Source organism: Alienimonas sp. DA493, assembly GCF_043951915.1.
Lineage (GTDB): Bacteria > Planctomycetota > Planctomycetia > Planctomycetales > Planctomycetaceae > Alienimonas.
Window position 1 is genome coordinate 1 of record NZ_JBINJD010000026.1, and the last position, 46530, is coordinate 46530.

Annotated in this window: 35 protein-coding genes and 2 pseudogenes; 24 read left to right on the top strand and 13 right to left on the bottom strand. The window is 72.1% G+C overall.

The genetic code is table 11. The annotated features are described in order from the left end of the window. Positions 1–299: pseudogene (locus tag ACG2DA_RS06115) on the bottom strand (hypothetical protein); the annotation flags it as partial. 404 nt (positions 300–703) lie between these two features. Next, the gene (locus ACG2DA_RS06120; protein WP_395254598.1) at positions 704–1876 is read right to left on the bottom strand and encodes a TIGR03000 domain-containing protein; all 1173 of its coding nucleotides are present in this window, start codon (positions 1874–1876) and stop codon (positions 704–706) included. 516 nt (positions 1877–2392) lie between these two features. Here ACG2DA_RS06120 and ACG2DA_RS06125 point away from each other — a divergent pair. After that, the gene (locus ACG2DA_RS06125; RefSeq protein ID WP_395254599.1) at positions 2393–4459 is read left to right on the top strand and encodes a hypothetical protein; all 2067 of its coding nucleotides are present in this window, start codon (positions 2393–2395) and stop codon (positions 4457–4459) included. Positions 4460–4564: 105 nt separating this feature from the next. Here the strand turns inward: ACG2DA_RS06125 and ACG2DA_RS06130 are convergent, their stop codons facing one another. Both ACG2DA_RS06130 and ACG2DA_RS06135 read right to left on the bottom strand, forming a co-directional pair. Further along, positions 4565–5080, bottom strand: coding sequence for a carboxypeptidase regulatory-like domain-containing protein (locus ACG2DA_RS06130; protein WP_395254600.1), 516 nt, complete (start codon positions 5078–5080; stop codon positions 4565–4567). Positions 5081–5138: 58 nt separating this feature from the next. Continuing rightward, positions 5139–6161, bottom strand: a complete 1023-nt coding sequence (locus ACG2DA_RS06135) for a DUF1559 domain-containing protein (protein ID WP_395254601.1) — start codon at positions 6159–6161, stop codon at positions 5139–5141. Between the two features lie 227 nt (positions 6162–6388). Here ACG2DA_RS06135 and ACG2DA_RS06140 point away from each other — a divergent pair, with 227 nt between their 5' ends. The 10 genes from ACG2DA_RS06140 (at position 6389) to ACG2DA_RS06185 (ending at position 18207) form a co-directional block, all read left to right on the top strand. Continuing rightward, complete coding sequence (locus tag ACG2DA_RS06140; RefSeq protein WP_395254602.1) at positions 6389–6883, top strand: DMT family transporter; 495 nt, start codon at positions 6389–6391, stop codon at positions 6881–6883. A gap of 395 nt (positions 6884–7278) precedes the next feature. Then, positions 7279–9006: an efflux RND transporter periplasmic adaptor subunit gene (locus ACG2DA_RS06145; protein ID WP_395254603.1), complete on the top strand. Its 1728-nt coding sequence runs from the start codon at positions 7279–7281 to the stop codon at positions 9004–9006. Beyond that, a complete protein-coding gene (locus ACG2DA_RS06150; protein WP_395254604.1) occupies positions 9003–9719 on the top strand; it encodes an ABC transporter ATP-binding protein in 717 nt (238 codons plus the stop codon). The genes ACG2DA_RS06145 and ACG2DA_RS06150 overlap by 4 nt, the downstream gene beginning before the upstream one ends. Positions 9720–9869: 150 nt before the next feature. Further along, complete coding sequence (locus ACG2DA_RS06155; RefSeq protein ID WP_395254605.1) at positions 9870–11432, top strand: alkaline phosphatase D family protein; 1563 nt, start codon at positions 9870–9872, stop codon at positions 11430–11432. 95 nt (positions 11433–11527) lie between these two features. Then, positions 11528–12883, top strand: a complete 1356-nt coding sequence (locus ACG2DA_RS06160) for an ABC transporter permease (RefSeq protein ID WP_395254606.1) — start codon at positions 11528–11530, stop codon at positions 12881–12883. Positions 12884–13170: 287 nt separating this feature from the next. Further along, a complete protein-coding gene (gltX, locus tag ACG2DA_RS06165; RefSeq protein ID WP_395254607.1) occupies positions 13171–14739 on the top strand; it encodes a glutamate--tRNA ligase in 1569 nt (522 codons plus the stop codon). Between the two features lie 167 nt (positions 14740–14906). Next, entirely contained in the window at positions 14907–15197 is a 291-nt protein-coding gene (locus tag ACG2DA_RS06170; protein WP_395254608.1) for a hypothetical protein, read from the top strand. 171 nt (positions 15198–15368) lie between these two features. After that, a complete protein-coding gene (locus tag ACG2DA_RS06175; RefSeq protein WP_395254609.1) occupies positions 15369–16439 on the top strand; it encodes a prenyltransferase/squalene oxidase repeat-containing protein in 1071 nt (356 codons plus the stop codon). A 122-nt stretch (positions 16440–16561) separates the two neighbouring features. Then, complete coding sequence (locus ACG2DA_RS06180; protein WP_395254632.1) at positions 16562–17137, top strand: class I SAM-dependent methyltransferase; 576 nt, start codon at positions 16562–16564, stop codon at positions 17135–17137. Beyond that, positions 17134–18207, top strand: a complete 1074-nt coding sequence (locus ACG2DA_RS06185; RefSeq protein ID WP_395254610.1) for a phosphatidylglycerol lysyltransferase domain-containing protein — start codon at positions 17134–17136, stop codon at positions 18205–18207. The genes ACG2DA_RS06180 and ACG2DA_RS06185 overlap by 4 nt, the downstream gene beginning before the upstream one ends. A 143-nt stretch (positions 18208–18350) precedes the next feature. Here the strand turns inward: ACG2DA_RS06185 and ACG2DA_RS06190 are convergent, their stop codons facing one another. From ACG2DA_RS06190 to ACG2DA_RS06200, 3 genes are all read right to left on the bottom strand, one after another. Beyond that, on the bottom strand, positions 18351–18743 hold the full coding sequence (locus ACG2DA_RS06190; RefSeq protein WP_395254611.1) for a hypothetical protein: 393 nt from the start codon (positions 18741–18743) through the stop codon (positions 18351–18353). Positions 18744–18820: 77 nt separating this feature from the next. After that, positions 18821–19822 carry a hypothetical protein gene (locus ACG2DA_RS06195; RefSeq protein WP_395254612.1) on the bottom strand — a complete coding sequence of 334 codons (1002 nt, stop codon included), beginning with the start codon at positions 19820–19822 and terminating at the stop codon, positions 18821–18823. A 75-nt stretch (positions 19823–19897) separates the two neighbouring features. Continuing rightward, positions 19898–21151, bottom strand: a complete 1254-nt coding sequence (locus ACG2DA_RS06200; RefSeq protein ID WP_395254613.1) for an FG-GAP repeat domain-containing protein — start codon at positions 21149–21151, stop codon at positions 19898–19900. 303 nt (positions 21152–21454) lie between these two features. Here ACG2DA_RS06200 and ACG2DA_RS06205 point away from each other — a divergent pair, with 303 nt between their 5' ends. From ACG2DA_RS06205 to ACG2DA_RS06215, 3 genes are all read left to right on the top strand, one after another. Next, complete coding sequence (locus ACG2DA_RS06205) at positions 21455–23992, top strand: hypothetical protein (RefSeq protein ID WP_395254614.1); 2538 nt, start codon at positions 21455–21457, stop codon at positions 23990–23992. Positions 23993–24426: 434 nt separating this feature from the next. Further along, positions 24427–25203 carry a sterol desaturase family protein gene (locus ACG2DA_RS06210; protein WP_395254615.1) on the top strand — a complete coding sequence of 259 codons (777 nt, stop codon included), beginning with the start codon at positions 24427–24429 and terminating at the stop codon, positions 25201–25203. 90 nt (positions 25204–25293) lie between these two features. Further along, positions 25294–27162: a pyrroloquinoline quinone-dependent dehydrogenase gene (locus tag ACG2DA_RS06215; protein ID WP_395254616.1), complete on the top strand. Its 1869-nt coding sequence runs from the start codon at positions 25294–25296 to the stop codon at positions 27160–27162. Between the two features lie 103 nt (positions 27163–27265). Here ACG2DA_RS06215 and ACG2DA_RS06220 read toward each other — a convergent pair whose 3' ends face one another. Further along, complete coding sequence (locus ACG2DA_RS06220) at positions 27266–28699, bottom strand: sulfatase (protein ID WP_395254633.1); 1434 nt, start codon at positions 28697–28699, stop codon at positions 27266–27268. 224 nt (positions 28700–28923) lie between these two features. Between ACG2DA_RS06220 and ACG2DA_RS06225 the strand changes: the two genes are divergently transcribed. Next, positions 28924–30531 carry a DUF1549 and DUF1553 domain-containing protein gene (locus ACG2DA_RS06225; protein ID WP_395254617.1) on the top strand — a complete coding sequence of 536 codons (1608 nt, stop codon included), beginning with the start codon at positions 28924–28926 and terminating at the stop codon, positions 30529–30531. Positions 30532–30613: 82 nt separating this feature from the next. Continuing rightward, complete coding sequence (locus ACG2DA_RS06230; RefSeq protein WP_395254618.1) at positions 30614–31945, top strand: DUF1501 domain-containing protein; 1332 nt, start codon at positions 30614–30616, stop codon at positions 31943–31945. Between the two features lie 86 nt (positions 31946–32031). Here ACG2DA_RS06230 and ACG2DA_RS06235 read toward each other — a convergent pair whose 3' ends face one another. From ACG2DA_RS06235 to ACG2DA_RS06245, 3 genes are read right to left on the bottom strand one after another with little or no spacing between them, the layout of a single operon-like run. After that, positions 32032–33264, bottom strand: coding sequence for a threonine/serine exporter ThrE family protein (locus ACG2DA_RS06235; protein WP_395254619.1), 1233 nt, complete (start codon positions 33262–33264; stop codon positions 32032–32034). Then, on the bottom strand, positions 33261–33842 hold the full coding sequence (gene mug / locus ACG2DA_RS06240) for a G/U mismatch-specific DNA glycosylase (RefSeq protein WP_395254620.1): 582 nt from the start codon (positions 33840–33842) through the stop codon (positions 33261–33263). Before mug ends, ACG2DA_RS06235 begins: the two co-directional genes overlap by 4 nt. Continuing rightward, positions 33839–35212: a glycosyltransferase family 4 protein gene (locus ACG2DA_RS06245; RefSeq protein ID WP_395254621.1), complete on the bottom strand. Its 1374-nt coding sequence runs from the start codon at positions 35210–35212 to the stop codon at positions 33839–33841. The genes mug and ACG2DA_RS06245 overlap by 4 nt, the downstream gene beginning before the upstream one ends. A gap of 78 nt (positions 35213–35290) precedes the next feature. Between ACG2DA_RS06245 and ACG2DA_RS06250 the strand changes: the two genes are divergently transcribed. The 4 genes from ACG2DA_RS06250 (at position 35291) to ACG2DA_RS06265 (ending at position 40172) form a co-directional block, all read left to right on the top strand. Further along, a complete protein-coding gene (locus ACG2DA_RS06250; protein WP_395254622.1) occupies positions 35291–36766 on the top strand; it encodes an arylsulfatase in 1476 nt (491 codons plus the stop codon). 222 nt (positions 36767–36988) lie between these two features. Then, positions 36989–37495 (top strand): type II secretion system protein, encoded by a 507-nt coding sequence (locus ACG2DA_RS06255; protein ID WP_395254623.1) that lies wholly within the window; start codon positions 36989–36991, stop codon positions 37493–37495. 279 nt (positions 37496–37774) lie between these two features. After that, positions 37775–39082, top strand: coding sequence for a YkgJ family cysteine cluster protein (locus tag ACG2DA_RS06260; RefSeq protein ID WP_395254625.1), 1308 nt, complete (start codon positions 37775–37777; stop codon positions 39080–39082). A 283-nt stretch (positions 39083–39365) separates the two neighbouring features. Continuing rightward, on the top strand, positions 39366–40172 hold the full coding sequence (locus ACG2DA_RS06265) for a hypothetical protein (protein ID WP_395254626.1): 807 nt from the start codon (positions 39366–39368) through the stop codon (positions 40170–40172). Between the two features lie 13 nt (positions 40173–40185). Here the strand turns inward: ACG2DA_RS06265 and ACG2DA_RS06270 are convergent, their stop codons facing one another. Continuing rightward, positions 40186–41340 (bottom strand): DUF1559 domain-containing protein, encoded by a 1155-nt coding sequence (locus tag ACG2DA_RS06270; protein WP_395254627.1) that lies wholly within the window; start codon positions 41338–41340, stop codon positions 40186–40188. Positions 41341–41585: 245 nt separating this feature from the next. Between ACG2DA_RS06270 and ACG2DA_RS06275 the strand changes: the two genes are divergently transcribed. The 3 genes from ACG2DA_RS06275 to ACG2DA_RS06285 all read left to right on the top strand — a co-directional run bounded on the left by ACG2DA_RS06275 (position 41586) and on the right by ACG2DA_RS06285 (position 45035). Then, complete coding sequence (locus ACG2DA_RS06275; RefSeq protein WP_395254628.1) at positions 41586–42785, top strand: type III polyketide synthase; 1200 nt, start codon at positions 41586–41588, stop codon at positions 42783–42785. Between the two features lie 232 nt (positions 42786–43017). After that, the gene (locus ACG2DA_RS06280) at positions 43018–43566 is read left to right on the top strand and encodes an inorganic diphosphatase (protein WP_395254629.1); all 549 of its coding nucleotides are present in this window, start codon (positions 43018–43020) and stop codon (positions 43564–43566) included. A gap of 125 nt (positions 43567–43691) precedes the next feature. Then, complete coding sequence (locus tag ACG2DA_RS06285; protein WP_395254630.1) at positions 43692–45035, top strand: sulfatase-like hydrolase/transferase; 1344 nt, start codon at positions 43692–43694, stop codon at positions 45033–45035. A gap of 19 nt (positions 45036–45054) precedes the next feature. On the opposite strand, the gene ACG2DA_RS06290 is transcribed toward ACG2DA_RS06285, so the two are convergent. Next, the gene (locus ACG2DA_RS06290) at positions 45055–45798 is read right to left on the bottom strand and encodes a hypothetical protein (RefSeq protein ID WP_395254631.1); all 744 of its coding nucleotides are present in this window, start codon (positions 45796–45798) and stop codon (positions 45055–45057) included. Between the two features lie 219 nt (positions 45799–46017). Here ACG2DA_RS06290 and ACG2DA_RS06295 point away from each other — a divergent pair. Beyond that, positions 46018–46530 (top strand): annotated as a pseudogene (locus ACG2DA_RS06295) (hypothetical protein); the annotation flags it as partial.

Genomic DNA, 46530 nt, shown 5'->3' on the forward strand with positions numbered 1-46530 from the left:
CCGAACAGCCCGCCGCCGCCGTTGGAGCCGTTGTTATGGTGACCGAACAGGCCGCCGCCGAACAGGCCGCCGCCGTTGGAGCCGTTGCTGCGGTGACCGAACAGGCCGCCGCCGTTGGAGCCGTTGTTGCGGTGACCGAACAGCCCGCCGCCGCCGTTGGAGCCGTTGTTATGGTGACTGAACAGGCCGCCGCCGCCGCCGGAAGAGCCGTTGTTGTGACCGAACAGGCCGGCGTCCGCCGGGATGGCCAGGGCGAACGCCGCGGCGACGGTGAGAACTCCAAGTGCTCGTTTCAACATCAGAACCTTCTCCGGCAGGGGGGTGAGTCAGGGGGTGGGGGCCGAAACCGCCGGGCGTCGCTGAGACGCCGTTCAGTTGCGGCGCCTACGCCGCCGAGGTCGGCTGGGTAAGATGTAAGGGTGACGGTGACCGGGAGGCGCTGCAAGCCTCGGCGGGGCGGCGCCGCCCCCGGACGGGCGCGCTTCGCAGGAAACCCGGTTTGACACCGCAGCGGGGCTGGGAGAACCCCCGGTCGGACGGGGCGGTTTGGTCCGTCGCGGTTTGGTCCGTTGTGGGATCGGGCGGTACGGCCGGGCGCGGCCTCCGAACGGAAACCGGCCGGCCCCGCGGTGGCGGGACCGGCCGGCGGACGGGGTTCTCGACTCTGCGACGCCGCCGCGCGGCAGCCGCGTCGCCGACGCCGCTACCGCAGGGCGACGCGATCGTCGGCCGCGGCCGGTTCGTCCGTTTCCGTGGCGTTCAGGTCCAGATCGCTCGGGCTGTCCGTGGCGGTCTTCAGCGGCGGGACGCCGACCTGACCGGGGGTCTGCACGAGCTTCAACTCGCCGTCGACGACGGCGGCCGTCAGTTCGACCCGCACGCCGGCCCGCACCACCTGGACGGCTTCAACGCTCAGCGGGGCGTCGGCGCCTTCGACGGGCAGGGTGACGGTGATCGGGTAGGCGTACGCCTGACCGATCTCAAGGTCCGGGCTCTCGAACATCCGCACCGGGCCTTCGCCGCCCATCGGCTCGTCGACGAGGGTCACGGTGGCCTCGGCCGGCAGGTTCATCACGATCTGGGCGCGGGTCTCGTTCCGCTGCACGACCTTGGCGGCGGTGCGGACGGCGCCGTTGGCCCGTTCCTCCGCGGCGAGTTCCACGCCCGGGGCGACCGGGCCGGCGACGCCGGCCGGCAGGGCGCCGGGGACGGCCGGGGAGGCCACGACCGGCGAGGCGACCGGGGTCGCGGCGCCGAACAGGCCGAGGCCGCCGTAGCCGTAGCCGTAGCCGCCGCCGTAATACGTGCCGTAGCCGCCGCCGTAGGAGCCGTACGATCCGCCGTAGTACGTGCCGTAGCCGCCAAGGTAGGACGGGCCGTCGATCGCCCCGTACCCGCCGTAGTAGCCGTAGGACCCGTACCCGTAGCCGCCGGAGGAGCCGTACGAGCCGTACCCGCCGGAGGAGCCGTACCCGCCGCCGTAGTAGGTGGCATAGCCGCCGGAGCTCCCGTAGGAGCCGTACCCGCCGGAGGAACCGTGGCTGCGGTGGTGGCCGAACAGGCCGCCGAACAGCCCGCGGCCGCCGAACAGCCCGCCGCCGGTCGACCCGCCGCTGGAGCCCCCGTAGTACCCGCCGGACGACCCGCCGTAGTAGCTGCCGCCGGAGGAGCCGCCGTAGTAGCTCGCGGCGCTGTAGTAGCCGCCGCTGGAGCCGCCGCTGGAGCCGCCGTAAGACCCGCCGCTGGAGCCTCCGTAGTAACCGCCGGAGGACCCGCCGTAGTAGCTGCCGCCGGAGGAGCCGTAGGACCCGTATCCGCCGGAGCTGCCGTGGCCGCCGAACAGACCGAACAGCCCGGCGTCAGCCGGTGCGGCCACGGCGAACACCGCCGCCGCCGCCAAAACTCCGAGTGCCCGCCGTACCATGGGAACTGTCTCCGACCAGATGAAAATCGAGGGGTGAGTGAGAACCGCCACGCCCCGCAGCGTTTGGCGTCGAGCGTGAAGACGACGCCGTTCGGGGCGACTGCGTAAGATAGGAGGATCGCGTGGCGAAGGCGCCCTCGCAAGGGGCTGCCGGCGTCGCGATCGCCCGGAATCTCGCCTTCGCCCGCACGACCGAATCCCCCCGGTCAGCCCGCCGGGTTTCTCCCCCGCGTCCGGCGCCGCCCCCGGCCGCTCCCGCCGCCCGACCCCGTCGGACCGCTCCGCCGGGGCCGGACGGGCGTGCGGCGGCGGGAGCGGACTGAACCGTGGCCGTCGCGTTCGCGACCCCTCGAAGGACAGGGCAAGAACGCGGGAACCCCCGGCGGACCTGCGGCGTCCAGGAGGGGAACGGGTTAGCATCAGTCCATGCCTATTTCTTTCCGCCGTCCATCCATGCACGTCGTTGCCATGCGTTCCCGTCTGGTCGCCGGCGCCGCGCTGTCCGCGGGGGTTTTGCTGACCGGGTGCGGCGGGGAGGCGACCGTCGTCGGCCAGTCGCAGCCCGCCGTCGCCCCCGCGGCGGCCGCCGCGGCGCCGGCGCCGGCCCGGGCGTCGACCCCGGCGCCGGCGGCCCCGGCTCGGTCCGCGACCCCGGACCGCGGCGCGTCCCGTTCCACTCTGCGTACGGCGAGCGGCGGCCGGGCGGACTCCGCGGAGGTCGCCGGTCGGCGGGCGGTGCGCGACCGACGGGTGGCGTTGGGCTTGCCGGCCAGTCCCTCGCCGGACCCGGACCGCACCGCGACCGTGCAGGTGCTCGGGGTCGACCCCGCGTTGCCGGGGCTGGCGGCGCTGGTTCGGGACGCCCTGGCGGAGGCGTTCCCCTCGGAAACCGCCCCGCTGTTATTAAGAGGGGAAACTGCGGACGCCCCGCCGGTCGTGCTGCTGGCCGACCTGGAGAACCCCGCGGACGCCGCCGGCGCCGCGGAGTTCCTCACCCCCGCCGAGCCCGTCGCCGGGCCGGAGGCGGAGGACTTCGCAATCTCCCGCACTGCCGCGGTGCGGGTCGACGCGGCGGCGCTGCTGGACGACTGGCTGACGGAGGCCGGCGTCCCGACCCCCGCCGCCGTGCTGACGCTCCGCGTGCCCTCCGTGTCCGCCGCGCGGGGGGCCGACGGCGAGGCCGGCGACGCGGAGCGCACGCGGCGGGCGAGCGTCCGGAGCAGCGAGAACCCGTTCAACAGCAATCCGTTCGGCGGCGGCGAAGCGGCCGACCGGCCGGTCGAGGCGCCCGCCGCCCCGGCGACGACCGCCGAGGCCGTGCGGCGGGACGCCTTCGCCCTCGGCCCCGACGGCGACCCGGATACGCCGGACACCCGCACCGCCGGCTGGACCGTCGGCCTGCTGCCCCGGCCGGACGAGGCCCCCGCGGCCCGGGACGCCGCCGGCTCGAACCGCTCCAACCGCCGTGACGCCGCCGAGGCCGCGGCCCGGGCGGCGGCCGAGCCGGAACCGACGGCCTACCTGATCGTCGCCGGGCCGGTGGAGGACCCCGCGGCGTGGCTGTCGGCGGCCCGCCGGCATCTCCCGCAGAGCCCCGCGGCGGCGACCTTTCCCCCACCGGCGAGCGCCGCGGGCCAGGCCGACCTGCCGAACGTGCTGGCGGCGACGGCGGAGTCGGGAGCCGGCCCGCGGACGCTGCCGCCCCCGGCGGACGGGGACGCGGTCGGCTGGGCGTTCGACCTGACGGCCCGCCAGAACGCTTCCGGCGGCGGCCCGGCCGACGCCGCCCCCGCCCCCGGCGAGGCGCCCCGCGACTGGGCGTTGCGCGCGATCGAGAGCGGTTCTCCCGAGGCCCGCCGCACCGCGGCCCGGTTCCTGTCGGCCGTCTCCCCGGCTCCCGACGCCGAGGCGCCGGAGGAGGCGGGGGCGATCCGCGATGCGCTGCTGGCCGCGATGCCGGAGCAGGGGGGAGACGCGCAGAACGCACCCGCCGGGCCGAACGAACCCGTCGGGCGACCGCTGTCCGAGGACAACCCGTTCCGCCGCGGGAACGACGGGGGGGAGCCGTTCGGGGGCGGCGGGTCCGGTTCGTCCGGAGCCGGGTTCTCGCCGGACCTGTTCTCCGCCCTGCTGCGGTGGTCGTTCACGTCGGAGCAGTACGCCGAAGCCGGGCAGGCCGCCGCCGCGAGCGGTCCGCCGCAGGAGTCGACCGTGGCGGCGGTCGTGGACCGCATCGAGGACGATCCGGCCGCCGCCGCCGCCCTCGCCCCGCTGGCGGACGTGCCCGGCGCCGCGGAGCGGGTCGTCGGAGCCGTCCGTCAGCCCGGCGCCCCCGCCGAGCCGGCGGCGCTGGCCCTGTTGGAGGCGGAGACGTTGGAGGTCCGGCGGGAAGCGGCGAAGCTGCTGGCGGAGGTCGGCGCCTCACAGGCCGCGGCGGACCGCCTGGCGGCGGTCGCCCGCTGGGAACGCGACCGCGACCTCGCCAAGGAGATGCGGGCCGCTCGCATCCCCATCCTGGCCCGCATCAAAGAGTGACCGGGCCGGTGAGCGACCGCGCCGGCGAGCGACCGGGGCGAGGAGGGAACCCGTGAGGGCGAGCCGCCGGGCCGTGCCCGCCGCGGCTCGCCCCGAGCGCCGCGGTCAGCCCTCGCCGGGGGCGTTCTCGTTTTCCTCCTCGTCGCCGGCGCGCGGTTCGGCGATTTCGCCGTCGGAGGTGAGGGCGAAGTCGAAGGTGTGCGAGCCGTCCCGCTCGACGGTGCGGGTCAGTTCCGTGTCGCGGTTGTAGCGGGCGGGAACGCGCTCCGGGCCGGCTTTCCGTTGCACCTCCGGGCCGGACAGGGCGGTGGAGATCACCACGTCCTTCTTCCCGGGCGAGACGCCCTCGGCTTCGGAGTTGTACCGCAGGGAGTAGCGGCCCTCGGCGTCGGTCTCGCCGTAGGCGTAGCGGACGCGATCGCCCGCTTTATAGAACCGCACGACCGCCCCCGGCAGGGGCTCGCCGTCTATCGTGACGACGCCGGAGACGTCGGCGAGTTGGAGGCCGTCATAGTCGGCGGAAGGGCGGTCGCATCCCGCGGCGAGAACGACGGCGCAGGCCGTCAGCAGGGAGAACCGGGAAAGGAGGTGCGGCGGGCGGGGCGCGAGTCGGACGGTCATCGGGCAGAACGGGGGCGTGAGGAAGCGGGGAAGAGGCGGGGCGGCAACGGGCCGCGGCTCAGAACGCCCCGTCGATCACTTCGCCGCCGTCACGGCTGCCGAGCGCCTGATAGGTTCGGCCGTCGATCGTCTCGGAGAGGAACTGGACCGATCCGTCGACCATGCCGAGAAACGCCCCGCCAGGGTGCTCGCTGCCGAAGGAGGCTTCCATCTGGAACCCGTCGAACTGCGGCTTCAGGCGGGCGTTCAGCGGGGCGGCGGTGGACCCGACGAACTCGGTGAACTCCGTGCCGGAGTTGTTCGACTTGGAAAAGTCGTGCCGGTACGGGTCGGCCTGGGGCGAGCCGATCGCCCAGTAGTCCATGCCCTGCCCGTCCTGCACGAACCGGGGTTCGCACCACGACTCCCCGATCAGCACGGTCGAGGTCGTGCCGTCCTTCGCGTCCTTGAAGCTGGTGTCGCTGTTTCCCCAGAACATGCCGTTGTGGGGCGGGTGGTTGAAGCTGTGCCAGTCCGCCTCGTCCGGCCGCGGGTCGACCCAGCCGTCGTAGGGCGGTTCGGGGTTGTAGCTGCTCTTGCTCTTGGGGTCGTCCAGCCAGACCTCGCTGGAGGCGCAGGCCCGGTAGGAGACCGGGCTGCGGGCGTCGAAGTCGTTGTAGTTCAGGTGCTCCTCGAAGCTGGCGCTCGGGCACCGCATCGACGCCAGCACGGTTTCGCAGGCCGTCGTGTTCGCCGACCCGCTCCGCCAGTTGCCGTCGCCGCCTTCGGTGAACGTCAGCGAGTCGTACAGGGGCTGCTGGTCGAGTTGCGGCAACAGCATGGCGCTCCAGCCGGCCCCGATGGTGTTCCAGCCGAAGGGAAAGACCTTGTGTAAGCTTTGGTAGTTGTGCATCGCCAGCCCGATCTGTTTGAGGTTGTTCTGGCACTGGCTGCGGCGGGCCGCTTCGCGCGCCTGCTGCACGGCGGGGAGCAGCAGCGAAACAAGAATCGCGATGATCGCGATCACCACCAGCAGTTCGATCAGCGTGAAGCCGACGCGGCGGGGCGGGGGGGAACTGGAGCGGAGCGACGGACGGCGCATAGAAAACGGACCGAACAGGGGCGAAGGAAAGGGCCTCGGTGCGGGGGAAGGATCGTCCGCGGGGGCGTAAAGACGGCGAGGTTCCAGTGAACAAACGATGAATCAACGAGCCCGCACGGGACCGGACCGAGGCCGGCGGGGCGGAACGGGGCCGGCGACGGGCGGACGGGCGGCCGATAGGCTGTGCGGCCTCCCGACCGCGCCGCCCCCCGCCGAGATCCCGCCCGATGCCCGTCTGCGTTCCGCCGCTCGCCGTCGCTCCGGGGCCGGGCGTCGGGGTGCTGGCGGCGGCGATCGTCGCCGGGACGATCTCCGGCTTCGCCCTGGCCTGTCAGCCCGGGGTGAACGGCACGCTCGGCAAGATCCTCAGCCACAAGCTGCACGCCTCGCTGACCAGCTTCACCGTCGGGCTGGCCTGTTCGATCGTCGCCTGCCTGCTGATCGCCCGGTCGCTGCCGAAGCCCTCCGACTACGCCGACGCCCCCTGGTGGACCTTCACCGGCGGGGCGATCGGGGCGTTCCTCGTCACCGCCAGCCTGATCTTCGCCCCCCGGGTCGGCGCCGGGGCCTGGCTGGGGATCATGATCGTCGCCCAGCTCGGCGGCGCGGTGCTCCTCGATCATTGGGGGTTGGCCGGCTACGAGGTGCGGCCGGCCACCTGGGTGCGGCTGCTCGGCGTCACGCTGATGATCGGCGGCGTCGTGATGGTCCTCCGCGGGTGACGGGCCCGAAGGGGAAGGAGCCCGGAGAAGTCGCCGGGGAACACGTTCGGGGGACCGAAGTTGCCCGAGGGAGAAGGTGCCCTGGAAAGCCCGGGAAAGAAGTTGCCCGGGGAAAGGGGTGAAGGACGCCCCCGGCGAACGGTTCTCCTCCCCGCGGTTTCGCCTTCGCGCGACTTTTCCGCCCCCGGACGCTGGCGGGCGACGAGTTCGACCGGAACGATCGGGACCGTCCGGGGTTGAAAAGATCGGGTCCGCCCGCTGCGTTCCCCTCCCCGCACCCGCCGAGGCGGGTAGACTACCCTCCCCCGCCCGCGGCGTTCCTCCGCCGCGGCCCCCTGACCCCATCGCCTGAGGCGCCCGACGTGACCCGCCGCCCAAAACGAACCCGGGGCTCCTTGAAGCAGGGTTCGCTGAACAAAGCGGTTCTGATCGGGCTGGGGGTCTGCGCGGCGCTGGCGGCGCTGGCCTACAGCGGGTTGTTCGCCGGCTTCGTGGGCGCCGAGGAGGATCTGACCCGCTACTCCCCGCAAACCGTGGTGCGGGGGCCGTTCCGCGTTACCGTCCGCGAGAAGGGAGAACTGGACGCGGTCAACAGCGTCGTGCTCTCCAACGAGACCGGCGAGAGCACCACGATCGTCTCCCTGCTGCCGGCCGGCACGATGGTGGAGGAGGGGGACCTCATCGTCCAGCTCGACGCCGTCCCCATTGAGGAGGAACTGCAGGAGGACCAGCTCAAGGTCACGCAGGCCCAGGCGGCGTTCGAGACGGCCACCCAGAACCTCGAAATCGTTCTGAAGCAGAACGAATCCGACATGGCCACCGCCCGGCTGGAGAAGACGCTGGCCGCGCTGGACCTGTCCAAGTACGAGGACGGCGAGTACGAGCAGGAACGCCAGAAGCTCGAGGGCGAACTGTCCGTCGCCCGGGAGACGCTCTCGCAGGCGGAGGAGGACTACGAGTTCAGCAAGCGGATGGCCAAGAAGGGCTACCAGGCCCTCAACGAGGTGGAGACGAAGCGGATCGCGGTCAACCAGGCCCAGATCGACGTGAACGCCGCCCGGGAGGGCCTTCGCGTGCTGGAACAGTACACCAAGCCCCGCACGCTGGCGGAGTTGCGGGAGACCAAGACCGAGACGGAGCGGAACCTGGAACGGGTCGCGGCCCAGACTAAGGCCGCCCTCGCCCAGGCCCAGGCCGAGTTGGAGGCGGCCCGGCTGACGCTCGAGGTGGAGCAGGCCAACTTCGCCAAGACGAAACGTCAGCTGGAGGCCGCCAGCATCTACGCCCCGCAGGCCGGGGAGGTGGTGTACGTCTCCCAGGAAAGCCGCCGCGGCGATGACCAGCCCGTCGAGAAGGGCGCCACCGTCTATCCCCGGCAGGACCTGATCAAGCTGCCGGACCTGTCGCGTATCAAGGTGGACGCCAAGATTCACGAGTCCCAAATCTCCCAGATCAGCACTGGCCTGCCGGCGGTCGCCCGGGTGGACGCCTACCCGGACCGGGAGTTCCGCGGCGTGGTGACGGCCGTCTCCAGCGTGCCGGTCGACGGCAGCTGGCTCCGCAGCGACCTGAAGGAATACGAGGCGACGATCGAACTGGACCCCCTCGGCCCCGGCGACCCCAAGCTCAAGCCGGGCCTGACCTGCGAATTGGAGATTCTCGTCGAAGCCCGCGACAACGTGCTGCACGCCCCGATGCAAAGCGTGGTCAGCGTCGGCGGCAAACGCTTCGCCTTCGCCCTGACCCCCCGCGGCCCGGAGCGCCGCGAGGTGACGATCGGCGTCGCGAACGACACCGACGTGGAGATCCTCAGCGGCCTGGAGGAGGGCGAGCAGGTCGTGATGAACCCCCGCACCCACTTCGCGGAGCAGTTGGACGACCTAGAGCAGCGGCTCGGCGCCAAGGTGACCGGACTGGCGCAGGAACGCGCGGCCGCCGCCGAGGCCGACACCGCCGCCGAGGCCCCCCCGATCGGCAACGCCGACGCCGGCGGCTCCGCCGACGATGCGGGCGCCGCCGACACGGAGAATTCGAGCGACGCCCCCGCGAACGACGCCCCCGCCGGGGACGCCGGAGCGGCCGACGCCCTTCGGACCGGCGACGACGGGGCCGCAACGCCGTGAGGTCGGAACTCGCCGCCGAGATCGTCGATCTGCACAAGCACTACTACCTCGGCGAAATCACCGTGCACGCCCTGCGGGGCGTTTCGCTGGAGATCCCCCGCGGGGACTTCCTGGCGATCATGGGCACCAGCGGCTCGGGCAAGAGCACGATGCTCAACCTGCTGGGCGCCCTCGACCGCCCCACCGGCGGGCAGTACTTCCTCGGCGGGGACGACGTCGCCCAGTTAGACGACGACGCCCTCTCGGAGGCCCGCAACCGGCTGATCGGGTTCATCTTTCAGAGCTACAACCTGATTCCCCAGTACAGCGTGCTGGAGAACATCGAGGTCCCGCTGCACTACCGCAGCGAGGCGTCCGGCGGCCGGGAGATCACCGCCGCGGACCACGTCCGCATCGAGGCCCTCGCCGACCGCGTGGGCCTCGGCGGGCGGCTGGACCACAAGCCGTTCCAGCTCTCCGGCGGTCAGCAACAGCGCGTCGCCATCGCCCGGGCGCTGGTCAACGACCCGGAGATCATCCTCGCCGACGAACCGACCGGGAACCTGGACAGCAAAACGGAGGAGGAGATCCTCGCGCTATTCGAGGAACTCAACGGCGAGGAGGGCCGCACGATCATCATGGTCACCCACGAACCGAACGTCGCGGAGCGGGCCAAACGGGCGATTTATATGAAGGACGGCCAGATCGCCGGTGAGGGCATCTTCCCGGGCTGAGCCTGTCTCCGCCGGCCCCAACGGCGCCGGCGCCGCCGTCCGGTCGGGGGCGATCGAGATGAAGAATTGGTGACGGCTCCGCGGTCGGTTGACCGCGTCGCCGGGCTCGGGGGAACCTCTTTCGTCCCTTCCCGGTTCCCGAAGCGCGTTATGTCCGGCACTCTCGACCGTCGTTCCTTCGTCAAATGGGTCGGCGCCGCGGGCGGTTCGGCGTTGTTGGTCCCCGGGTGGGGCCCGACGGCGGAGGGGGCCGTGCGGCGGCGGGCGACGTTCGCCGACGACCCGTTCACGCTGGGCGTGGCCTCCGGCGATCCGGCGGCGGACGGGTTCGTGCTCTGGACCCGCCTCGCCCCCGAGCCGCTGGAGGGCGGGGGGATGCCGCCGGAGTTGGTGGAGGTCCGCTGGGAGGTCGCCGAGGACGAATCCTTCGGCGCCCCGGTGCAAAAGGGCACGGCGATCGCCACGCCGCAGCTCGGGCACAGCGTGCACGTGGAAGTCGAAGGGCTGAAGCCGGATCGCTGGTACTTTTACCGCTTCACCGTCGGGGACGCCGTCAGCCCCGTCGGCCGGGCCCGCACCTTCCCGGAGGCGACCGCGCTGCCGGACCGGCTGAAGTTCGCCTTCGCCTCCTGCCAGCACTACGAGTACGGCTACTTCACCGCCTATCAACACATGTTGAAGGAGGATCTGGACGCCGTGGTGCACCTCGGCGACTACCTCTACGAATACGCCGCCGCGAACAACCGGGTGCGGGCCCACCGGGGGCGGGAGATCGAATCGCTGGAGGACTACCGCAACCGGCACGCCCTCTACAAAACCGACCCGGACCTCCAGGCGATGCACGCCGCCTGCCCCTGGCTGGTGACCTGGGACGACCACGAGTTCGACAACAACTACGCCGCCGGCATCTCCGAGGAGGACGGGATCGACCCGTACCGGTTCCTCACCCGGCGGGCGGCGTCCTATCAGGCGTATTACGAGCACATGCCGCTGCGGCGCTCCTCGGTGCCCCGCGGGCCGGACATGCAGCTGTATCGGAAGATCCCGTTCGGGCGGCTGGCGGAGTTCTTCGTGCTGGACACCCGCCAGTACCGCAGCGACCAGCCCGCCGGCGACGGGTTGAAGGCGCCCAACCCCGGCGCCTCCGACCCCGCCGGCACCCTGCTGGGCAAACAGCAGCACGGCTGGCTCGCCGAGGGGCTGCTGACCTCGACCGCAAATTGGAACGTCCTCGCCCAGCAGGTGATGATGGCCCCCGTCGACCGCCAGCCGGGCGAGGGGGAGCGGTATTCCATGGACCAGTGGCCCGGCTACGAGAGCGAACGGCAGGGGATCGCGGACTTCCTCCACGAACGCCAGATCCCCAACCCGGTGGTCCTCACCGGGGACATCCACAAGAACTACGCCAACGACCTGCCGCTGGACCGCCGCGACGGGAAATCGCCCGTCGTCGCCGCGGAGTTCGTCGGCACCTCGATCAGCTCCGGCGGGAACGGGGAAAACCTGCCCCGGGGTGGGGAGGAGCTGCTGGCCGAGAACCCGTTCGTGAAGTTCTACAACGGCGAACGCGGCTACGTTCGCTGCGAGGTGACCCCGGACCGCTGGACCACGGACTACCGCACGCTGGAGTACGTCACCCAGCCCGGCAGCCCCGTCGCAACGCGGGCCTCCTTCGTGGTCGAGAACGGCCGCCCCGGCCTGCAACCCGCCTGATCCTAATCCGCCTGACCGGCGCCGCGGGCGGTTCCCGGGCGTCGGCGGGCCGGACCGACGTTCGTCCGGGCGGGCGGGGGCGGTAAGATGGGGGCATGTCGCCCGCAGGTCTGATCCGCGCCGTCCAGTTCGCCTTCAAGAGTCTGTTGCTGCACAAGTTGCGCAGCGGGCTGACGATGCTCGGCATCGTGCTGGGGGTCTGCAGCGTGATCGCGATGCTGGCGATCGGGGAGGGGGCCAGCGCGCAGGCGCAGAAACAGGTGATCGCGCTGGGGGCGACCAACGTGATCGTCCGCACCGTCAAACCGCCCCCGCAGTCCCGGGACAGCGGCGGCGGCCGGGTGGCCGACTACGGACTGAAGCGGGTCGACTTCCGCCGGCTGGAGGCGCTGGACAACGTCATCCGGGCCGTGCCCATTCGCGAGGCCGCCCAGGAGTTCCGCCGCCTGCAAAAGAAGATGAACGGCCGGCTGGTCGGCGTGACCCCGGACTACGCCGCCCTGACCGGTTTGAATATCGCCCGCGGCCGGTTCATCGCCGACCGCGACCGGCTGGGCGCCGAAACGGTCTGCGTGCTCTCGGCCGGGGCCCGGCAGCAACTGTTCGGGCTGGACGACCCGCTGGGCGACCGCGTTCGCGTGGGGGAGGTGTTTTACAAGGTCGTCGGCATCGCCAGCCCCCGCGGCGCCACCGGGGCGATCGGCGGGAGCCTGTCGGGGCAGGAGTTCGACAAGGACATCTATATCCCCATCGAAACCTTCGAGACCCGCATCGGCGACCTCATCATCCAGCGGAACCAGGGCGGCAGCACCTACGAGCGGGTCGAACTGAACCAGATCACCCTGCAGGTGAACGGCGCCAAGAACGTCATGCCCACGGCCGACGTGGTGCGGGAAACGCTGGCCCTGTCGCACCCGCAGCGGGATTACGCCGTCGTCGTCCCGCAGGAACTCCTGGAGCAGGCCGAACAGATCAAAGACATATTCAATATCGTGCTCGGCAGCATCGCGGCGATCAGTCTGGTCGTCGGCGGGATCGGCATCATGAACATCATGCTGGCCACCGTGACGGAGCGGACCCGGGAGATCGGCATCCGCCGGGCGCTGGGGGCCCGACAGGGGGACATTCTGCAGCAGTTCCTCACGGAGACGATCGTGCTCAGCGGGGCCGGCGGGGTGGCGGGCATTTTGTTGGGCATGTCCACGCCGCTGGCCTTCCGCGGGGTGAAGTGGGCGGTGCAGACCTTCGTGCTGGAAAGCAGCCCCGGCGCCGACGAAGACGCCGGCGGCGGCCCGCTGGGCGGGATGCTGACGGACCTCGAGCCCCAACTGGCGCTGTGGAGTCTGCCGGTGTCGTTCGCGATCAGCGTGGGGATCGGGGTGATCTTCGGGATCCTCCCCGCCCGCAACGCCGCCCGGCTCGACCCGATCGAAGCGCTGCGGCACGAGTAGAGGCGGATGGGTCTTGGGGCGAGTCGTCTTTCCCCCCCCTCTCCCTTGAGGGAGAGGGGCCGGGGGTGAGGGTGGGGCACGGTTCGCCCGCATGCGCCCTCTACGGTGACTGACCGGTGGGAGAGCGAGGCGGACGGGGAACGGCGATCGGGCGTCGCCGCCCCCTCACCCCCAGCCCCTCTCCCAAAAGGGGGCGAGGGGAGAACGGAGCCCGCCCCCTCGAACCCGCGGGGGCCTCTCGGTAGGGTTCCGGCCCGCCGTTCGTCCCTCTCCGCCGACTCTCCCCGATGCCCGCCGTCCGCACGCGATTCGCCCCCAGCCCCACCGGCTACATGCACATCGGGGGCATGCGGACGGCCCTGTTCTGCTGGTTGCTGGCCGAACACGCCAAGCGCACCGGCGAGGGCGGCACGTTCGTGCTGCGGGTCGACGACACCGACCGGGCCCGCAACCTCGACGCCGCCCTCAATCCGATCCTCGACGCCTTCCGCTGGCTCGGCCTGGAGTGGGACGAAGGCCCCGAGGTCGGCGGGCCGCACGGACCCTACTTCCAATCGCAGCGGGGCGAGTTCTACGAGCTGGCCCTGAAAAAACTGCTGGATTCCGGCGCCGCCTACCGGGACTTCAGCTCCCCCGAGGAGGTCGCCGCCGACCGCGAGGCCGCCCAGGCCGAGGGCAAGCCGTACGTGACCAACCGGCGGTCGCTGGAACTGTCGGAGCAGGAGATCGAAGGACTGATCGAGGCCGGGCAGTCCCACGTGGTGCGGTTGAAGGTCCCGCGGGATCGCACGATCACGGTCACGGACGCCGTTCGCGGCGAGGTCAGTTGGGACGGCGCCCTGCTGCCGGACCCGGCGCTGGCCCGGGCGGACGGCAGCCCGCTGTACAACTTCGCCAGCGTCGTCGACGACGCCGCGATGAAGATCACCCATGTCGTCCGGGCGGAGGAGCACCTCTCCAACGTGCCGATCCAGGTGTTGCTGTTCGAGGCGCTGGGCGAACCGATCCCCACGTTCGGCCACATCCCCTTCGTCACCGCCCCGGGCACCAACCGCAAGCTGAGCAAGCGGGACGTTTCCAAGTACCGGGACAACAAGTCCTTCCGCAAGCTGTTCGACAGCGCCGCCGACCGGCTGCCGAAGCTCGGGCTGGAGCTGGGCGAGGACCTGAACCCGGTGATGGTGCGGTTCTACGAGGAGATGGGCTACCTGCCCGAAGCCCTCACCAACGCCCTGGCCCGGCTGGGCTGGAGCCTGGACGACCACACCGAGGTGATGAGCCGCGACACCGTCGCGGAAAACTTCACCCTGGACCGCGTTGTCAAGAACCCGGCGGGGCTGGACCCGGACAAGCTGTTCTCCTTCCAGGGCGAATGGATGAGCCGCCGGCCGCGGCAGGACAAGGTGCGCACCTGCACCGACATCCTGCACCGGGCCGGCTACGAGAAGGTGGACGTGGAGTACGTCGGCCGGGTGGTGGACGCCCTGGGCGACCGGCTGAAGCTCTACACGGACGTGCTGGACGTGGCCTACCTGTTCGAGCCGGACGTGACCTACGACGAAAAGGCCTTCAAAAAGCGGATTGGCAAGGAGGGCGTGCCGGAGTTGCTGCGGGACTTCAAGGCCGAACGCCTTGAACCGCTGACGGCGGAGAACTGGACGCCGGAGCGGTTGGAGGCCGAACTGCAAAGCTTCTCCGAGGCTCGCGGGCAGGGGGTGGGCACGCTGATCCACGCCTGCCGCATCGCGACCACCGGCCAGCCGGTCGGCCCGGGGGTGTACGACGTGCTGGCGCTGGTCGGCCGGGAGACCTGTTTGGAACGAATCGACGCGGCGCTGACCCGCGCAGCGGGCTGATTCCGCTCAGGCAGGGAGAGCGATACGTCCGCGCCCGAACCTGCGGCAGGGCGGCCGGGTCCATTCCCCACCCGGCGTCCGGGCGACTTCCCGCTGGGACGAATCGTTCCCCGCACCACAATCCGCCCGCGTTTCACACGTCCCCTTTGCCGCTCCCGGAGCTTCGCATGCCCCGCCATTACGCTCGATTGCACAACGCCCCGTCCGCCGTCCTGTTGGGCGCCGCGGTGGTGCTGGTCGGTTGCGAGGAGGGCGCTGAGGACGTCAGCGCCGTGGACGGCCAAATGGAAATCAACGAGACCGAACTCGACGAAACCGACACCAACGAGCTGCCCGTCGGCGTCGGCGAGGACGACGGCGGGATGGGCGAAAGTCGGTTGAACGACGGCACCCCGGAGGAGCCCGGCGTCAACGAGTACGACAACGCCCCGCTGGTCCCCGGCGAGGCCGGCGGCTGAGCCCGCCCCTGACCGCCGACGCACGCCGACCGGCGTCCGGGTCTCCCCCGGACGCCGGTCGCGTTTTGCCGGGGCGGGTTCTTGGCCCGCCCCGCCGGGCCGCTTCTTGTCCGGGCGGGGGTCGGCCTCTACCGTGACAGGGCTTCTCTCTCACCCGAACGGACGTCGCCGGTGTCTCGCATCGCTCCCTCCGCTGTGCTGTCCGGGGCCGCGTTCGTCGCGGCGGCGTGCCTGTTCGCCCCGGCGCCGGCCGTCGCGGCCGCCAACGCCCAGCAGCCGGACGCCGCCACCAAGGCGGTCGTGCGGCGGGGGCTGGACTACCTCGCCCGCACCCAGAGCCAGCAGGGTTACTGGGCGGCCGGCAACGGCGGCTACCGGGCCGCGATGACGGCGCTGGCCGGCACGGCGCTGCTCGCCGAGGGCTCCACGACCACCCGCGGCCGCTACGCCCCCAACGTCCGCCGGGCCGTCGACTACCTGCTCAGCGTCTCCCGCAGCAACGGGCTGATCGGCTCGGAGTCCGACAGCCACTACACCTACGGACACGGCTTCGGGATGCTGTTCCTCGCCCAGGTGTACGGCGAGGAGGAGGACCGCGAGCGGCGGGAGGAACTCAAGGGCGTGCTGAACCGGGCCGTGAAGTTCACCATCGCCGCCCAAACCAGCCGCGGCGGCTGGGGTTACGTCTCCGCCAAGGAAGGGAACGACTTCGACGAGGGCAGCACCTGCGTGACCCAGGTGCAGGGCCTGCGGGCCTGCCGCAACGCCGGCATCCCCGTGCCCAAGGACGTCATCGACCGGGCCAACAAGTACATCCGCGACTGCATGACCCCCGAGGGCGGCGTGCAGTACAGCATCAAGGGCGGCGGGGCCCGCCCGGCGATCAGCGGGGCGGCGATCGCCTGCCTGTTCAGCGCCGGCGAGCAGGACGATCCGATGGCCCAAAAGCTGATGGAGTACTGCGAGAAGAACATTTGGCCCGCCGACGGCGGCGCCAGCGCCGGTTACGGCGGCTACTGGCACTACAAGCACTTCTATTACGCCCAGGTGATGTACCGCGATCCGGAGCGCTGGCCGAAGTACCGCGACTTCATCGCCGGCCAGATCCGCCCCAAGCAGACCACCGGCGGCCCCAACGACGGCGCCTTCGTCGACGGCCGCATCGGCCCGGCGTACGTCACCGCGATGAACTGCACCATCCTGCAGCTCGACAACGGCTTCCTGCCGATCTACCAACGCTGAACGCCGCCCGGCCGGAGCCCGCGGAGCGGCCGCTCCGCAACTACGACCTCGTCGTCCCGCTGTACGACCTCGGCTGTCAGGTTTACAGCGGCGGGGCGATCGCGGCGTCCAAACGGGCCCACCTGCGGTTCCTCTCGCCGGGGGACCGGGCGCTGTACCTCGGCGTCGGGACCGGGGCCGAAGCCGCGGCGGCCTGTGCGCAAGGGGCGAAGGTCACGGCGATCGACCGGTCCCCGCGGATGCTCGCCCGGCTGCGGCGGCGGCTGGACCGGCGGGGGCTGGAGGCGGAGCTGATCCTCGGCGACGCCCTCGCCCACCGGCGGACCGGGCGGTACGACCTCGTCGCGGCCCACTACTTCCTCAACCTGTTCGAGCCCGAACCGATGCGGGCGGCGTTGCGGCACGCGGCGTCGCTGCTCCGGCCCGGCGGACGGCTGACGATCGCCGACCTCGCCCCGCCCCGCGGGGGCCGCTTGGAGCGGTTAGCGAACTTTGCCTACTCCAAAGCGGCGATGGCGGCGTTTCGCTCGTTGCGTCTGGTCCCGTGGCACCCGAACTATGACTACGCCGCCGAGTGCCGGGCCGTCGGGCTGCGGCCGGCGGGGGAGATCCCGTTCCGCTGGCTGGGCGTCGGCCCGGCTTTCTTCCAGACCGTCGTCGCCCGGACTCCGGGTCGAGAACCCCCTGAGCCGAGTTGAACGCCCTCCTCGCCGCCCCCGCCGTTCCCCGCGACCCGGCCGGGGCGGCCCGGGCGACGGCGTTGCGCCGCCACGGCGACTTCACGCTGGCGTATAACGCCGCGACGCACCCCGGGCTGGAGTACTTCACCGCCGGCGGCGACCCGAAGGACGGCTTTCTCGCCTACCGCACGGTCGGGGCGTACGCCTTTGCGCTGGGCGACCCGCTCGCCGCCCCGGAGCGGCTGCCGGCGCTGGTGCGGGCCTTCGTCGCGGCGAAGGGCAAGCCGGTGTTCGTGCAATGCACCGACCGCACCGCCCGGCCGCTGCACGAACTGGGGTACTACGTCACCGACATGGGCCCGGACCACCGGCTGGATCTGCCGGGCTATTCGCTCTCCGGCAAGCCGAAGGAGTGGCTGCGGTACGCGGCGAACTGGTGCGGCCGGCGGGATTACGCGGTCGCGGAGGAGTCCGAGGCGGACGAACTGACCCCCGCGGAGGTGCGGGAGGTGTCCGAGGCGTGGCGGGCGACGCGGCCGCTGGGCACGCACGAGGTGACGTTCCTCAACCGCCCGCTGGTCGACGTGCCGGAGCCGGGCGTCCGGCGGTTCGTCCTGCGAGACGCCGACGGGGTCGTGCAGAATTACGTCTTCTTCGACCCGCTGTACCGCGACGGGCGGACGATCGGCTACGTGACCTGCATCAAGCGGCGCCGGCCGGACGCCCCCTCGCTGGGCGAGGCGGCGATTATGAAGCACGCCATCGAGACCTTCAAAGAGGAGGGCCGCGAGGTTCTGCGGCTGGGGCTCTCCCCGCTGGCGGGCGACGAGTCCGGTCGGCGGGCGGCGAACCCCTACCGGGAGAACAAACTGCTGGCCTTCACGTTCGGCTTCGGCTTCGGCGCCGGCTGGATCAACAATAAAAAATACGCCCTGGCGAACCACGCCGAGTATAAACGCCGCTTCCGCGGGGCGGAGGATCGCACCTACTACGCCGCCCCCACGTTTCTGAACACCGGCGCCATCCTGGCGCTGACCCGGATGATGGGCCTCCGCCGCCCGCTGCTGAACGTCCGCGGGCGGGGGTGATCCGAGGCGGGTCGCGAGCGGAGCGTCGGATTTCTTACCAGCCCGATGCGCAAGCATCGGCCGTCGGCGCAGCCGACGGGTTGGGCGACGCGCGGCCGGACCTTGCGCTCCGGGCTGGTATGGATCGCTAGGCCGCCGGCGCGTCAGTCCTTCCGCATCTCTTCGGCGAAGCGGGCCACCGCGGCCTGAATCGCCCGGATGGACCGCAGCAGCACGGATTTAAAGTTCTCCGGCGGGTCGTGGAACGCCTCCACGGTGCACCACATGTTGTCCTTCACGCGGAAGACCTTCGCCGCCTTCACCGCCCGCGTGACGTCGTGAGCCACCCGCACCGCCTGGGCCTTTTCGGGCAGGTCGTCCAGGCTCCAGAAATTCGCGAAGATCAGCCGGAAAAACTCCTCGTCCTCCTCCACCGTGATGATGTAGGTGCCGCCCTCGTGGCGGAAGAAGACGTCGCCGTCGTCGTCGATCTCCGCCCGGTAGCCCTCCTCCTCCAGGAAATCGACGTACATCTCGGCGCGCTGGCTGGCGTCCATCGCGGGGATTCCTCGAGCGGGTCGGCGGGCGGGGGAGTGGGGAGGGGCAGGTCGGCGCAGGGCGGAACGCCGCCAGATTACGACCGGGCGAGGGCGGCGGCGACCCGCTCGGTTTCGATCACCGCCCGCGGGGGGACGGCGTGCGGCGGGGCGGCGTCCGCCGGGGGGGCGCGGAACCAGGCGACGACCTCCTTCGTCGATTCCAGCAACTGACGGCTGCCCGGCGGGAAGCGTTCCGGGGCCGGGCCGAACCCGGGGGCGCCCTTCGGGCCGGCGTCCTCCGCCCCCCGCAGGCCGACGACGGCGCTGCGGGGCATCAGGCAGAGGCTCGCCTCCGCCGCCTTGAACAGCCCGAACTTGCGGGGCCGCAGTTTGTCGCGGACCAGCAACACGTCGTCGCAGGGCGGCAGCACGATCGGGGCGGCGTCCACCCAGGCGCACCAGGTGCGGGCCGAGGCCGGCTCGCCGGGATCCCCCTTGCGGGGGTTCGGCAGCGCCGCGGTGCGGGCCAGCCGCAACTGCATCCGGGGCACGCCCGGGCCGTCGGCCGGCATGCGGTCCCGCCAATCGGCCCGGTGCAGGTTCCAGTCGTGAGCGGCGTCCAGTGCCGCGGCGGGCAGGGCGGGGGGCGCCTGCCCGCGGCCGGCGGCGTGGCGGGCGGCCATCTCCCCGATCCGCTCCCAGCCGTCGAGGAACGTCGCCGCGTCGAACGGCCCGGTTTCGCCGGTCTGCGGGTCCTCGGCGACCAGGTCGAATCGTTCGCACAGGGCGCTCAGCTCCTCCGCGGCGGTGCGGGCGAAGAAGCGGGGCACCAGCAGATCGACCGCGAAGGCCGCGACCGTAGGGTCCTCCGGGTGCGCGCCCCCGCCGGCCGGGGCGAGGTCGAGGGTGAACGTCACGCCGGTGTCGCCGTGCCCGTACCGCACGCCGGTCGGCGAACCGACGCCGGCCGACGGGCCGAACAGGTAGTGCGGCCGGTCGGCGAGGTACGACCGCAGCGTCTCGACGCGGGGCGGCTCCCGATCGGGAGCGTCGCCGGGCTTGAGGAACAGGTCGTAGCTCATGGGGGCATTCTTCACGCCGCGGCGACGGAATACACCCCTTCGGGGACGAGGTTCGCCGCTCTCTTCAGGAGAGGGGCGAACGGGCGCCGCTCACCGCTGCACCGAGACGAACGCCCCGCGCTTGTTGCCGACGACCACGTCCGGCTTGCCGTCGCCGGTCACGTCGGCGACGTGCACCTGCGTGCCGACGCCGCTGTCGTCGTCGATCTGGTGCGGGACGAACTTCGCCGTCCCGTTCTCCCGCGTCAGTTCGAACCAGTACAGGACCGGAGCGCCGCCGGGGTCGGCGTCGCCGTTGGGGCCGTGGGCCCAGAAGCGCTTGCCGGTCACGACGTCCGTCAGGCCGTCGCCGTTGACGTCCGCGGCGGCCACCGCGTGCGGCTGGGTGAACAGCACGGGCTCTCCGTCGGCGTTCGCGGCGGGGTTGGAGTTCTGATCGCCCATGATTTCGTGCTTCGTCCAGCCGACGGTCCCGTCGTCGGTCCGGGTTTGTTCGAACCAGTCCAGGCCGTAGCCGTGGGCGTCGCGGCTGGCGACCACGTCGTTGTCGCCGTCGCCGTCCACGTCGAACGCGTACAGCTGCGCCCCGCGGGCGGCGAACTGCTGCGGATGCTCTTCCCACAGCGGGTCCTCAGAGACGTCCTCCGGTTGGCGGAACCAGCCGTCCTTGGTCAGCAGATCGAGGCGGCCGTCGCCGTCCACGTCGCCGGTTCCCAGGCCGTGCGTGTACTTGCCGAGGTTCTCCTGCGGCCGGCTGACCGGGTGGAAGGTCCACGGCCGCCGCGGGTCCTCCGGTGCGGTGAAGTAGCCGTAGGAGCCGTTGAGCTGGCCGATCAACTCCGGCGTCTCGTCCCCGACCAGATCGGCGAAGCCGGGCGATTCGTTGTCCACGACCGGGGCGAGCAGGTGGGTCTTCCACTGGCCGTCGGTGCGGTGGTCGCGGTCGGCGGCGGAGGGGCCGGGGTTCTCGTGCCACAGCGTCGCCTTGCCGGGCCAGCCGATCGAGATCACGTCCGGATACCCGTCGCCGGTCAGGTCGTGGGTGAAGGTGAGGAACTCGTCGCTGTAGCCCAGCGGGCTGACCGGCGGCCCGGCGTGGATCTGCCGGCGCTTCACCCAGTCCGGGCCGAAGTACACGATCGGGCCGACGACCAGGTCCGTGTGGCCGTCCTGGTTGAAGTCCGCGGAGCTGCCGCCCTCCGCGTAGAAGGTGTCCGTCAGGTGGAGCGTCTCCCAGCCGTCGGCCGGGGCGGCGGACTCGGCGGGGGCGTCGGCGGCCGGCTCGTCCCCCAGCGGGGCGGCCAACAGCAGAACGGCGAGCGGCGTGACGAGCGGGGCGGGCACGGGGCGAACTCCGGGCGAGGCGAACGACGGAGGGGGGCGTCCGGCGGGACCGGACCGAGGGCAGTCGCTCCCGAGCCTAACCGTCCCCGCGGGGCATTTCTCCGCCGACCGGCACGCCGCCTGCATGGGGGCCGACTGCCGGAGCGTTCGGCGGCGGGTCGTCTCAGGAACCCGCCGTTTCGTTTCCGGTCCGGCGGCGAGCGTTGTAAGAACGACCCTCGCCACGCCCGGCCCCTGTCGATTCGACAACCCGCACGGGTCGACATCCCGCATCTCATCCCCCCGGCACGGACGCCGCTCACGATGACCACCTCCGCCCCGACCCACGGGTCCCCCGCCAACGGTTCCGCCGCTCACGGGGCCGCCGCCCACGGCGCCAACGGCTCCGCGAACGGGACCCAGCACGGCGCCCCGTCGCACCACGGCGCTCCGTCGTCGGACGGAGCCGCGAACGGCGCCGGCGCCGAGTCCCACGGGGAGTTCGGCGAGGGCCTCGACCCGCTGACCGGTAGCATCGCCGACGCCGTCGACCTCTGGCCCCACGGCGGCGGCTACGGCTCGTCCGCCCCGCGGTACGGCTCCGAGCACGCTCCGAACCAGCCCTTCGCCGGCCGCCCCGCCGGCCCGGCCCGCCCGGCGTCCGCCGCCTCCGTCTTCACCTCCCGCCCGCTGAGTTCCGAGGACCGGCGCGCCCAGGACCGCCGCGCCGAGCAGGCCGAACAGGCCCGCGACCGGACCGGCGGCGCCGCGGACACCTGGGACATCCGCGAGGCCTTCCTGAACCTCGCCGCCGGCCGTCTGACCGACACCGCCCGCAACGACGCCGCCCGGGCCCACGCCTTCCTCACCCAGTTCGGCTTTGAGGCGGAAGACATCGCCCGGCTGAACTTCGGCCTCTACCCGGACCCGGCCGAGGTGGAGGAGTACCTCAAACGCTGCGGCTTCGCCGAACAGGCCGTGCGGAACAGCGGGCTGACCCGCGACCGCCGGGGCGACCGCCGCACCGACTGGGCCGGCTGCCTGGTCCTGCCGATCGACGACGAGACCGGCCGCTGCGTGGACCTCGCCGTGATCGACCCCGCCCCCGGCCCGCACCGGGTGATGCAGGTCGGCCTGGTCCGCGGCGCCGAGGAGAGCGGCGTGGTCGCCTACGGCCTGCGGAGCGCCCTGCAGGACTCGCGCGGCGACCGCAAGGGCACGCTGACCCTCACCGAAGATTTGCTGGAAGCCTGCCTGCTGAACGCCCGCGGGTTCGGCCCGGTCGCGGCGATCGGCGGGGAGGGCGGCACGTTCGTCGCCCGCCGCTGGGAGGAGCTGGCCCGGCTGGGCATCGGCTCCGTTACGCTGGCCTTCCGCGAGGACGAGGGCCGCCACGACGCCGTCCGCGACTGCCTCGTCCACGCCCTGCGGGCCCGCACCGCCCCGGAGGTGTACGTGCTCGAACCAACCGGCCCCGCCGACTGCGAGACCCTCGCCGAGACCGTCCGCGTGCACGGCGTCGGCGCCGCCGAGCGGCGGCTGGCCCACCGCACCCTCGCCTTCCACGGCAAGGACTTCGGCGCCGCCCCCCGGCAGGGCGGCCTGCCCGACTGGGCGAAGCGCGAACCGGCCCCGGCCCCCAAGCCCGCCCCGGCCCCGCAGCCGCGGTTCAACCGGACCCCGCAGCCGCCCCAGCGCGACGCGCTGGGCGACTTCCGCGAGCGGGTCCGGGCGGAGCTGGCCCGCCTGCCGCACGGCCCGGAGCGCCGGGCCGCCGCGGAGCTGTTCGCCGAGGTCGACGCCGCCCTCGCCGCCCGCAACTTCGACCGGGCCCGCGACCTGCTCTCCCGGGCGTTCTCCTTCACCCGGCCGGACCGCGGCGAGACCGGCCGGTCCCGCTACAGTGCCTACGGCGAAGCCGGAACCTGGGGCGAGGGGGCTCACGAGAGCCGCGAGCCGTTGAACGACGAGTCCGGCCGCAGCTGGTTCTCCGCCCCCGGCCGCACCGACGGTCACGCCCGCGCCTGGGCGTTTGACGGATACCGTGGGGAAGAGCGGGATGCGACCTCCTGCAACCTCTCCACGGTCCTCGACGACCTGTGCAACGCCGGCCGCGGGCCGGTGATCTGCGACCGGCTGCACGGCGAGACCGCCGCGGCCATTCGTCCGGGGACCCTCACCGCCCTGACCGCCGCCGACCCGGCCGCCAGCCTGGCGATGGTCTGCGACCGGGTGGCCGACGCCCTGGAGCGCTGCGACCACGCCCCGCTGACGGTCGTGCTGCGGGACGCCACCCCCGGCGCCTTCGCGGCGATGCTGATCGCCCACCTGACGGCCCGCCTGAACGGCGGGCACGGCCTGACCGCCGGCGAGGTGGACGCCCGCTTGGCCGGCCGCGACGCCGACCACCACTACACCGCCAAGCCCTGGCTGGCCGACGAGGCCGCCGACCGGCTCCGCACCCACGGCGACCGCCTGCGGGTGGTCGACGCCCGCGGGGCGGCCTTCGGCGAGGTCCTTCACACCCTGACCCGCACCGGCGCCCTGCACGCCCGCGGGGCCCAGGCGGAAGGGCAGAACCGCCACGCCGGCGGCGTGCTGTGCGACGCGGCGACCGCCGACGAACTGTCCCGCCTGGCGGAGTTCGCCGCCGAGACCGGTTGCTGGGCCCTCGCCGCCACGGCCCCCGCCACCCCGGTGCAGCACACCGAGCCCGTCTGGTACGCCGCCGACGCCCGCGGCGCCTGGCAGCCGGAGCGCCCGACCCGCAACCGCTCCGTGGAGCGGGAGGCCCGCGAAAGCGCCCGCCTGCGGCAGTTCCGCGACCTCGTCGGCGAATGGATCGCCCGCGCCGCGGCGTAATCCGCGAACGTTCTGACTCCCCGCCCAAGCCGGACCCACGGGTCCGGCTTGGGTTTTTTCCTGCGCGTCGCCGCCCCGGACCGGGAGCGGCGGCGACGGGGGCGCGGGGAACGACATCGGGGGACTCCGAAACGGGGGCGGGGTGAGGCGCCGGACACCACGCGCCTCCACCCGACGGGACTACGGGACGCCTTGCGCCCCTCGATCGCCGTAACCCCGGACTGCCCAACGGCATCCCGCTCCCGCAGCGTGACGAACCGCCCGACGCCCGCCCTAGCTGCCGTCTGCCACTGGCGTCTCGCCAGTGAGTGCGACGTGGCCTCTGGTTCGACGAGCGGATTGAATTGGCCACGTCGCCCGGCGCTGGCAAGATGACGGTGCCGCCCCGCCGCCCGCTCGCCCGATTCCGCGGCCGCAGGTAACGAACTCCGCCCATGATCGGCCAGAAACTTTCGAAGTCCTTCAGCGCCGGGTTCGGCGTGTCGACGGGGGAACTGTTCTGGTATCTCGTCCTCGCCTCGTCGGTCTGGGCGGTTCTCTATCTGGTTCTGAAATCCCGGCTGCGGCACCGGCGGGTCGCGCCCCACGAGCCGAACTCCGGGCAGATCGCCCGGGAGGTGACGTACTCCTTACGGAGCATCGGGGTCTTTGGGCTCGTGACCACGCTGGTGGTCTTCGCGGAACTCTCCGGCGGCACGATGCTGTATTACAAGGTCGGCGATTACGGGTGGTGGTGGCTGGTCGCCAGCTTCTTCGTGATGGTGTTCCTGCACGACGCCTACTTTTATTGGACCCATCGCCTCATGCACCTCGGCCGGTTCTATCGCCGGTTCCATCACGCCCACCACCTGTCGACCAGCCCGACTCCGTGGGCGGCCTACGCGTTCAGTCCCTGGGAGGCGCTCGTCCAGGCCGGGATCGGGCCGCTGATCGTCTTCACGATCCCGTCCCACCCGTCCGTCTTCGCCGCGTTCATGCTGTGGCAGATCGCGTTCAACGTCTACGGCCATTGCGGTTACGAACTGTTCCCCCGCTGGTTTATGCGGTCTCCGCTGGGACTGTTCTTGAACACCTCGACGCACCACTCCCAGCACCACGAAAAATTCCGCTCCAACTACGGTCTCTATTTTAATTTCTGGGACCGACTGATGGGGACGAACCACCCGGCGTACGAAGCGAAGTTCGAGAGCGTCGGCGCCCGCAATTCATAAGGCCGCGGACGGGCGGCGCCGCCCCGGTTGAGGATCGCGCGCCCTCCGCCCAGCATGGCCCGTCCGGCTCCGCTCGCACTCCGCCCGCCGATGAACGCTCTCGCCCCGCTGCTTCTGCTCGGTCTGGTCGTTCCGGCCGCCGATCCGCTTTCTGATCCGGCCGACTGGCCCGCCGTGGGCGGGGATCGCGGGGGGACGCGGTTTTCGGAACTGGATCAGATCGACCGCTCCAACGTCGGGCGGTTGGAGCCGGCGTGGACCTGGCGCACCGGCGATCTGGCCGACCGGCCCGGGAAGACGATCGAGTGCACGCCGGTGGTGGTGGACGGCGTGATGTACGTCACCACGAATTATTTGCGGGTCGCGGCGCTGGACGCGGCGACGGGGGAGGAACGCTGGAGCTTCGACCCGCTCCGCGAGCGTCCGTATCCCTTTCAACCCACCTCCGGCGGGGTGAACCGCGGCGTGGCCTGGTGGTCCGACGGCGAACCGGACGGCGAACGCCGCATCCTGCACGGGACCTCCGACGGCCGGCTGTTCTCGTTGGACGCCCGCACCGGGAAGCTCCACCCGGAGTTCGGCGAGGGCGGCGTCCGCGACCTCCGCACCGAACTGCCGCCGACGGCCCAGCGGCTGCCGTACGGGCCGACCTCGGCGCCGGCGATTTATGAAGACGTGGTGATCCTGGGCGTTTCCAACGGCGAGGGGCCGGGCGTGGCGGCGCCGGGCGACGTGCGGGCCTTCGACGTCCGCACCGGGGCCCAACTCTGGGCCTTCCGCACCGTGCCGGCGCCGGGCGAGTTCGGCCACGACACCTGGGCCGGCGACTCCTGGCGGAACCGCGGCGGGGCGAACGCCTGGGGCGGGGTCAACGTGGACGTGGAACGCGGCTTGGTCTTCTGCGGCACCGGGTCGGCGGCGTTCGACTTCTACGGCGGCGATCGGCACGGGGAGAACCTGTTCGCCAACTGCGTGCTGGCCCTCGACGCCCGCACCGGGGAGCGGAAATGGCATTTTCAAACGCTGCACCACGACCTCTGGGACCACGACCTGCCCACCCCGCCGGTGCTGGCGACGGTCGAACGCGACGGCCAACCCGTCGACGCCGCCGCCCAGGTGACGAAGACCGGCCTCCTGTTCCTGTTCAACCGGGAGACCGGCGAGCCGCTGTTCGAGATTGAAGAGCGCCCCGTCCCGCCCTCCGACGTGCCGGGGGAGGCGGCGTGGCCGACGCAGCCGACGCCCGTCAAACCCCCGCCGTTCGCCGCCCGACATCTGGACGAGTCGAACCTGACCAACATCGGCGAGGCAAATCGCCAATCGGCGCTCGAACAGCTCAAGAAATTTCGTCACGGCCCCGGCAACGCCCCGCCGAGTTTGCAGGGCACGATCGTGACCCCCGGCACCCACGGCGGAGCGAACTGGTCCGGGGCCGCGTTCGATCCGACGCGGAACTATTTGATCGTCAATTCGACGAACGTGCCGAATATTATGCAGTTGGTTCCGGCCTCCAAGAACAACCGTTACCGCTACGGGCACGCCGGCTACGACCAGTTCTGCGACCACGAGGGCTATCCCGCGATCGAACCGCCGTGGGGGTTGTTGACGGCGATCGACCTCAACACCGGCGAGTTCGCCTGGCAGGTCCCGCTGGGGGAGTACCCGGAACTGACCGCCCGCGGCGTGCCGCAGACCGGCACGGAGAACTTCGGCGGCCCGATCGTGACCGCCGGCGGGCTGATCTTTATTGCGGGGACGAAAGACGAACGCCTCCGCGCCTTCGACGCCGACACCGGCGAGGAGCTCTGGAGTGCCCAGCTCCCGGCCGGCGGCTACGCGACCCCGTGCACCTACGCGGTGAACGGCCGGCAGTACGTCGCCGTCGCCGCCGGCGGGTCCGGCAAACTTGGCACCGCCCCCGGCGACGCCTTCGTCGCCTTCGCACTGCCGGAAGACTGAGTTGCCTTCCGAACGCTCCGAGCGTCCGGGACGCCCGATCGATCGGGCCGCGGACCGGTGGCGGGCGTGGTCCCCCCCGCCGCCACGCCGGCCGGGTCGGGGGTCACTTCGCCCCGCGTTTCGCCGGCGATTTGAGCGGCGGGACCGGGGGGACGGCGGGGCGGGGGCCGGTCAGGTCGAAGAACCGCATGTTCGCGCCGACGCGGTCGTGGTCGCCGAGGTCGGCCCGCATCGCCTCGGCCAAGGTTAAGAGTCGCGTCACCGCCTCCGGGTGGGCGGCGGAGACGTCGGTCGTTTCGCCGGGGTCGGTTTCGAGGTCCACGAGGAACGGCGTTTCGAAGCCGACCCGGTCCGCCGGGGCGATGTGCCGGTTGACCGCGAACGGGCCGACGGCGGGCGGTTCCTGCTCCCGCGGGAGGTGGAGCTTCCACCGCCCCTGACGGACCGCCTGGAGGTGCATGCGGAGGTAATAATAATACGCCTTGTCCGGGTCGGCCCGGTCGAACTCGCCGTGGAACAGGTGGCGGACGTCCTCCCCGTCGATCACGCGGTCGTCCGGCGGTTCGGCGCCGGCCAGGGCCGCGAAGGTGGGCAGGACGTCCAACGTGCTGGCGATCGACTCGCACGTCGTCCCGGCCGGCACGCGGCCGGGGCCCCACAGGATCGCCGGGACGCGGACGCCGCCCTCGAACGTGGACACCTTCCCGCTCCGCAACGGACCGGCGGACCCGCCGTGGTCCCGCGGCAGCCGCCCGTCGGCGAAGTTCTTGTTTTTGTTCAGCCAGGGGCCGTTGTCGCTGGTGAACAGCACGTAGGTGTTCTCCGCAAGCCCCTGTTCGGTCAGGTAATCGAGCAGCCGGCCGACGTGGAAATCGAGTTCTTCGATCACGTCCCCGTACAGCCCGCGGGGGCTCTTCCCTTTGAACTGGGGCGACGCCGCCAGGCGGGTGTGCGGCATCGTGTGCGGAATATAAACGAAGAACGGCTCCTCTTTGTGGCGGTCGATAAAGTCGATCGCCTCGTCCGTGTACCGTTGGGTCAGCGTCGCCATTTCGGCGTGGCGTTCGAGCAGCTCCTCGCCGCGGTACAGGTTCACGAACCGGTCGTTGCTGGTCGGAGTGCCGAAAAATTCGTCGAAGCCCTGACGGGTGGGGAACAGGTCGATGTGGAAGTCCGTCTGCGAGTGCGTCGCCAGATCCCATTTTCCGAAGCACCCGGTCGCGTAGCCCCGGGTCTTCAGGACCTCCGCGACGGTGATTTCGTCCTCGTGCAGGACGGGGTGAATCTGTTTGACCATGCCGCGCTCGGCGACGCGCATCGGGTAGCAGCCGGTCATCAGCGCCGCCCGGGAGGGGCCGCAGATCGGCTGGGCGTAGAAGTCCGTGAACGTCATCCCCTCCGCCGCCATCGCGTCCAGCCGCGGCGTGCGGATGTTCGGCGAGCCGAAGCTGCCGAGGTCTTCATATCCCTGATCGTCGGTGAACACGACCACGAAGTTCGGCGGCGGCGTCGCGGCGCGGCCGGCGCCGGCGAGAATCGCGACGAGTAACGGCGTCGCGAGGATCAGTCGCGTCGGGATCACGAACGACGGGCGGTGCAAAGCGAAGCGGCGGGCGAGACGAACGGGGCGGGAGCGGACGTCCGGGGCGGGAACGGACGTCGCTTCACCATACTCCCACGCATCGGCGCCCACACATGGGCGCCCCCGGCGGCCGGTCGCATTGGTACAATGACGTCCCCGTCCCGAACGCCGGTCCCGCCGTGATCGCTCCGCTCGCCGCCTGCTTGCTGGTTCTGAGCCCCGCCGCGGGGGGCGAAGCGGAACCGGGCGCCGCCGCGGCGATCGCGGCGACCGTCGATCGGCATCTGGAACAGGCGTGGGCCGCGGAGGGCGTCGCGCCGGCCGAACCGGCGACGGACGCCGCGTGGTTCCGGCGGGTGCATCTGGACCTCACCGGCCGCATCCCGACCGCCTCCGCGGTGCGGGACTTTCTGCGGGCTCATCCCGACGGGGCCGACGCCGCTGCGAAGCGGGCGGTGGTCGAGGGCCTGCTGAACGGGCCCGGGTACGTCACGCACTTCACCGCCGTCTGGCGGGACGCGCTGGTGCCGGAACTCACTCGGGACCAGCAGGCCGCCTTCCAGCGGCCCGGGTTCGAAGCCTGGCTGCGGAACGCCCTGTTGGAAAATCGCCCCTACGACGAGTTCGCCCGGGAACTGCTCACCGCCGAACTGGCCGCCGCGGACGAGATGGCCGTCTTTCCCGGACAGGTCGACCGTTCCGCCGGGCCGCAGGCCTTCTATACGGCCCGGGAGACGAAGCCGGAGGAACTCGCCGCGGCGACGACCCGGGCGTTCCTCGGCACTCGGCTGGAGTGCGCGGAGTGCCACGATCACCCCTTCGATCACTGGAAGCAGGAGGAGTTCTGGCGGTTCGCGGCCTTCTTCGGCGGATTGGAACGGGCGACCGACCGCGGCGGCCGGCTGGGCGAGTTGCGGGAGCGCACCGACGCCACCGTGCTGCAGATCCCGCCGGAGGTGACCCTCAAAAGCGGCGTGACGGAGGTGCCGGCGACCTACCTCGACGGCTCCGCCCCGGTGCTCATCCCCGGCCAGAGCCCGCGGAGCGCCCTCGCCGACCGACTGGTTTCGCCGGAGAACGACCTGTTCGCCCAGGTTGCGGTGAACCGGCTGTGGGGCCTGCTGTTCGGCCGCGGGATCGTCGACCCGGTGGACGACTTCGGCGAACTGAACCCGCCCTCGCACCCGGAGTTGCTCGAGGAGCTCGCCGAGCAGTTCGTCGCCAGCGGCTACGACCTCAAGACGCTGCTCGCCGGGCTGACGCTCAGCGACGCCTACGGGCTGTCTTCAAAGCATGAAAGCGACCCGCCGGGCGATCTGTTCGCCCGCTACCCGGTCAAACCGCTGTCCGCGGCGGCGCTTTACGACAGCCTGGAACGGGCGACGGGGCGGTTCACGCCGTTCGACCCGGCCGACGGGGGCAACCCGTTCGTGAGGCAGGAGGACGCCCGGGCCGAGTTTCTCAACACCTTCCGGGACGACGCGGAGCGGGCCGCCGACCGCCGCACCAGCATTCTGCAGGCCCTCAGCCTGATGAACGGCGGGCTGATCGCCGAGAGCGTGGACCTCCGCAGCAGCCGCACCTTCGCCGCGGCCCTGTCCGCCCCCTACCTCGACCGCGACGGCCGGCTGGACGCGTTGTTTCTGGCAACCCTCTCCCGCCTGCCGACCGCCGCGGAGCGGGAGGACTTGAACGCCTACGTCCACGCCGCCGACGACGAGGCCGAGGCGCTGGCGGACGTGTTTTGGACGCTGCTGAACAGTTCCGAGTTTTCCACCAACCACTGACCGTAGGGTCCGCTGAGCGGACCGTTTCCCAATCGTCCCCGCCAACAGAACGCGGTCCGCACAGCGGACCCTACGAACCGCCATGTCCGCCCTCTCCCGCCGTCAGGCCCTGCAAGCCTTCGCCGCGAGCGCGGCGGGGGCGTCGATGTCCGGCTGGCTGCCGGCGCTCGCCGCGGCGGCCGGCGGAGCCAAGCCGCCGCGGTCGGTCGTGCTGCTCTGGATGACCGGCGGGCCGAGCCAGCTCGATACCTTCGACCCTAAGCCGAACCACGAGAACGGCGGGGAGTTCCAGGCGATCGACACCGCGGTCCCCGGGGTGCAGATCGCCGAACACCTGCCCGGCATCGCCCAACGCCTCGACCGCTGCGCGGTGCTGCGGACTCTCTCCACCCCGGAGGGCGACCACGGCCGGGCGACCTATCTGGCCCGCACCGGCTACCGGCCGGGCGGGGCGATCGATTACCCCACGTTGGGGGCGGCGCTTTCGAAGGAACTGCAGACCCAGCCGGAGCGGCCGGAGAACGATCTGCCGGGGTATATCTCCGTCGCTCCGTTCCGGCTGGCGAACCCGGCGGCCTTTGGCAGCGGGTTCCTCGGCCCGGAGTTCGCCCCGCTGGTGGTCGGCGAGGGCGCCGGCGGTTCCAACGGCGGCGGGACGGAACTGACGGTCCGCAATCTCGCCCCGCCCCGCGGCGCCGGCGGGGAACGGATGCAGAAGCGGCTCGAACTGCTCTCCAATTTCGAATCCTCCTTCGCCCGGAACCGCCCGGACGCGGCCCTCGTCGGCCGCCGGACCGCCTACGAAAAGGCCGTCCGCATGATGAGCGGCGCCGCCGCGGGGGCGTTCGATCTGGACGAAGAACCCGCGGCGCTGCGGGACAAGTACGGCCGCAGCCCGTTCGGGCAGGGCTGTTTGCTGGCCCGCCGGCTGGTGGAGCGGGGCGTGCCGTTCGTGGAGGTCAGCATAAACGGCGTGGCCGGCGGCGAGGTGCTTCCTTGGGACACTCACGCCGATAACTTCGCCGCCGTCCAACGCCTCTGCGAGGTGCTGGACCCGGCGTGGAGCACGTTGCTGGACGACCTGAAGGACCGCGGGCTCGGCGACACGCTGGTCGTCTGGATGGGCGAGTTCGGCCGCACCCCGACGATCAACCCGCAGGGCGGCCGCGACCACTTCCCGACTGCCTGGAACGCCGTGATGTGCGGCGACGGCATCGTCGGCGGCTCCGTCGTGGGGGCCACGGACGAGGCGGGGATGGAGGTGACGGACCGGCCGATCAGCGCCGCGGACTTCGCCTCGACCCTCTGCCGGGCCGCGGGCGTGGACCCGTGGCGGGACAACCTCTCGAACGTCGGCCGTCCGATCCGCCTCGCCGACCCGGAGGCGAACCCGGTGGAGGAGATTCTGGCGTGAGGCCTCCCCGTGAGCCCGAAGCGCAAGCGAGGTTCGGAGCCGTCCGCGCCTCGCTTGCGCTTCGGGCTCACGAAGAACGGTCGCTCCTAACTCAACCGCTCCCCCGTGCCCGGCCGGCGGGCGACGGCGAGGTTGGCGAACAGCAGCCCGGTCACGATCGCCGCGGCGATGAGCAGCGTGTTGAAGACCGATTGGAACGACCGCAGCTCGTCGTGGTCGAGCAATTGGGTGATGCTTCGAAAACCGACGCTGCCCGGCACCAGCAATAAAAGACCCGGCAGCAGGGTGACCAGCGCCGGCTGTTGGCGCCAGCGGCCGATCGCGTTGCTGAAGGCTCCCACGCCGAACGCCGCGACGGACGGCCCGGCCAGCGGGCCGAGCAGCGCCACGCCCAGCCGGGCGCCGAAGAAGGCCACGAACGCCGCCACGCAGATCCACACGAAGTCCCGCGCCAACGCCTGAAACAGCACGGTGAACGCCAGCGAGGCGACGACCAGACTTCCGGCCACGACCGCGTCGCCCAGCCCCTTCTCCGGGCCCGGCGGCGGCAGATCGGCGGCGAGGGCCACGAGGCTGCGACCCAACTCGACCCCGAACCCGATCATCATGAGTTGGGCCACCGCCCCGGCGAACCGGGCGGAGCCGGACACAAGATTCTGGGCGGCCAATTCGTTCATCGCAATCGTCAGCGTGAGTCCCGGGATAAACAGGATCAAAGCGCTGACGGTCACGACCGCGGCGGCGAGGTCCGGCCACAGCGCGCCGGTCCCGATGGCGGCGGCGGAGACCAGCACGCTGCTGCCGGGCAACAGGAGGCTTTGCAGCCGGGGCCGGCTCGCGGACAGCCAGGCCAGCAGGCCGACCAGCAGGGCGAGCGTCCCGGCGAGGGCCGCCTCGACCCAGCCGCCGCCGAAGAATGGGGCCGCGGTGGCGCCGACCAGCCCGGTCGCCGGCGCCGTCCACGCCGGGCCGAATCGCGGCGGCCGGTCCTCGATCGCCCGCACGCCGGCCCGGCCCGCGGCGGCGTCGGTCGTCCCGGCGGCGACCGCCGCCTGCAACTCGTAGAGATCGCGCAGCTTGGCAAGGTTCACCTCCCCCGGCAGCACGCGGATCATCGTGGTGCGGTGCTCCCGCGACTCGCCGAACGCGATCTGGACGGCCGTGGGCGCCGCGAAGTACTGGGCGGCGACGCCGAGGGCGGCCCCCGTCTCGACCATGAGTTCTTCCAGCTCGTGGGCCGGCACGCCGTAGCGGTGCAGGGCGCTCGCCAGTTCGATAATCAGTTCCGCCGTGTCGGGCGGTTCGGGCTCCGTCGTCATCGGCGGCTCCCGTCCGCGAAGGCCGCCGCCCGCAGTTCGGCGAACAGGCGGGCGAAATCCGGTTTTTGATAGTGGGCGTTCAACCCGCTGGGGTTCGGCAACACCCAGACGGCCGCCCCGCCGACGGTTCGCTCCTGCCGACCGATCGTCGCCCGCGGCTCGGCGAAGGCGGCCCGGTAGGCCGTCACGCCGAGGAACGCGACCGTCTCCACGTGATTTTCCTGAACCTTCACGGCGAGTTCCTCCGCCCCCTCCTCCAGTTCTTCGCGGCTCAATTCGTCCGCCCGGCGGGTGCCGCGGGGGGCGAGGTTCGTGATCCCGCAACCGTGGTTTAATAACTCCTCATTCTCGGAGGGATGAAACAGGCGGGGGGTGAAGCCGCCGTCGTGCAGGGCGGGCCAGAAGCGGTTGCCGGGGCGGGCGAAGTGACAGCCCGTCACGACGCTATAGAGCGACGGGTTAATGCCGCAGAACAGCAGCCGCACGCCGGGGGCCAGCACGTCCGGCAGCGTGCCGCCCTCCGCCGCGGCGAGCTGCGCCTTCGTCACCCGAAACTTCGGCGCCCGAAACTGCGTCATCCGGCGCCCGGTTCCTTGGCGCCCGGTTCCTTCACGGCCGGCCCGGCGGGGGCCGGTTCGCTCAGAATGCGTTTGAACCGCTCCGCGACCGCCGCGGGGCCGTGGACCGCCCGCACGCCGACGTGCCCGGCGGCGCCGAGCGCCCGACGGCGATCCGGGTCGTCGTGCAGTTCCTCGATCGCGGCGGCGAGGGCGTGGACGTCGCCCGGCTCGACCAGCACGCCGCCGGGCACGCCCGCCAACAACTCCGGGAACGCCCCGTGGGCCGGTTGCACGCAGGGCACGCCGCAGGCCCAGCCCTCCAGCACCGGCAGGCCCTTGGGTTCCCGATAGTCCGTCGGCACGCTGAGCAGATCGAACCGCCGCAGAATCGCCGTCTTCTCCGCCAGCGTGGCCGGGGCCCCGGCGTATTCGAACCCGGCCCCCCAGGACTTCGTCCGCTTGCGCAGGCCGCGGAAATACCGTTTGTCCCGCGGGCCGAGGTAGCCGCCCGCCAGCAGTTTCCAATTCACCTCCGGCCGGCGCTCGCGGAGCAGGGCGACGGCGTCGACCAGGTTGTGCAGCCCCTTCTCGGGGCAGATGCGGGCGAAATACCCCACGGTGAACGCGTCCCCCGGGGGCCGTTCGTCGTCGGCGGGGGGCGCTTCGGGATAGCCGTCCGGCGCCAAGAGCAGCGGCAGGGTGCGGAAGCGGTCGCGGGGCAGGGCGAGCGTCTCCGCCATGTGGTCGGCGTAGTACTCGCTGTGCGTGAGGAACCCGGTGAAGCCGTAGCGGTCGTCCCCGGCCCGGTCGGAGATCATCGCCAGCGCCGCGGACTGGTGCGGCTCCTTCAGGGCGTCGAGGAAGATGTCGTCCCCCTGCAGCGTGCACCAGACGGGGCCGTCGAAGCTCTTCCGCAACTCCCGCACCGGACCGACCAGCAGGGCGTTGCTGAACGCCACCGCGTCCGGCTTGAGGCGGTTGACGATCCAGTCCACCAGTTCCTCGATCCCGCGGCGCTGGGGGCCCTCCTCGCCCCGCAATAAATCGACGGTCAACGGGCCGAGGTTCGCCGCGTCGTTGGAGACGCCCAGTTTGGAACTGAGCTTCAACGCCCAGCGGCTGTCGAGCACGCGGACCAGCCACCGCGGCAGCCGGCCCCACAGCTTTGATTGGTGCTCCAGATACAGATTGATCCCTCCCAGAAACACCCGCCCGCGGCCGGGGCCCAGCAGCGATTCGTCCGCCGTGTCGAGGGTGAGGGGGGTGTAGGTGGGGATCAGCGAGATCTCCTCGCCGGCGGCGGTCAGGGCGCGGGCGAGGGCGTTGTCCTGCAGGCAACTGCCGCAAAACATCCCGGCCCCGCCGGCGGTGACGATGGCGACGTGCATCAGACGGGAGGGGACAATGGGAATCGGGGGGCGGGGCGATCATAGTCGGCCGGCCCGCCCCGACCGGAAGTTTCGCCGATGTCGCTGTTCGTTCTGCTCGCCGCCGCCCTCGCCCCCGCCGAACCGGCCGTGCAACAATCGGCCGCGGGGCCGACCGCAAAGCGGCCGAACGTGGTGGTGATCCTCGCCGACGACCTGGGCTGGGGCGACCTCGGGGCGAACAATCCCGACTCGAAGATCCCCACGCCGCACCTCGACCGCCTGGCCGCCCGGGGCCTGCGGCTGACGGACGCCCACAGCCCCGCGGCGTGGTGCACGCCGACGCGCTACTCCCTCCTCACCGGCCGCTACTCCCGCCGCGGCCGCCCGTGGGACTGGAACCAGCGCCCGCAAATCTCCGAGGGCACGCCCACGCTGGGCAGCGTCTTCGCCGACGCCGGCTACCGCACGGCGATGGTCGGCAAGTGGCACCTCGGCTTCACCGGCCCGGAGGGGGAGCCGCTGAGCGAAGACCGCACCGAGGAGCACCGCGGCGGGCCGGTGGATCGCGGGTTCGCCTCCTGGTTCGGCATCCCGGCGAGCCTCGATATTCCGCCCTATTATTTCCTCCGCGACCGCACGCCGGCCGGCCCGCCGACGGACCGCATCGGGGCCGGCTCCTCGCCAGGGTGGAGCCCGATCCAGGGCGACTTCTGGCGGGAAGGGCTCGTCGCCCCCGGCTTCGCCCATCAGAACGTGTTGCCGACGTTCCAGAAGGAGGCGATCGCGGGGGCGCTGACCCTCGCCGCGGACAACCGGCCGTTTCTGCTGTACGTCACGCTCGCCTCGCCGCACACCCCCTGGGCCGTGACCGGCGACCCGGCGGAGTACGAGGGCGGGGCGGGGTTGTACGGGCAGTTCGTCGCCGAGACCGACGCCGCCGTCGGCGTTCTACTGGCGGCCTTGGAGGACGCCGGGGCGGCGGAGAATACGCTGGTCGTCTTCACCAGCGACAACGGCCCCGTTTGGTACGACGCAGACGAAGAGCAGTACGGCCACGCCTCCGCCGGGCCGTACCGGGGGATGAAGGGAGACGCCTGGGAGGGCGGGCACCGCGTGCCGTTCGTCGTCGCCGGGCCGGGGGTGCGGGCGGGGACCAGCGACGCCCTCACGCTGCACACCGATCTGCTGCCGACGCTCGCCGCCGCCTGCGACGTGCCGGCGCCCGCCGACGCCGCCCCGGACGCGGTGAACCAGTGGCCGGTCTGGAGCGGGGCGACCGCGACGGCCCCCCGCACCGAGGCGCTGCTGGAATCGACCGGGGAGCGGGACTTCGTCCGGCTGGACGACGCGGAGGGCCGTTGGAAGCTGATCCCCTGGCGGGGCAGCGGCGGCTTCAGCAAACCGCGGATCGTCCGCCCGCGGCCGGGGGAGCCGGCCGGGCAGTTATACAATCTTGCCACGGACCCCGGCGAGCGGGATAATCAGTACGACGCTCGCCCGGAGAAGGTCGCCGAGCTGACCGCCGCCCTCGAGCGGCTGCAAGCGACGAGCGCGCCGGCCGGGGCGAATTAACGTCGCGCCGTTCAGGGAGGAGCGGCGAGAATCCGCCGCGCGCGGCGGGATTCCGGGCCCGATCTTACCGCCCGCGCCCGGCCGTGCGGCCGACGCCGGCTCGGGGAGCGGGGATCGTTCGGCCCCGGGGCCCTCCCGATTTGCCGACCGCCCCGCGGCGGGCAGAGTCCCGGCGGCCTGCCGGAGGAGCCGGCCGCGCCCCGTCCCCGCATTATCCCCGCCATGACCTGTCCCGGTTCGTCCGCCGTTCCGCCGAGCAGCCGCCCGACGCCCGCGGGGCGGCGCGGGTTCACCATTATCGAAGGGCTGATCGCCGTCACGCTGATCGCCCTGCTGGCCGTCACGGTTCTGCCGCAACTGCACCCGGACGCCGCGAAAGGCGTGGACGAACAGCTCCGCGAGCGGTTGTACGTGCTCCGCGGGCAGATTGAGCTGTACCGCGTCCAGCACGAGAACACGCTGCCGGGCGTCACCGGGCCGCTGTTGGAACAGCTCACCCGCCGCACCGACCGGGCGGGGAACGTGGGCGAGGGCGGCGACCACGTGTTCGGCCCGTACCTCGTCGGCGGCGCCTTTCCGGAGAACCCGGTCACCGGCCGCAGCGAGGTGTTGGTGGTCTCCGAAATGTCGAAGCAGGCCGACCCCGAGGACGCCGTGCACGGCTGGATCTACGACGTGACCACCGGCGAACTGCGGGCCGCCGGCGACGCGGAACGCTTCGCCTGGTGAGCGGTTGGTTCTGCTCCCCTCTCCCTTGAGGGAGAGGGGCCGGGGGGGAGGGTGGGCGAGCGGTTCGCCCGCTTTCGCTCTGTGCGGTAAGGAACCGAAAGGTGAGCGAAGCGGACGGTGAACGGTCGGCGGGAATCACCGCCCCCTCGCCCCCGACCCCTCTCCCCCAAAAGGGGGCCAGGGGAGTCCGATGATCGAACCGCGTTGGTCCGTTGCCGGCCGACCCGCCGGCCGTAGGGTGAACGGCGTTCCCGTCGCGTTTCCGCAGGCCGTCCGCCGTTGGCCGTTCCCCTCCAGCTCCCCACGCTTCAGCACTGGACCTGCCGGTCCTGCGCGGGGTGTTGCCGGGAGCACCAGATCGAGATCACCGAGGAGGAACGCGCCCGCCTCGCGGAGCAGGGGTGGACCGCGGCGAACGCCCCTGGCGGGGTGGAGCCGGTCGTGCCGCTGGGCGTGTCGTCCCGGTTCGTCTCCGCCAAGTGGCTGCCGGCGGCGTTCAAGCGGCGGGCCCGGTTCCGGCTGAACCACGCCCCGGACGGGGCCTGCGCCTTCCTGCGGCCGGACGGGCTCTGTGCGGTGCACAAGGAGTTCGGCGAGCGGACGAAGCCGCTGGCCTGCCGGGTTTACCCGTACGCCTTTCACCCCTCCAAGAAGGGGGCGACGGTCAGTCTGCGGTTCAGCTGCCCGACCGTGACGGCCAACGGCGGGGCGGCGGTGACGGAGAACGCCGCGGAAATCCGCGCCCTCGCCCACGACGTGCTGCCGGTCGGCTACAAGGGGGGCGAGCCGCCAAAGCTGTCGCGGTCGCAGGCGGTCGGCTGGGCGGACTTCGAACGCGTCCGCGACGCCCTGACGGCCTGTTTCGAAGGGGCCGACGCCTTCGCCCCGGCCCTGCTGCGGGCGGTGTACTTGGCGGCGCTGGTGGACCGGGCGGACTTCGCCGAGATCGGCGGGCGGCGGCTGGGGGAGTTCCTCGAACTCGTCTCGAACGCCGCCGCGGATGAGTTGCCGGCCGATCTGCACGAGTACGCCCCGCCCACCCGGGCCGGGGAACTGGCCTTCCGCGGGGCGCTGGCGAAGTACGCCCACAAGGACACCGCCGCCGCAGCCGCCGGCGGGTTGCTCCCCCGGCTGCGGCGGGTGTGGGGGGCGACGAAGCTGGTCTCCGCTGCGGGGCTCACCCCGCCGGGGCTGTGGGCGGGGCCGGTTCCGGTCGCCCGGCTGGCGGAGGACGCCGGCCCGCTGCCGCCGGGGGCCGACGAGCTGCTCGCCCGCTTCGTCCGGGTGAAGCTGGACGGGCTGGCCTGCTGCGGCCCGGCGTTCGACGGCTGGCCGCTGACGGACGGCTTTTTCGCCCTCGCCCTGACCTTCCCGCTGACGCTCACGCTGGCCCGCTGGCGGGCCCTCGCCGACGGCCGCGACCGCATCACTTTGGAAGACGTGCGGGAGGGGCTGCGACTGGTGGACCACCACCATGGCTACGACCCCGGCACGACCGGCCCGAACCACCGACGGACCGTCCGCCAACTGCAGGGCGCCGGCGACCTCGCGAAGCTGATCGCCCGGTCTGGCCGGGCGCCGGGCTGACTGCGTTTCCACGAACCCGACGCGTCAGCGAGGGATCGCCGGTCGGGGCGCCGACCGCTCCGTTTCCCTCGCTGACGCGTCGGGTTGGTGGCGTCGAACCCCGGGAATCCACGGGGCGACGGGGGGCGGTTCGCCTGCGAAGGGCGTGCCGGACCGCCGTTGACGGTCCCGGCGGGGTGATTTACCGTTGGAATCCCTTCCCTCGCGTCCCGTCGCGCGCCGCCGGGCCGCTGCCCGGCTCGTGTCGCCCCGAGCCGCGATTCCCATGACGGGAGCCTCCGCCGTGTCCACCGCGACCCCGGCCGCCTTCTTGGCGACCGCCGACCCCGGATCCGCCGACCTCGGCTCCGCCGAGCGGCCCGGGGCCGCCCGCCGCCGGTCGTGGGGGGGCACGCTCGTCGCCCTGCTGGTGGGCTTCGTGCTGGGGGCGTTGACGGTCGCGGGGCTGGCGGTGTGGTACCTCGCCGACGGCACGCCGGACTTCTACGCCGAGGCCCTGGAGGCCACGCCCCCCGCCGTGCAGCGGGAACAGGCCGAGGCCTTCGAGGACCGCACCGTCGAACTGGCCCGGGACCTGGAGTACGGCGCCTCCTGGGAGCAGCGCTTCACCCAGGACGAGGTGAACGGCTGGCTTGCCGAGGGCCTGCCGGAACGCTTCGGCGAGCAGATTCCCAACGGCGTGTCCGACCCGCGGGTGGACTTCACCCGGCCCGGGTTGGTGCGGCTGGGCTTCCGTTTGACCAGTTCCAAGTTCGACGGGGTGGTCAGTCTGGCCCTGCGGCCGGAGATGCGGGGGCCGAACCGGGTGGCGCTGCACGTCGAGGGCCTGATGGCGGGGCTGTTCCCGCTGGACCCGGCTGCGTTCGCCCCGCAGGTGTCGAAGTTCCTGGAGAAGTACGACGTCCGCCACGAGTGGGACCTCGCCCCCGGCCCCGAGGGGGACGCCGGCGAATACGTCCCGCCGACGCTGATCGTCACGCTCAACCCCCGCGACGCCAATCAGGCGGTGCTGGAAGAGGTGGAGATCGACGACGGCGCCGTCCGCGTCGCCGGCACCCGCGCCCCCGCGGTGCGGCTGACCCGCCGCTGAGCCGAGGCCGGGTTCAATACCGGGGGATCGTCTCGCCGCCGGCGCGGGTGCTCAGGGCGCCCCACACGCCGTAGGGGCTCTCGCCGCCGATCACGCCGGCGGCGTCCGGGTCGCCGGCGTCGATCGTTTCGCTGATGAACGTCACGCTGCCGTCGACCAGCGCGACCTGCGCCCCGCCGGGGTGAAAGGAACCGGCGGAGAGGATCCCCGGACTGCGGGGATCGTTCGTCCGCAGGCAACTCGGGCCGTTGGGCGGGAGGATCGCGTGGAAGCCGGTGTAGACCCCGCCGGCGTCGTTCCACCGACTGCCGCGGGGGTGCAGGGTGGCGTCCGACGGGTAGGTCTGCGGATCGCCCGCGTTATCGGCCGCCTCGACGCACGCCGACGGGTTGAGCGCCCCGCGTTCAGCGTCGAACTCCAGTGCCGGTTTCGTTCCGCCGGCGTTCCGCAGGGCGTTGCCCTGCCAGCTTCTCGCCCCGGAACCGCGGCCGATCTCGCCGAGCAGCAGCGTGATCGCGGTCCCGTCGGGGAAGTCGTCCAGACCGATCCATTCTCGAAATACGAACGCCCCCCGGGCCGCCGGGCGTTCGCCGTCCTCGTTCGGTTCCGCCCCGTAGCCGCCGGCGGCGTTGTCGCCGAGGTTCACGGCGTAGTTCGTATCCGCCATCACGTCCGCCGCCCCGCCGGCGTTGTGCTCCGGGCCGGCCGGGTCCGAGGGGCAGAGGAACACGGGGTTCTGCGTCTGCCACGGGCCGTAGTCGCGGTTTCCCGGCTCCGGCCCCATTGCCGGCCAGGGCGGGGTGCGGGGGGAGCCGTCGGCGTTCTCGGCCAGCGGCTGGCTGATCTGGTTCCAGTGGTCGGAGCAGTCCAGATACGGCAGCAGCGCTACGAAGGCCGGCAGGTTCCCGGCGTTGCCCTCCGTCCCCGTGGCGTCCGTCCCGCCGCCCTGCGTGGGGAAGGATTTGTAAGGCGAGTGATAATTGTGCATCGCCAGCCCGAGCTGCTTCAGGTTGTTCTGGCACTGGCTGCGGCGGGCGGCGCCCCGGGATTGCTCGACGGCCGGCATCAGCAGGGAGATCAGGATCAAAATGATCAGCGCCACGACGACCAGTTCGATCAGCGTGAAGCCGGCCCGGCTCGCCGGGCGGCGGGGGGGCGGGGCGTGCATGGCGGGCCTGCGGGGCGGGAGCGACGGATCAATCAACGTTGATTCTACCCGCTCCGCCGCGGCGGCGGGGCGTCCGCTCCCGGCGGAGCAGGCGACGGCCGGCGACGCCGCAAACTTGCTCTGAAAAGCGTCTGTGGGTCGAAACCCCCGCGAACCTCCCGGTCGAACGCGGGGGAGGCGCCCAATCGGTCGGCGGAGCCGTAAGCTGAGGGCGAATCCCCGCATTCCGCCCCCGGCACTGCCGTATGTCGTCCTCCCCGCTGAGTTGCACCGTTGCGGGGATCGGCACCGCGTTGCCCGCCGGCTGGATCGATCAGGCGGACACCGGCGTGCTCGCCGGCCGCACCGGCCCGCCGGCGGGGCTGGAGGGGGAGGCCGGCCGCCGCCGCATCGCCGCCCTGTATCGCAAAGTCGGTGTGAAGAAGCGGCACCTCGTGCTGGTCGACCCGGACAGCGAGGGCACGGAGCCGGAGCGCGTTCCGTTCTACCCGCCCGGCCCCGGCACGCACGCCGGGGCGCCCAGCACGGGCGATCGCATCATTGAATACGAGAAGCACGCCGGTCCGCTGGCGGTGCGGGCCGCCGCCGCGGCGCTGGCGGACGCCGGCGTGGATCCCGGCCGCGTCACGCAGTCGGTGACGGTCAGTTGCACCGGGTTCGCCGCCCCGGGGGTGGACTGCGCCCTGATCGAAGACCTCGGCCTGCCGCGGTCGGTGGGGCGGACGAACGTGGGGTTCATGGGCTGTCACGCCGCGCTGAACGGTCTGCGGGTCGCCGGGGCGCTGTGCGCCGCCGACCCCTCCGCCGCGGTGCTGCTGACCGCGGTGGAACTGTGCAGCCTGCACCACCAATACACGCCGGACCCGGTCAGCGACTCCGGCCAGGTGATCGCCAACGCCCTGTTCGCCGACGGCGCCGCGGCCGTGCTCTGCACCGGCGCCGACTTCCGGCCGGACCCCCCGACGGCGGACGTCTCGGTCGAACCGGACGGGGCGCGGGCGCCGTACCGGTTGCTCGGCAGCGGGTCGGTCGTGCTGGCGGACACCGCCGACGCGATGACCTGGCGGGTCGGCGACGCCGGCTTTTTGATGACGTTGGAACTCGCCGTACCCGTGGCGATCCGGGCCCACCTCGCCGGCTGGATGGACGAGTGGCTCGGCACGTTCGGCCTGACCCGGGAGGAGGTGGGCACCTGGGCGGTGCACCCCGGCGGGCCGGCGATCCTCGACGCCGCCGCCGAGGCGCTGGGGCTGGGCCAGCACGACCTGGACCCCTCCCGGGCCCTGCTGGCCGAGGTGGGGAACCTGTCGAGCCCCACGATCCTGTTCCTGCTGGACCGCCTGCGGTCCGCCCGCGGATTGGGCGGGGCGAAGGCCTCCGACGGCCCGGTCGTCGCCGTGGGCTTCGGCCCGGGCCTGACGGTCGAGGCGGCCCTGTTCGGCTGAGCCCCGGCGGACGAAGCGGGGTTCCGCGGAACCTTGTCGGCGGGGAGGCTGGGGCGGGGCCGATCCCGTTCCCGCAAGACGGATTTCACCGGCCCCGCGGGCCGGGGGGACCGGTTCGGGGCGGAGGCGCCGGTTCGGGGCGGTTGCGGTCGCTTTCGGGGGGCGGCTCTGGGTTATGCTGGGACCGCCCGCTCGCCCCGCCGCTCGTTCTTTCCTCTGCCGACCGTTGGCTATGCACCCCTGGCACGACGTCTCCCCCGGCGAAAGCCTGCCGACCGCGTTTCAGACGATCGTGGAGATCCCGATGGGGTCCTCGGTCAAGTACGAACTCGACAAGGAGACCGGCCTGCTCCGGCTGGACCGGATGCTCTATTCGGCCGTCTATTATCCGGCGAACTACGGGTTCGTCCCGCAGACCCTCGCCGAGGACGACGACCCCCTCGACGTGCTGGTGCTCTGCAAGGAGGCGGTCGACCCGCTGACGATCGTGAACAGCCGGGTGATCGGCATCATGACGATGATCGACGCCGGGAAGAAGGACCACAAGGTCATCGCCGTGGCCACCGACGACCCGGAATATAACCCTTACACCGACGCCGCCGAGCTGCCCCCGCACCGGCTGAGCATGATCCGCCGGTTCTTCCAGGACTATAAACAACTGGAGGGCAAGGCGGTCGAGGTGGACGAAATCCAGTCCGTCGAGGTCGCCAAACCGATTATCGAGGACGCCCTGGAGCGTTATAACCGCCAGCGCCGGGCCGGTTTCCATTACCACCACTGACTGCCCGTCGGGGGCCGGATCGGTCGCCCGGCGCCAAACCGGTCTGCGTCGCGTCCCGGACGCTTAGAGCGTCCGGGACGCTCGGTGCGCCGGCCCGTCGACCTGATCCCGCTCGAGGCTCGCCGATGTCGTTCGCTCTCGCCCTGCTGGCCGCGGTCGGGGCCGGTCCCCTGGACAGCCCGCCGCCGGAGAACCCGCCGCCGGAGCGGCCGACGAACGTCCTGCTGATCATGGCGGACGACCTCGGGGCGGAGTGGCTCTCCTGCTACAACCCGGCGGCCCCGCCGACGCCGCACCTCGACGCGCTGGCGGCGTCCGGCACGCGGTTCGCGCGGTGCTTCAGCCAGCCGCTCTGCACGCCCAGCCGGGTCGTGCTGATGACGGGGAAGTATAATTACCGGAACTACGTTGAGTTCGGTTTTCTCCCGCCGGAGGAACGCACGATTGGCGACCTGTTTCAAGACGCCGGCTATCGCACCGGCGTGTTCGGCAAGTGGCAGCTTTCCGGCGACGGCCCGGACCGGCCGGACAAGATCGACCCGGCCGACTGGGGGTTCGACGAACACCTCCTCTGGCAGCTCTCCAAACGTCCCGGCCACGGCAACAAGGGGCCGCGATATTGGGCGCCCAAGCTGGAGGCCGGCGGCGCGATCCTGCCTTCGGACAAGGACGACTACGGCCCGGATCGATTCGTGGACGCCTTATTGGACTTCGTGAAACGGGACGACGCCCGGCCGTTTCTGGCGTACTACCCGATGGTCCTCACCCACGACCCGTTCCTCCAAACGCCGGAGACCGGCCCGCCGGCGGGGAAGGCGCAGGCCGATAAGGAGCATTTCCCGGAGATGGTGCGCTATACCGACCGACTGATCGGCCGCCTCGTCGCCGGGCTGGAGGCGGCCGGGCTGCGGGAGAACACGGCGATCCTGTTCTGCGGCGACAACGGCACGCACCAATCCGTCGTCTGCCCGACGCCCCACGGGCCGTATCGCGGCGGGAAGGGGCTGTTGAACGACCGCGGGACGTGGGTGCCGCTGATCGTCTCGCTGCCGGGCCGTGTGCCGGCCGGGGCGACGGACGAGCGGCCGGTCGACTTCACGGATCTGCTGCCGACCGTCTGCACGCTGGCCGGCGTGCCGGCGCCGGCGGACGGGGACGGCGTCAGCCCGTTCGCCGGAGACGGCGGCCCGACCGAAGCCCGGCGGACGGCGGCGTTCGTCTGGTACGACCCGCGGCACAACGCCCGCATCAACCGGCAGGCCGGGGCCTTCGCTCGGGACGAACGCTACCGGCTGCACGCCGACGGCCGGTTCTTCGACGCCGGCGATCCGCTCGACCCGGCGGAGGAGGAACTGACCGAACCGCTGACGGAGGCGCAGGAGCGGGCCCGGTCGGCACTTTCGAGCGAACTCGACCGCCATGCGAAGCAGGGCGGCGGCCCGCCCGGCTCGGCGGCGGCGCCGGAGTAATTCCGCGCCGACGGCCGGTTCAGTCGGCGATCTCGGCGCCGTCGTCGGCGATCGTCTCGGTGCGGTCGCCGGGAGCCGGGGCGGGCGGCGGCTCGCCGGCGGCGTCGGCCTCAACGGCCCGCATGTAGGCGGCGAGGAAGGGCAGCAGGTCGGCTTCGTTCTCGCTGCGGGCGAACAGCAGCCAGCCGTCGACGGCCGCCAGCAGGCCGTGGGACTCCGGCACGCCGGCGTTCTCGGCGCCCTCGGTTTGCGGAGTCATGTCGAACCGCAACGTCTTCGCCCCGGGGACGAGTGCCGGCTCGCTGAACCGCACGTCGCCGAAGCGGGCCGGATCGCTGAGGCGTTCCCGCACGCTTTGCAGCACGGCGGCGTCGTCCTCCTGCCCCGGGTACACGTACAGGTCCGCCGCGGTCGCGGTCCCGGCCCGGGTGTAGCGGCCGTGGAAGCCCTCGCGGTTCAGGCCGAAGGCGGGGTTGTTCGCGTTCTCGTCGCTGGTCTCCAGGTCCCAGCCGCCGAACGCCTGGGGCACGAGGACGGCCGACCCGGCGTCGGCGGAGGGGGCGCGCCAGCCGGCGTTCAGCGACGCTTCCGTCACGGGCTCCAACTGGTCGGCGTCGGTGAGCCCGACGTCGAACCGCGGGTCGTCCTGACGGAACAGCAGAACGGCGATCACGATCACGAGGGCCACCGCCCCGGCCGCCAGCAGCGCCAGGAGGGTCCCGCCGAGGGCGGACTTGGTTGTCGGGGAAGCGTCGTCGGACATCGGAACCGGGGGCGAGGGCCGGAAAATCACGGGGGACGACGAACCGTAGCCGTCGGGCCGGGCGGTCGAATCGGGGCGGTCCCGACTCCTCGCCCGGGGCGGTCGCGGCGGCGGAATCGGCGTAATCCGCAAAGTCGCCTGCCGAATGGGGGCGCGAACGACCGAAGAGGAGGGCGGGGCGTCGCGCTTCGACCCGCCCCCGCCCCCCGGAGAACCGCCGTGCCGCGCCCCCCCCGCCCCCGCCGCTCCGCCGCCGCGTGGCACGCCCCCGCCGTGCGGCGGGCCGCCGCGTTGCTGCTCGCCGCCGGGGCGACCGCGGCGTCGGCGTCCGCGGACGGGGACGCCCCGACCGCGGGGACGCCGACCGCGGGGGCACCGGGCTCCGAGGTGCGGCGGCTCTCCGACGCCACCGTCGCACCGCCCCCCCCGCAGGTGACGCCCCCGCCGAACTGGGTCGATCCCTTCGCCGCCGAACCGTCCGAGCCCGAGCCCGAGCGGGAACAGACGCCGGTGCCGAAACCGGCGCCGACGCCCGAGCCCGAGCCGGAACCAACGCCGGAACCGGAGCCGGAACCGGCCCCGGTGCCGGACGGTCCGCTGTTCGGCCCGCTGCCCGAGGAACTGGAGCCGATCGCCCCCTTCAGCCCGCCGGCGTCCGCGGCCGAGCCGGAACCGCAGCCGGAACCGAAACCGCAGCCGGAGCGGGCTGTAGAACGCGCTCCCGGTGCGCCG

What these genes read in the sequence shown, in the direction of transcription:
- ACG2DA_RS06125 (WP_395254599.1), top strand. Translation starts at nt 2,393, where the DNA reads ATGCGTTCCCGTCTGGTCGCCGGCGCCGCGCTGTCCGCGGGGGTTTTG.
- ACG2DA_RS06130 (WP_395254600.1), bottom strand. Translation starts at nt 5,080, where the DNA reads ATGACCGTCCGACTCGCGCCCCGCCCGCCGCACCTCCTTTCCCGGTTC.
- ACG2DA_RS06135 (WP_395254601.1), bottom strand. Translation starts at nt 6,161, where the DNA reads ATGCGCCGTCCGTCGCTCCGCTCCAGTTCCCCCCCGCCCCGCCGCGTC.
- ACG2DA_RS06140 (WP_395254602.1), top strand. Translation starts at nt 6,389, where the DNA reads ATGCCCGTCTGCGTTCCGCCGCTCGCCGTCGCTCCGGGGCCGGGCGTC.
- ACG2DA_RS06155 (WP_395254605.1), top strand. Translation starts at nt 9,870, where the DNA reads ATGTCCGGCACTCTCGACCGTCGTTCCTTCGTCAAATGGGTCGGCGCC.
- ACG2DA_RS06160 (WP_395254606.1), top strand. Translation starts at nt 11,528, where the DNA reads ATGTCGCCCGCAGGTCTGATCCGCGCCGTCCAGTTCGCCTTCAAGAGT.
- gltX (WP_395254607.1), top strand. Translation starts at nt 13,171, where the DNA reads ATGCCCGCCGTCCGCACGCGATTCGCCCCCAGCCCCACCGGCTACATG.
- ACG2DA_RS06170 (WP_395254608.1), top strand. Translation starts at nt 14,907, where the DNA reads ATGCCCCGCCATTACGCTCGATTGCACAACGCCCCGTCCGCCGTCCTG.
- ACG2DA_RS06190 (WP_395254611.1), bottom strand. Translation starts at nt 18,743, where the DNA reads ATGGACGCCAGCCAGCGCGCCGAGATGTACGTCGATTTCCTGGAGGAG.
- ACG2DA_RS06205 (WP_395254614.1), top strand. Translation starts at nt 21,455, where the DNA reads ATGACCACCTCCGCCCCGACCCACGGGTCCCCCGCCAACGGTTCCGCC.
- ACG2DA_RS06210 (WP_395254615.1), top strand. Translation starts at nt 24,427, where the DNA reads ATGATCGGCCAGAAACTTTCGAAGTCCTTCAGCGCCGGGTTCGGCGTG.
- ACG2DA_RS06215 (WP_395254616.1), top strand. Translation starts at nt 25,294, where the DNA reads ATGAACGCTCTCGCCCCGCTGCTTCTGCTCGGTCTGGTCGTTCCGGCC.
- ACG2DA_RS06230 (WP_395254618.1), top strand. Translation starts at nt 30,614, where the DNA reads ATGTCCGCCCTCTCCCGCCGTCAGGCCCTGCAAGCCTTCGCCGCGAGC.
- ACG2DA_RS06235 (WP_395254619.1), bottom strand. Translation starts at nt 33,264, where the DNA reads ATGACGACGGAGCCCGAACCGCCCGACACGGCGGAACTGATTATCGAA.
- mug (WP_395254620.1), bottom strand. Translation starts at nt 33,842, where the DNA reads ATGACGCAGTTTCGGGCGCCGAAGTTTCGGGTGACGAAGGCGCAGCTC.
- ACG2DA_RS06245 (WP_395254621.1), bottom strand. Translation starts at nt 35,212, where the DNA reads ATGCACGTCGCCATCGTCACCGCCGGCGGGGCCGGGATGTTTTGCGGC.
- ACG2DA_RS06250 (WP_395254622.1), top strand. Translation starts at nt 35,291, where the DNA reads ATGTCGCTGTTCGTTCTGCTCGCCGCCGCCCTCGCCCCCGCCGAACCG.
- ACG2DA_RS06255 (WP_395254623.1), top strand. Translation starts at nt 36,989, where the DNA reads ATGACCTGTCCCGGTTCGTCCGCCGTTCCGCCGAGCAGCCGCCCGACG.
- ACG2DA_RS06270 (WP_395254627.1), bottom strand. Translation starts at nt 41,340, where the DNA reads ATGCACGCCCCGCCCCCCCGCCGCCCGGCGAGCCGGGCCGGCTTCACG.
- ACG2DA_RS06275 (WP_395254628.1), top strand. Translation starts at nt 41,586, where the DNA reads ATGTCGTCCTCCCCGCTGAGTTGCACCGTTGCGGGGATCGGCACCGCG.
- ACG2DA_RS06280 (WP_395254629.1), top strand. Translation starts at nt 43,018, where the DNA reads ATGCACCCCTGGCACGACGTCTCCCCCGGCGAAAGCCTGCCGACCGCG.
- ACG2DA_RS06285 (WP_395254630.1), top strand. Translation starts at nt 43,692, where the DNA reads ATGTCGTTCGCTCTCGCCCTGCTGGCCGCGGTCGGGGCCGGTCCCCTG.
- ACG2DA_RS06290 (WP_395254631.1), bottom strand. Translation starts at nt 45,798, where the DNA reads ATGTCCGACGACGCTTCCCCGACAACCAAGTCCGCCCTCGGCGGGACC.